Here is a 57,233-nt window from a genome sequence, read left to right on the forward strand (position 1 = left end):
GCTTTGATCTGAGGCAGCGCGACGTTCTCGAGCAGCGCTGCCGCGATCGCGGCAAGCGCGTTATAGACGTTGAATTTGCCTGCCATCTGCAATGTGATGTCGGACGAACCTTGGAACGTCTCCACACGGAAGGACGTGCCATGGGCTGTAATGCGGATGTCGGTCGCCCGCACGTCGGCCGGCGAATCCACGCCGTATGTAATGACTTCGGCCGCCGTCATCTTGGCGAACGTCTCGGATGCGGCGTCGTCGGCATTCAGCACCGCGTAGGCGCGATCACTCTCTTCCGTGCCGTATTCATTGCCTAACCGACTGAAGAGCAGTCCTTTCGCCTGCGCGTAGCGCTCCATCGACCCATGATAATCGAGATGATCCTGCGTCAGGTTCGTGAACACCGCGGTGCGGAACCTGCAGCCCTTCACGCGCCCCTGCTCCAGCGCGTGCGACGATACTTCCATCGCGCAATAATCCGTGCCGGCATCCCGCATCTGAGCCAAATATCGCTGCAGCTCCAGCGCTTCCGGCGTCGTGCGCGCCATCGGATGGGATTGGCCGGCGAAGCGGCGCTCCACCGTGCCGATGACGCCCGGCGCGTGACCCGCGTCTTGCAAAATGCGTTCGATCAAATAGGTCGTCGTCGTCTTCCCGTTCGTGCCGGTAATGCCGATCAGCTTGACCGATTGGCTTGGTCTGGCGAAGAACGCGTCGGCCAGCACCGCCATCGCGAGTCTGGCGCTCTTCACGATCAGCTGCGGCACCGGAAGATCGAGCTTACGTTCCACCACGAGCGCCGCGGCTCCCCTCTCTACCGCTTGCGGCGCGTAGAGATGGCCATCTTGTGTATGGCCCGGCAAACAGATAAAGAGGTCGCCTATCTTCACCGCGCGGGAATCGGTCTGCATATCCGTTATCTCGGTGTCGGCGCCGCCCGTCAGGCGAGCCGTCCGAAGCAAGCTGGCCAATCGTTCTAATTTCATGCTGCATTTCCTCCTAAGCTTGGATGAGCCTAGCGCCTGGCAGCCTTCATGCGGAAGGCGGCCAGGCGCCGCGGCCATTCCTGTCTTTCACACGCTTCTTACCATTATACGCTAATTTGGCCTCCGCCTTTTAGTCCCCATCTTGTGCCAAATATATCCGGATCGTCGAGCCCTGCTCTACGCGCGTCCCCGCGGCGGGCGCCTGCCGTATGACGGTATTGCCCGTGCCGGCCGAAGCCAGCGTGAAATTCATGTTCAAATCCTCGTAAATCTCGCTGACCGTCTTGCCGACCAAGTTCGGCACGGTGACGATCGGCTGCTGCAAGTCGCCATATTTATACGTCTTCGGAATTTGCTCCGCACGCGGCTTTACGCCCATGTACGGAAGCACGTCCTCCAAGATGTTGTGCACGATCGGAGCGGCAACGACACCGCCGAACTGTATGCCCTGCGGATTGTCGACCGCGACATACACGACGATCTCCGGATCATCCGCCGGCGCGAATCCGACGAACGAGACGATGTGTTCATTCGGAGAGTAGCGGCCGTTAACGACCTTCTGCGCGGTACCCGTCTTGCCGCCGACGCGATAACCGTCGAGGAACGCATTGCGTCCGGAGCCGAGAGCTACGACGCTCTCTAGCGCTTCGCGCACTTGCGCGCTCGTCTGCTCAGAGATCACCTTGCGCACCGCTTCCGGTTTGACGGTCTCCACCGTCTCGCCCGTCTCAGGGTTGATCCAAGCTTTCGCCACATGCGGCTTGTACAGCGTACCGCCATTGATGGCGGCCGACACGGCTGTGATCTGCTGGATCGGGGTAACCGACACGCCCTGCCCGAACGCCGTCGTCGCCAGTTCCACCGGGCCGACCTGGTTCAATTTGAACATGATGCCGTTCTCTTCGCCGCCCAAGTCGATGCCGGTTTTCTTGCCGAAGCCGAAATCCCGGATATATTGGAACAGCGTCTCTTTGCCAAGCCGGTTGCCGAGCTCGACAAACCCCGGGTTGCAGGAATTCTGCACGACTTCCAAGAACGTCTGACTTCCGTGGCCGCCGCGCTTCCAGCACCGAAGCCGAGCGCCGCCGACCATGACCGCGCCCTTGTCGTAGAAGGTCTCCTTCTTCAGATCGACCTTGCCCTCTTCGAGCGCCGCCGCGAGCGTAATGATCTTGAAGGTCGAGCCAGGCTCGTACGTCTTCCAAATCGGCAATATCCGGTTATACACCGAGGCATCCACGTCCCGGAACTTATCGGGCTCGAACGCCGGCCGACTCGCCATGCCGAGAATCTCGCCGTTGTCCGGATCCATCGCGATGGCGATAATGTTATCCGCCTGCGTCTTGACCATGGCCTGGTCGAGTTCGCGCTCCATGATCGTCTGAATATGCTTATCGATAGTCAGCTCCATGTTGAGCCCGTCCCTCGGTTTCTCGTAGGTGTCCGAGGACCCTGGCATCGTCCGTCCCGCCGCGTCCGACAGAAACGCCACGTTCCCGTTCATGCCGGCCAAATACTTGTTGTACTTCGCTTCGACGCCGGTTAGCCCGCCGTCATAGCCCACAATGCCCAAAATATGCGAGGCGAGGTCTTCGTACGGGTAATACCGTTTGTTGTCCTCCGCCACGACGATGCCGTCCAAATTCATGTTCTTGATCAACTGCGCCTTCTCCGTCGTGATCTGGCGTCCGCCTGGTTGAATATTGACGATCATCGCTTTCTTCTTGAGCAAGGCGTACACCTTCTCCTGCGTCATGCCGAGTACATTGGCCAGCTTGGCCGCCGTTCCCTTCGCATCCTTGATCTGCACGGGCAGCGCCATAATCGTAGGCGAGCTTATATTGTACGCAAGCTTGACGCCGTTTCGGTCCCAAATCTCGCCGCGCTTGGCGGTGAACGGGATTTCGCGCCGCCACGACTCCTCCGCCTTGGCCGCTAGCTCCTCGCCTTTCATCAACTGCACGTAGCTAAGCCTTGCTATCAGCGCCGAGAAGGCCAATATGGAAATGATCAGCGCGACAAACAAACGCCTGCGGACCGTGACATTCGAAACTTTCAACCTTACTTCCCCTCCGATCGGCGTACAAAATCAGGCAGCAGTGACTGCTTATCCTAATCCAAGCCTATTCGAAGCGGGTAACGGTTAGAACACGGTGAAACCAGTGCCGCCGGCTCTTGTGGCGAGACGAGTTTGATTCCGGCGAATTCTAAGCTCATTTATATACGCGAAGCTTACACACTCTTAGAATTCACGGTCAAACGGCTTCGTCTTCATAGGCGGCGCGGCGTTTCATTCAAGCCTAATCGCCGCTAGGCGCGTTTGCGTCAGGGGCATCTTCCGTAGCGTCTTCGCTTCCTTCCTCCGTTTGCGCATCATTCGCGGATTCATCGGGATTCGGAGGCGCCAGCGTCAATTTGACGACCCGCTCTCCGTTCAGTTTCGCAAGCGTCTGGTCCGTGACGAACCCTTCGCCTACGGCGACGGCCTGAATGCCGAGCAGCGAACAGATCTCGAGCGCTTCGCGCAAGGAGCTGCCTCTCATATTAGGGACCGCTAACTCGGAACGCTCTTCCGTCAGCAGATAGACGGTCTGATTGAGCGCGATCTTCGTGCCCGAGGCCGGGATTTGCTGCTTGATGGTCGTCCCTTTGCCGACGATCTCGGCTTTCAGCGCTTTCGCTTGCAGCTTCGTCTTCGCCTGTTCCGGCGAACTGCCGTTCAAGTCGGGCACGCTGATCATCGGATCCTTCTGCTTCGCGTCTCCGCCTTCGTCCGTCTCGGGCAGCTGCGGGGCGATGCCCATGTGGCGCAGACTGTTCTGCACGATATTCTTGAACACAGGTGCCGCGACCGCGCCGCCGCCCAGGTCCTTGTCATTCGGGCTGTCGACGACGACGTAGACGATGATCTTCGGATTGTCCGCCGGCGCGTAGCCGATGAAGGAGACGACGAATTCGTCTTTGGAATATACGCCGTTCACGACCTTCTGCGCCGTACCGGTCTTACCCGCCACCCGATATCCCGGGATATAGGCGTTCTTGCCGGTACCGTCGGAGACGACCTGCTCCAAATATTCGCTGACCTTCTTCGATGCTTCTTTGGAGATGACCTGACGAATCATCTTCGGCTGCTTGACGACCGTCTTGTTCGTCGTCGGATCTTCGATTTCCTTGACGATATGAGGCTCGAGCAGGCGCCCACCGTTGGCGGCGGCCGCGATCGCGGCTACCTGCTGTATGGGGCTGACGGCCACGTTCTGTCCGAACGTCACGGTCGCCACGTCACGCGGAATATTGCGGTCGATGTCGACGTCCCCTTTGATCTCGCCCGGCAGCTCGATGCCGGTCTTCACGCCGAAGCCGAAATCCTGGATATACTGCAGCAGCTTGTCGGTCTTGAGCATTTCATAACCGAGCTTGACGAAAGCAACGTTAGAAGACTTCTTCAAACCTTCCAAATAGGTGATTTCGCCCCAGCCTCCGCGCTTTATATCATTAATAATTTTGCCGCCGACTTTAATCGAGCCGGACATATAGGAATCGTTCGGGTTGAAATATCCTTCCTGCACCGCGCCTGACAATGTCACGATCTTGAACGTCGAGCCCGGCTCGTATTGCGACTGGACGATATGGTTGAAGAAGCCGGCCTGCGACGATTTCCAATATTCGTTCGGATTGTACGTCGGCAAATTCGCCATCCCCAGGATTTCCATCGTCTGCGGATCGGCCGCGATCGCCGAGATGCTGTGCGGCTGGTACTTGTCGTACACCTCCTGGATCGCTTCCTCCACGTAATGCTGAATGTCGGCGTCGATCGTCAACTTGACATTGCTGCCGTCCTTCGAGGGAACGAATTCGACGGTTCCATCCTCGAGGATAATGCCGTTGCCGTCGCGCTCGTATTTGATTTTGCCTTCCGTGCCGCCTAATTCCTTGTTCAAATACGACTCGATGCCGCCGACTGCTTTGCCGTCCTTATTGATATAACCAAGCACGTGAGCAGCCATCGAATCCTTCGGATAATACCGCTTCGTCTCAGGCAGCAAATATATACCGACATCATTAGCCTTCGGCTTCATCTTCTTCAGCTCTTCGGTCAACCCCACGACCCGGTCTTTGGTCGCCTTGTCAATCTTGAACCCTTCCGGCCGCACTTCGCGCTGCGTATAATAATTGCCGTCTTCCTTCTTAGCGGTGATGATGTCGCGAAGCTCCGATTCCTTCTTGCCGAGAATCAGATGCAGCTTGCTGACCACGAAATCCTCGGTGCCCAGCTTATGTATGATCTCCGGATTGACCGCGACGATATAAGCCGCCGAATCCATGGCCAGCACGTTGCCGTCGCGGTCGGTGATTGTACCGCGTACCGGCTTGAGCGTCTGTGAGCTGGACCATACTTTGCGCGCCTTGTCGGACCAGAAGTCGGCCTCGACCACTTGCACCCAATAGATCTTCGAGAACAGGACAGCAAAAAGGAGGGTGATTACCCCTCCGACCAATAACGTCCGTAATTTGATTCGCTTTGTCATAAGCTCACCTATTCTTTCGTTCCGGCTGCCGAGTTTTCCACGATGATGTCATTGCCGGGCGATGGGATCATGCCGAGTTCCTTCGCCTTCTGCGCAATTTTGTCGGGGCTGCTCTCGGTCTCGACGACTTTGCGCAGTTCTCCGATCTCCACTTCAAGTTGACTAAGCGCCTTCGAAGCTTCCTTGGCTTGGTAGTTCACTGCATAGATTTGATTATACCGGTAATTGATGAAAGCCAGCGTAGAGAAGACAAGCACGATCGTCATGAGAATGATCAGCTTGTCCCGCGTTGGCAACGACTTGCGCTTCGTGACTTTCGTCTTCTTCTCCCGGTAAGACGGCAGCTGCTCCGGTTTGCGTTTGGGCTGAAGCGCCAGGTTGCCATTCGTGTAAGCCAATTCGTGTCCCCTCCTAATTAAGTTTTGATGGTTGGTTCCATGTATGTTTAAAGTAGATTCGTTATAGTTTCTCGGCGACGCGCAGCTTCGCTGAACGGGAGCGCGGATTCAGCTCCAGCTCCTCCTCGCTCGGCAGAATCGGCTTGCGGTTGACCAGCTTCAGCAGACCGGTTCCGCCGCAGACGCACATCGGAAAATCGGGCGGGCACGTGCAGCGCTCGACATACTTGGCGAACAGCTGCTTGCAGATCCGGTCCTCCAGCGAGTGGAACGTAATGACCGATGCGCGCCCGCCCGGGTTGAGTACGCGCACTGTCTGCTCCAGCCCCGTCTCCTCCGCGCCTAACTCGTCATTCACCGCGATGCGCAATGCCTGGAATGTGCGTTTGGCTGGATGCGGTCCCGTTCTGCGCGCCGCAGCCGGAATACCGGCCTTAATGAGTTCAACCAGCTCGCCGGTCGTCTCAATCGGCTTCTCCGCCCGGGCGTTCACGATTTTGCGCGCGATCTGGCGGGCGAACTTCTCTTCGCCGTAATCGGCGATAATCCGCGAGATCTCCCGCTCCTCCCATTCATTCACGATCATCTCTGCTGTTAACATGCCGTGCTGATCCATCCGCATGTCGAGCGGCGCATCGTGATTGTAGCTGAACCCCCGGTCCGCTTCATCCAGCTGCGGGCTGGATACGCCGAGGTCGAACAGCACGCCATCAACGCCGGCAATGCCGAGCTTCGCTAATTCTTCTTCCAAGTAACGAAAATTCCGCCGGACCAGCGTAACGCGGTCCATATATGGCGCAAGTCTGACGCGGGCGTTATCATGCGCCCAATCATCTTGGTCGAACGCGATTAATCGTCCTTGCGGACCGAGTCGTGACGCGATCAATTCGCTGTGCCCCGCTCCACCGAGCGTGCAATCTACGTAAATGCCATCCTGCTTAATGGCGAGGCCATCGACCGCCTCTTCCTTGAGCACCGTTATATGTTGAAACAAGCTGCAGCCCTCCTGGCTCTAAGGATAGGTCGGCCGATCCGGTCTCCCGGGGGCCGCCTCCTAAAAATTAAAATCGAAATCAACCAGCTTCTCGGCGATTTCGTTGAACGTCTCTTCCGATTGCTTGAAGTAGCCCTCCCAAATCGGCTTGCTCCACACTTCCACCCGATTCGAAACGCCCAGCACGACGCATTCCTTGTCCAGCTTGGCGTATTCGCATAATATGTTCGGTAAATTTACCCTTCCCTGTTTGTCCAGCTCACATTCCGTCGCCCCCGAAAAGAAGAAGCGCGAGAACGCGCGGGCGTCGGACTTCATGAGCGGCAGCGACTTCAGCTTCTGCTCCAGCAGCCCCCACTCGCTCATCGGATAAACGAACAGGCAGTTGTCCAAGCCCCGAGTGACGACGAATCGTTCCCCGAGACCTTCGCGGAATTTGGCGGGAATGATGAGACGGCCCTTATCGTCGATGCTGTGCTGATACTCCCCCATAAACATGCGGCCGCTCCACCCCTTCCCCCAAACCCTCCACTTGCCACCACTTTTCACCACTTGGTTTGTTCTATTCGCCACCCCTTTTGCAATTCCTGCTTGTAAGAAACGTTTTTAAAAATATTTTATGTGCTTAAACGTGTAAAAACTTTGTTACGGTTTTGAAACCTTTTGGACGTTTCTTTCGTGTAAGCTAGAACCTGACGCAAGAGAAGGAGAAGAGTGACGGTGCATGAATAAAATGATGAGCGGTGCTTCGAGCGATCAGTTCCTACTGCCCAGCGAAGAGGCCGCCAGTTTAAGAATCGAGCTCCTCCGCCCTGTCGAGCAGCTGTGCTATGAGATTGCCCATTATTTGCTCGGCAACGCGAAGGACGCGGCGGCCGCCAGCGAAGAAGCGCTGCTTGCGCTTTATCAACAGCCCCGATTCGTACGGACGTCGGACGAAGAGAGAAGACGCATGGCGCGCGCGGAAGCGATTCGCTGTTCGCTGGCACTATCCTGCTGCCTCAAACATAAAGAGCCGGTATCGCCTACCCTCATCTGAAGGCGCGATCCGGCTCTTGTTATTTGTTTACGCGCATCGTGGCTACGGTTAACTTATTCGTCCACTCTATCCCGCTCCTGGTCCGCGACGGATTGGGGCGACTCCATCTGTTCGGCCGGCAGCCCGACCGACGCGGGTATCCCCTCCTCGCGCGGCTCGCGAATGGCATGCTTCCTCTTCCTTCGGTAGACCGCATAGGCCGGCACAGCAATAATCCCCAGTACGACGGCAACCGGCAGAATCGCGGTCAAGACGATGACGATCACCTGCGCGGCTTCGGCCAGAAACGACAAGCTTCCACTCCATGCGCCGGCGATTCGGGCTCCGAATTTCTTCTCTTCCGACAGCGTCCGGATCGGCTCGGCCGACTTCTGGTAGATACGCAGCTCGATCGTGGAATACGCGACATTTTGATCCAAATACCGCATCCGTCCTTTAATCCGTTCGATCTCCGTCTGCACCTCGCCGAGCTCTTTCGAGAATTGGAGCAGCGCCGTGGCAGACTCCGCCTTCTCCATGAACGCCAGCAATCTTGCCTCGACGACGCCCCGCGCCTTCAGCCGCGATTCCAGGTCGACGTATTCCTCCGTCACGTCGGTTCCCTCCATACTCTTCTCGAACGCGAGATGCGGCAGCTTCTCAATTCCCGCCAAGAACGACATAAATCCATTCGCTGGCACTTTGATCGTATAGGTGCCGCCGAGCTCGGATGACGTCTGCTGATCGGTAAATTGCAAAATGTAGCCGCCCGAGTTCGCAATCGCACCGGTAACCGATTGTTGAGCCGCTTTGTAGTCTTCCACTTCCATCGAAACGTTGCCCCTGTAGACGATCTTGCGATTGAATCCGTCCGAATCGGCGATCGCGCCGAGCGATGAGCCCGCCTGCCCTCCCGCACTAGCCTCGCCTCCGCCCGATCCCGCGTCAGTCGAAGCGCTTTGCGTCGCGGCTGTCTGGTCCGCCGCGCCCTCCATCGCGGCTGGACTTTCCGCTTCGCTGCCGGCCGCGGCGTTCATTGGCGCATTCGCCACGGCTTTGGCCGAATTGCCGCTATCCGAGTTATTCGCGCTGCTGCAGCCGCTCGCGAACGCCATAAGCAGCATTAGCAATCCCGTATACCCCATTGCCGTGAGCCATTTTCTTTTTCGCATGCCATAAGCACCCCTTTTTCTATTGGCTTCCACCTTCATAGACGCCAACTTCCAGGAAATGTTTCAAATGGTGCGAAAATGATAAAAACCAAAAAGCTGCCCGCGTAAGCAGCATGCTCCCTAAGAGAGCATGCCGCCCGCAGGCAGCCTATCGTCGATCTAGCCGTTGTTACGTCCAGCTCTCCTGATATTTCTTCTGTTCGTCCGTCAGCGAATCGATCGAGATGCCGAGCGATTCGAGTTTGTAGCGAGCAACCTGATCGTCCAGCTCGTACGGCACGTTGATGACTTTCGCGCCGATCGATTGGTAGTTGTCGTTCACATATTTCAGCGACAACGCCTGCAGCGCGAACGTCGTATCCATAATTTCTGCCGGATGTCCGTCGCCTGCGGCCAGATTGACCAGTCGGCCTTCTGCCAGCAGGTAGATGCTGCGGCCATCCTCCAGACGATATTCCTCGATATTCTTGCGTACCGTGCGCTTCTCCACCGCGCGCGCAGCGAGCTCCGGCTTGTTGCACTCGACGTCGAAGTGGCCGGCGTTGCACAGAATCGCGCCGCTGCGCATGACATCGTAATGCTCGCCGCGGATGACGTCCTTCACGCCGGTGACCGTGATGAACAGCTCGCCGACTTTGGCCGCTTCCAGCATCGGCAGTACCGTGAAGCCGTCCATATGCGCTTCAACCGCTTTGATCGCGTCCACTTCGGTCACGATGACGTTCGCTCCGAGTCCTCTAGCGCGCATGGCCACGCCTTTGCCGCACCAGCCGTAGCCGACGACGACGACGTTTTTGCCAGAGATGATCAGGTTGGTCGTGCGCATAATGCCGTCGAATGCCGATTGGCCCGTTCCGTAACGATTGTCGAACAAATATTTGCAGTATGCATCGTTGACCGCTACCATCGGCAGCTTGAGCGTACCTTCCTTCTCCAGCGCCTTCAACCGCGTAATGCCGGTCGTCGTCTCCTCCGCGCCGCCGCGAATTTGCGGCAGCAAATCTGGGCGCTCGCCGTGGAGAATCGTCGCGAAATCGCCGCCATCGTCGATGATGAGATCCGGCTTCGATTCAAGCGCACGCACGATCAGCGACTTGAACTCCTCCGGATCCGGATTGTATTTGGCGAATACCGTAATGCCGTCTTCCACCAAAGCCGCGCAGACGTCATCCTGCGTCGACAGCGGGTTGCTGCCCGTAATCGTCACTTCTGCGCCGCCGGCTTGCACCACTTTGGCCAAATAAGCCGTCTTTGCTTCCAGATGCAGGCAGATCGACACTTTCAGCCCCTTAAACGGCTGCTCCTGCTCGAACTGTGCGCGAATCCGGTTCAGCACCGGCATGTGGGCCGACGCCCAGTCGATTTTCAGATGCCCTTCGGGCGCTAGCGCCATATCGGCGACAATGCTGTTCTCTCTTGCGCTCACGATATTCATTCCTCCTTAATATGTACGCCAATGGGACAATGCCGATTAAAGATAAACAAGTCGATGACCGCCATCCGTAGCAAATGGCACATCAAGCAGCTGCTTGACCCAATCGGTCCCGTATTGATTGTAAAATTGCATCGCGTTCAGGACGCGTTCCTGCGGCTTGCCGCTAGGCCAAAGCGATTGTGCCACGCGGTCCATCTGGCGAAGGGCGGCATCGAACCGTCTGGCATGCGCATCCTTAGCCCGCCGCTCAAGATACGCGATCTCCCGTAATATGCGCTCCCGGTTGACGTCGCCTAGACGGCTAAGACCCGATTCTAAGGTCGAGAGGAGCTCGACGAGCGGCGTGTACAGCTGCTCGAACTGCGCTCTTGTCTGATCGAATTTCTCCCCGATCGCCCATTCTTCGCGCTCATCCAGCCATGCCTGTCGTTTAGCGGGGTAGCGCTCGATCACATCGCCAAAGCTAAGGCCGTATTTCTCCATTTGTTTGGGAAGCTGCGGCTCGACGAGCGTGAAGGACATCCGCGGCACGATAATCGGCATCTCCATCCCGAGCAGCCGGAACGCTTCGGACGTCTGCGCCCAGTACGCAATCTCGCCTTGGCCGAGCACGGCCGCCAGCACGGGCAGCACATGATCCTGCATGAGCGGCCGTGTGAGAACGTTATTGCTCAGCCGCTCCGGCGATTGGACGGCGACCTCGAGCAGTTCCTCCGCGGCGATGCGAACGGTGCCTCTCCGATTGACGAACTCGTCTCCCTGCCGGAAGAGCAGTGTCCGTTCTTGTCCGCCGCCAGCCGTTTCCCCGTGGTATAGAAACAGGTTCGCGCAGCCTTCCGCCGCTTCCGCTTGCTCCCTGTAGCCGAGCGTCCGAATCGCCTCGCCTGCATGGCGATAAGCACGTTCGAGTTCATCGCCCCGCTTGATCAGCGTCCGGAACATATCTGCTTCCAGCATGCGCAGCGCCGGGTCGTCGGCATCCAGCAGGACGAGCCCGTACTCGCCGAACAGATGCGCCAGCACGTGCGAGAACCAGTCCGTCAACGTCTCCGACTTATCGGCTGCCGCTTGCAGCATCGCGAGCAGCTGCTGCTTATTCGGCGAGTCGGACAAAACGGCCGCCAGTTCCTGGATGGCCGCCTTCAGATCCGCTTCCGCAAGCAGCGTCCGGCTGACGGATGTCTTCGAGCCGCCTGGATGCGCTACCGCGATTTTGCGCGGCTCCTCTCCTGCCCCTTGCAGGTAAGCATGATTGGCTTCATCCCAATCGTGATCTTCGCCGGCGATCCAGAACACCGGCACGACCGGTCGTCCAATACGAGATTCCGCGTGTTTCGCCGCTTGAATGATGGTGACGGCCTTGTGAATGACAAGCAGCGGGCCTGTCCATAAGCCAGCCTGCTGACCTCCGACGATGACGGGCGCGCCTTGCGCGATCGCCTCGATGTTCCGCGAGACGACTTCATCGGCTCCGAACCTTCGGTTGTAGTCGAGCAGCACGCGAGCTAGCTGCTCCGCGGGGACGCGCTGACCAGACTTCTCTTGCAAGTAAGCATATCGCGCCTGCCAGGCTCCTTCTTCGGAAGGATGCCTGCCGAACAAGGCTGAGACGCGGGAGTCCGATTGCGCGCAGTAAGCCTCCGCCAGCGGCTGACTCGAAGGCAAAGGGAATGATACGATATCCATATGTAGCGTCAACCTTCTTTCAGATCGCCTGTAAGTCATTTTTCTCATTTTACACGCCAACGCCTTGAGCGTCAAAATGACAAGCAATCGGTCCCCCGTCTCGAGAAACCGATTGCCGCTCTTCGATATATGACGTGCCGGATCGCTAGATCGCGAATACGCTCTTGCCAATGCCTATGCACATGAGCAGCACGTAGAAAACACCCATGACGAAAAAACCGATCCGCCAAATCGCACGCGCGATTCGCTTTACATCCACCGCGCCACGTTTGCGATATTGCACATTGCCTAATAACCCGCCGCCAAGCAGCAGCACAAGTAATATGCCAAACAGCCCGAAGTTGCTGCCGAAGATCACGTTGAACAGCACGGCCACGCAGCCGACCAAGAGGATCGTCGTGACATCCATCGCCGTTCGAAAGGCCCGATTACGATCACCGGTGAACGCGCCGAGCCCAAAATAAACGAGCAAAAACGGGACGACCGGAACGAGCGCCAACACCGCATAGACATGTTTAATGATCTCCCAAATCCACTGCACGACAGACTGCCCCTCTCGCGGATGGTCATTTAGTGAAGCGCCCTCACCATGACGGCGACGGCATCGTTTAGCGGCGAAGGCAGCTCCGCCTCGCGCGCAAGGGCAGCGATCCCGCCGTTGATCCAATCGATCTCCGTTGCGCGTCCTGCCTGCACGTCCCGCAGCATAGACGATTCGTTCGCCGCCGTTGCCTCGCACACGGCCAGCACCTTCTCCCACGAACCGGCATCCTCGTTCAGACCGACACGCGCAAGAATCGCCCTGCTTTCTATGAACAACGCCGACATCAGCCGCAAGCGGACTGGATGGAGCGGAAGTTCGCCGTTCTTGACGCCATATATCGCGGTTAACGGATTTATGACGGCATTTATGAGAAGCTTCTCATAGATGCGATTCTCCATTTGATTCGACAACTCCGCGGAAATTCCTGCCACCGACAGAACATCTACTAACATTTTTTGCGTTATTTCCTCTTCTTCCGCGCCTGGCATGTCCGGCCGCAGCGCGCCGAACGTCAGCGAACCGCGACCGGTATATCGGACTTTGCCCGGAGATTCCCGCAGCGCGCCCTCCGTCGAGATTGCGGGTACAATGCGTGTACCAGCCGGCAGCCCGCGGGCAATCCGGGTAAGATGGCCAATGCCGTTCTGCAGACACAGCACGGCGGCGCCACGCGCGCATAATGACGAGACGGCCGCCAGCAGCTCCTCGGTTAGCTGCGCCTGCTTGACGGTTAGCCAGATCCAATCGCCTTCCGATGGAAGCTCCTCCTCCCCTAACGCCGCGCAGCTCGCCATGGACACGGCGTTCACACTGACATGGCAGTCTTCGCCGTTCTCAACCAGAATCCCGCCCTTCTCCGCCAGCAGACTCGCCTGCTCGCCGCTCCTCGTCACGAACGTGACGCCGGTGCCGCCTCTTGCCAGACGCAGCCCGTACATCATGCCGAGCGAGCCGGCGCCTACGATGATAATCCGCACTTCGATCACTTCCTCCTCCGCTCTAATCGCAACTACTTCATATCGTATCAAATTCCAAACGGTCCGGAAAAATAAAAATGTCCCGTTCCCCTTATCTAAAGAGGCGGCGGGACATGACTTTCGTGGGGCATCGCCCCGGTTATTCGATACGTTCCAGATTGCCGTTGGCATCCATTTTGAAACGAGGCTTGGCTTCGTCATCTTCATTCAGCACGGTCAGCCGTCTAGCACGGTCCATAATTTGAATGAGCGTCTTGTAATCGTCGTTTACGGCCCGGTAATCAGTCTGGACATTGCTCACTTCATGTGATAGCTTCTCGTTCTGCTCTCGCAGCAGGTAGAGCTCTTCCTCGCGGTCCCTCAAATCGCGTTCCAGTGACTTGATTTGCCGGTTAAGCTCCTGGTATGTCGTTTTCCACTGGCGAAGGAAGCGGATAACGGAATCGACGGATAACGATTCTTCTGTAACCGGATCATGCTTATAAGACCTTTCTTCCGTCTCGGCCGTGCCGATGGACGAAACATGCGAAGTCGCGACGAACGACTGCTTTTTCAAATAGTTGCGTTTCTGGCGCTGCTGCTTCGCGATCTGGATCGCATCTTCATACCGCTTGCGGACGCAGCTGTTCCACCGGAAGCCGCATGCCGCGGACGTCCGGCCAATTTTCTCGCCGACCTCCTCGAACGCGGCCAGCTGGGTACTCCCCTCGCGGATATGCCGCAATGTCACCTCTGCAAGAATGAGGTCATCATCCGGGCTCCACGCATCTTGTCTGACTGCTGTCATGCAATGAAAACCTCCTAACGTTAGGCGCTAACTTATCGCTTACTTATCACTATGCCCTTGGTAGAGTTCATAGAATCTATCGGATACTAATTTGTATATCCATTTTTTTGAGGGCTCATACATATTTTCGTCCGACCTTGCGCAAACTTGATCTAGGACAAAGGAAGCATCCAAAACAAGCCAAAAAATTTGCCATTTCTTCGTGGATGAATGTTTACACTGGTTTGACGAAACGTTATAATGGGCAATAGAAATCTGGTCGAGATTGACGAGAGGGGGATTTGTATCACATGGCACGCATGTTTCGGGTGCTCGGCTTCTGGACGCTGGTCATCGGTCTGATGGCGTTCGCTGGCGACATGATGGAGATGGCGCTTTTGTTCTTTATCCAAACAGCCGTTTTCGTCCTTTTAGGCTACTTGAACTTTTCCGAACGAACATACGTATTGATGTTCTGGGGATATATGGTGGTTACGTTCGTAGGCTTCTCCTATTGGACCATCTTCGTGATGGGTAATCCGTTCTAAGATCGGCATACATAAAAAGGCTGTTCCGGGCAGACAAGCCTCCCGGGACAGCCTTTTTTTATTCTTCCTCTTCCTTTTGCAGGACCATCACTTTAAAGATTTCGCTCATTTCGTCACTGAGCAGCAGCTGCCGGATGGCGCGATTCCGCTTGGCGGCCGCTCCGAACGGGTCGGTGCCATCATGGTTCATCAAGTCATCCAAGACCCCGTAATCAAGCAGAAACTGCTTCTGGGTCGCATAATATTGCTCCCGGAAACCAGCTGCCTCGGCTGCACGACGGCAAGCGGTGAAATTAACGTGGGCGGTGATATCCTGCATGCCCGGCCGCGCATAAGGATCGTCGTGGGCCAGATGGTTCGCGTAACAGAGGAGCGTTCCGTTCATCCGGTGCGCGGCGGTCAACTCCTCCGCTTCGTGTCCGTAATCGATCAGAATTAAGACGCCAGTCTGCATCATCGCCCCGACTCTCGCGATCCATCGCTCGGCGTTCAAGTTGACTTCGGCCTGCTGCCCTTCGCGCAGCGCGATGCCATCTCTCTCCAGCGACTGGACGATCCGCGGATCGCTCGGCGGCAAGTGCGTCTCTACATACGGCGCGTCAGGATCATCCGTCAGCGTGACGCCAATCTCTCGCAACCCCCCGTCCTTCATTACGATGCGATGAACCGGCATGGCGTCCAGCAGCTCGTTGGCAACGACGATGAGCGGCCCGCCTCGGCGCCAAGCACCATCCCATGCTTGATCTTCCGTGAGGAAATGCAATGGAAGCATGCCCTCAGCCGGTTCGAGCAGTCTTCTTGCCGCTGCCAAATGCGCGGGCGAGTTATCGACGATCGCATAACTCGCCTCTTCCCGACGCATCGGAGATTGCGCCGCCCATGCCTGGAGGATTTGCTTGGAAAGCTCGCCCGTACCCGCTCCCCATTCGGCGGTGTCCGAGCGCCTGCCTAAACGGCGATGCCATTGCGCCATGCAGGCAGCCAGCTTCTCGCCCATGATCGTGCCAATCGCCGAGCTTGTATAGAAATCACCATCCCGTCCTACCCGGACTGAGCCTTGCTGATAATAGCCGTAATCGGGATCGTACAAGCAGAGTGCCATATAATCGTGAAAGGTCATGCATCCCCGCTGCAGGCCGTCTATCTTCTTCATGGCCGCCTCGATTCGTTCCGCGATTCCCATCCTAGCCCGCCTCCCCATTCTCAACCGGACAAAAATCCCAAATCAAGATATAATAGAAAGATTGCAAGCATATAGTAGTCCAACATGACCTGGTTCATTGCCGCCATAATGTTCGGCTATAAATAAACGCTTCTATTTATAGAAAGGAGATCCTTCTTCAGTGCCTAGTGGAACTATCCGGCGTGGACTGTGCGCAGTCGCGGTCGGCACCGCTCTATGGTTATCCGTCTTTCCGATCTTCGCGGCGCCTCAAGAGGAAGAGGATGTCCGTCAATTGCTGGAGAAAAGCTTGTCGGTCGTCGAACTCGACAAGGAAATCGCCCGAATCGCCGAACAAAAGACGGCCGTCGACGGGAAGCTAAGCGCTTCGCGTCAAGCGCTCGCCAAACAGGAAGCGTCGATCGCCTCCCGCCGGGACGAAGCCGGACGCGTCCTGCGCGCCTATTATATGGGCGACCGCGATTTCCTGCTGACCGCGCTCGTCTCCACCAATACATTGGACAACTTACTTGCGATGCTCGATTATTTCGATGTGATCTTCACTAGCGACCGCAAGTCGCTGCGAACGTATGCCGAACAATACGACCAAATCAAAATGACGGTCGGCGCGCTCGAACACGAGACGAGCCAGCTTGCCGCCATCGAGTCTCAGCTTCGCGCCCAACGTGCGCGTCTGACGGCGCTTCAGCAGGACGTGGACGCCAGCTTAAGCGGCCGATCTGACGAAGAGAGGCTGCGCCTTCTCATCGACGAAATGACGAACTTCTGGAAGAGCGTCGGTTTCTATGAGGTGAAGCGTTATTTCAAAGCGTTGTCGCAGGCGATGAAGAACATCCCGTCCTGGGTGCAGGATAACAAAGAGATGCTGTCCATCGACGGCTTCAACTACACGATGACGATTCCGGAGGAGAAGCTGAACGAATTTCTGCGCGAGCAGAACGACATCTTTCAATCGCTCGACTTTCGTTTCGGGGACGACGTCGTCACCGTGGCTGGTCGGCGCGACGGGCTCGAAGTGGAGCTCAGCGGCCATTACACGGTCGAGAACGAGCCGAAGAACGGCATCTATTTCCACGTCGACGAATTGCTGTTCAATGGACTCGCGCTGCCCGACACGACGCGTCAGTCGCTTCAGAAGGAATTCGATTTGGGCTTCTATCCGCAGAAAATCGTCTCGTTCCTGAGAGCCGACTCCGTGCAAGTGAAAGACGGCAATCTCATTATTAAACTCTCGATTCATCTCTAACGCTTATTCGACGTTCTGATTCCAGAATTGAATCAACCGCTCCGCCTCGTTCGCCGTGAACGGGGCTGTTTGCGCGTGCGACCAATGCCGTAGCCAGCGTTCCAGACGCGCCCACCATGACGGGTCCGGCGATTCTGCCACCTCGCGGTTCAGCCATAACAACGCTTCTTGCGGCGGTCGAATCGCGGCATCGCCGGTATCGTACGGAGACCGGTACAGCGTCTTCTCGGCCGGCAGCCTGCCGCCCGCCGTATAGCTGCTCAACTGACCGCTCGGCTCGGTCATCGCTTTAATCCAGGCGAGAGCCGCCTCCGGTTGCGCCGTCAGCGAAGAGACGACGAAGCTTCTGCCTCCCGTCCATGCCGGACTTCTCCCTTGGCCTGGCTCGAGCTTCTTCCGAACATCCGGCGCCAGCTTTACGTATTCCGACCAGGTCATCGCGGCGGCAAGCAGCTCGTTCGACCGGAAGCGCTTCTCCAGCTCGCTTATGCTGTAAGGGAGAACATCGGCCGGAGAGATCGCGGCCAGATAACGCACGAGATTGGCTTCCTCTGCGTTCAACGGCTGCAGCAGCTCCACACCGTGCCGACCCATCTCGAACGCGCTCAGCCATGCCAGCATCAGCCTGCCGTCTTGAATCGGCACACGAACCGGCACTAGCCCCGGATCCGCGTCGGCCAGCTTCTCAGCCAATTCCGCGAACGCCGACCACTGCTTCGGCGGTTCATGCATGCCTCCGCGCTGCAGCAGCTCCTTGTTCCATATGAGCAGAGCTGGATCGCCATCGAGCGGGACGCCCCACAACGAGCTATTCCATAGCAACGGCCCTGTGAACGCTTTCATAATTTCACCCGCACGTTCTCCCGTATAATAATCGTCCATCGGACGCAAATAGCCTTGTACGGCGAACGCCTCCACCATGCCGTTATCCATCACATAAATATCGCTCGCAGTCCCAAGCTGGGCTTGCTTCTGCCATGTTGGCAGCGACTCGTGCGCCTGATTAACGAGTTCTGCTTCGATCTCCCGCTGCGAGGCGTTGAACCTGTCGTTGCGCGCCGCCCATGCCTGGAATTCCGCTTCGGACATCGAAACTTCGATGCGTATGCGTACGACGGGTGTCCACGTCTTGTCCAATTGCGCTTGCTGCTTGGCATTCGGTTCGTCCTGATTGGGTTCATCTCGAAGTCCCTGCTCGGCGAACATCGGAAATAAGAGTGCTACAGAGGCAGTAAATACGCCGAGAAGCATGATCACTACTTTTCTGCGTGACACTTTTTCCTTCCTTTCCCACTTTTGGCATACCCGTATTGTAACAACATTTGCCTACGTTGTCGCCTGCGAATTGTGTCCGCGCCCCTTACCGCTTGCCTTGCATCGGCAGTTGAATGAAAAGGCCGCCGGCCAAGCCGGCAGCCCTCTTATAAAACCCGATACCTGACAAGCCGCGGCAAACGATGTCGATAAGACAAGAATTACCCCGATTCAATCGGCTTGAAGCAGGGTAATGATCGACGGTCGGCACATGTGCGGCTCTAAAGCAAATCTGCTGCCAGCTGCGCCAGCTTCGAACGTTCGCCTTTCTCGAGCGTCATATGGCCGCTGCTGCTCTCTTGTTTGAAGCGCTCCACGATATGGGTCAACCCGTTGCTGACCGCATCCAAATATGGGTGGTCGATCTGTTCGGGATCGCCCATCAGGACGATTTTGCTGCCTTCGCCGACGCGCGAGACGATCGTCTTCACTTCGTGGCGGCTTAAGTTCTGCGCTTCGTCGATGATGATGAACTGGCCCGGAATCGAGCGGCCGCGGATATAAGTGAGCGCCTCCACCTGGATGCTGCCCAGTCCCATCAAGATTTTATCGATGTCGCCGGATTTCTTCGTATCGAACAAATACTCCAGGTTATCATATATCGGCTGCATCCACGGGCGCAGCTTCTCTTCCTTCTCGCCGGGCAAATACCCGATATCTTTGCCCATCGGGACGACGGGCCGCGCGATCAGCAGTTTTTTATACTTATGCTCATCCTCGACTTTGGAGAGTCCGGCCGCCAGCGCAAGCAGCGTCTTGCCCGTACCGGCTTTCCCCGTCAGCGTGACGAGCGGAATGTCGTCGTTAAGGAGCAGCTCCAGCGCCATACGCTGCTGGGCGTTGCGGGCGGTGATCCCCCACACGGGATCGTTGCTCAGATAGAGCGGTTCGAGTCTTGAGCCGTCCTGACTCACTTTGAGCAGCGCCGACTTGCTCGTGCCCATCTCATCCCGCAGAATGATGAATTCGTTCGGATGCAGCTTCGTCGTCAGCTGCAGCGTCTTGATCGTCAAGAACCGGTAGGTATAAAACTCGTCGATCACCGACGGGTGGACGAACAGCGTTGCATAGCCGCCGTACACTTCGGAATGCTGGACCAACCGATCGGACAAATAATCTTGCGCATCCAGGCCGAGCACGTCGGCTTTGATCCGAACGAGCACGTCCTTGCTGACGAGCACGACGTCCCGCGGCTCCGTCTTCTCTTGCTCCTCCAGCGAATAATTCAGCGCCACCGCCAAAATCCGGTTATCGTTCGACATCTCGCCGAACATCTCCTGCACCCGGACGAAGCTGCGATGATTCAGCTCCACGCGCAGGACGCCTCCTCCCCGCAGCGCGATGCCTTCGTGCAAATGTCCGTCCTCCCGCATGCCGTCCAGCAGCCTGGAGACGGAACGCGCATTGCGGCCGATTTCGTCGGCTAGCCTTTTCTTTGAATCGATTTCTTCCAACACCACCGCGGGGATAACAACCTCATTATCGTCAAACGCATAAATGGCTTGCGGATCGTGCAGCAGCACGTTGGTATCGAGCACGAATATTTTTTTCATCGTAAGCCCTCCCGGCGTTGGAATTTGCATTCAAAGGCGTACATAGCAGAACCTGCCGTGTGGCAAACTATACGGGAACTAGCTCTTACGCAAAAGGAAAGGTCAGGTGGCGATTATGGGCAAATGGCTGGTAGCGGCTATGCTCCTTTGCTTGCTGGCGACAGGATGCGGTACGGTCGCCCGCAATGAGACATCACCCTCTCCGCAAAATGATAACCGCGTCCGTGCGCAGCAGACCGCGCCGCGAAAAAAAGAAATCCGCAGTCCGAAGCAGGTGGCCGCGCACTTGGAGCTGCTCGCGAAGCAGATTCCCGGTGTGAAAGGCGCTCATTGCATCGTCATGGGCAATACCGCCGTCGTCGGCATCGACGTGGACGGCAAGCTGGAACGCTCCCGCGTCGGAACGCTCAAATATGCGGTAGCCGAGGCGTTCCGCAAAGATCCTTACGGCGTTGACGCGATCGTCACCGCGGATATGGATCTCGCCCACCGGCTGAGGGAGGTACGCGCGGATTGGAACCGCGGCCGCCCTATAGCCGGTTTTGCCGAGGAGATGGCCGATATTATCGGCCGGATCGTGCCGCAGCTGCCTCGTAATACGATGCCCGAGAAAACGCGGGGCCAGGACGAAGCGACCCCGAAGATCAACAAGCCTCTGTAGGCTCACTCAGACAAGCGCTGTAAGTTTTATCCTATCGTCCGATGCGGAAAAGTATGATCGATTGCGTCGAAAATTTCCGCATGATAGACACAAAAAGCCTAGTGAACGCTCACTAGGCTTTTTCATCATGGCTGCCGGACGCTTGTCTGCAGCCGTCTTCTCTTCAGTTGTCGCTCCATCGCCGCCCGCGGACAAGCCGAGGCTTGCGCTGCCGCAATCGACGTGTGCCGCTCCGGCGGACGCACCATTAACACCGGACAAGACAAGCTTGGCACCATCGCAATCAGAGCACAGCAGGATGTCGCTGGCCGAAGCAGCCCATGCAACTGCCTCCGGAGTGCCGTACACGGAGCCGGCAGCCGCCATCGATAGAGAACGATCCATATCGCTATGCAGAGCGTCGATCAATGCCGTGATGGCTACTGTCATCCGCGTGGCCCCCTTGCGCGAATTAGCATGGATACTACGGTGAGCTTATTATAGCATATGCGACTAACGGGCGAATACAGTCATTCCGCCATCTTCGCTTGAAGAATTTGTTTTGCTTTGCGCAAGCTTTCATCGTCGACATATACATACGGGCTTCGCCACGTTCCTTCCAGGGCGGTAAACTGAATGTCGCTTTTGCCCATCTTGAAGTACGTCTCGATCATGTTCTGCACTTCGCTGGACGGCATGTCCATGCGCATGTTATTGCCCACTGCTTCGATGACGTTACCGAGCTTCGCCACGCCGGAGAACGACTTCATTCGATCGGCGATCGCGCCGATGACCTCGCTCTGCCGCTTATTGCGGTCGAAATCGCTCGACATGTTGGTGCCGTCGTTTGATTTGCGGTAACGGACGAAATCGAGCGCCTGATCGCCATCCACTTTCTGATGGCCTTTCTTCAGATCGATCTTTGTGCCATCCGCATTATCGATATAATGCATATCCATGTCGACGTCCACTTCCACCCCGCCGAGCGCATCGACGACGTCGACGAAGCCTTGGAAATTGATTGTCGCCGTATACGCGATGTTAATGCCGAAATATTTGCCCAGCATCTCGCGCACTTGACGCTTCGCCTTCTTCTCCGCTTCCTTGACGCTCAATCCGTCGTCAATCGCGAGTGCGCGAAATTTCGCGTAGTACGAATTCGCCTTGCGGCTCTTATAGCCATCCAGCTCGATGCGGGAATCGCGCGGAATGGTGACGACTGACGCCGATTTCGTGTTCGGGTTCAAGACGGCCACCATCATGACGTCCGTATTGAGACTTCCGGTCTCCTTCCGCGTATCCATGCCCATCAGCATGATACCCACCGGCTTGACCTTTACTGACTCCTCTTCCGGTACGACTATGCCCGGTTCGGCATCCGCTGTGGCCATCGTCAAGGCATCTTTGGATTTGTCGAACAAATAGTACAAGTACCCCGCGATGCCGACCAGCACCAGCAGTACGAGTATCATGAATCGTTTGAACCATGACGCACCGCGCCGTTTTCGGGATTTTGCCGGTTTGCGGGAGCCCCGCGAATCCATCGTTTTTTGACCGCTCATGTACGTTTCACCTTGTTAGTTGTATTTCGGGTTCGAGTTGATGTCGGCCAACAGCTGCTCCCCGGCCGACCGATCGATCATCTGCAGCTTCGAACGTCCGCCTTGTTCAATTCGGATATGTATCATCGAATCATCGACGCGCTCGACCCGTATTTCCGAGACTTCATGATCTTCCTTCAGCAGCTGGCGAAAGAAGTCCAGCGTATCGGCGGCGGCTCGATCGTCCGGGCGCGCCTGCGCTACCATTTGAATTTGAAGCCAGTTAAACACCGCATCTTCGAACCTCATGGGATGTTAAGCCCCCTGACATGAAGAATTCCCTTGCTCTTGATCGCCTAAACGCTCGTACTAGCCAAGTTTATTCTCCGCCGTGGCGCTCGCTTGCGCTTCCGGCTTCGCTTCCGTCTTGCCATTGCCTTTCCACTTGTCGTAAAGCTGACGCCCCCGCAGCATGAGCATCATGCCGACTGCCACCGCCATGCACTGAATGATCGGCAGCAAGTCGTACTGCAGGATCCACAGGACGAACGAACCGAATGCCATGATGACATGAACGAGAATTTCCTTCAGAATCGGCAGCCGCTTCTGAGCGCGGAATACGCTATTGAAGATATACACGACGAAGCAGAAAATCAAAATATAAGAGATGACGGGATGGTCATGCAGCCACTGTTGCATAATGGACGCTCCTCTCGGGTCTTCAACCACGGCGGATCAAGCCGCAGCGAAAATTTGATCGGCCCCGGGCTGCCATCTGTTAGACGACGGCCCGAGGCCAAAAGTTTCAATGCTTATGCGTTGGATTGTGCCATCTTGCGCTGTTTCTCGGCACGCTCGCGCTCGGACTTATTCAACAGCTTCTTGCGAAGACGGATGGATTTCGGCGTCACTTCGCAATACTCGTCGTCGTTCAAGTACTCCAGCGCTTGTTCGAGGGAGAACAGCACTGGCGTCTTCAGACGAACGGTGTCGTCTTTCGTCGCGGAACGGATGTTCGTCAGCTGTTTCTCTTTGCAAATGTTGACGATGATGTCGGAATCGCGGTTGTGCTCGCCGACGATCATGCCTTCGTACACTTCCGTTCCCGGCTCCATGAAGAGGATGCCGCGGTCTTCCACGGACATCATGCCGTAGAATGTCGATGTGCCATTCTCACTGGAGACGAGTACGCCTTGGTGACGTCCGCCGACCGATGCGCCTGCAAGCGGACCGTAGCTGTCGAACGCGTGGTTCATGATGCCGTAGCCGCGCGTCAGCGTCAAGAAGTGCGTGCGGTAGCCGATCAGGCCGCGCGCTGGAATGATGAACTCCAAGCGGACTTGGCCCGTGCCGTTGTTGATCATGTTGACCATCTCGGCTTTGCGGGTTCCGAGGCTCTCCATAACGGAGCCCGTGCTCTCTTCTGGCACGTCGATGATCAGACGCTCGTAAGGCTCCATTTTGGAACCGTCGATTTCTTTGATGATAACTTCAGGCTTCGATACTTGCAGCTCGTAGCCTTCGCGGCGCATGTTCTCGATGAGAATACCCAGGTGAAGCTCGCCGCGGCCAGAGACGATGAAAGCGTCCGGGCTCTCGGTTTCTTCAACGCGGAGCGCAACGTCTGTCTCCAGCTCCTTGAAGAGACGCTCGCGCAGCTTGCGGGATGTAACCCACTTGCCTTCGCGTCCCGCGAACGGGCTGTTGTTGACGAGGAACGTCATCTGGAGGGTCGGCTCGTCGATCTTCAGAACCGGCAGCGCCTCCGGGTTAGCCGGATCGGCAATGGTCTCGCCGATGTTGATTTCCTTGATGCCCGCGACAGCGACGATGTCGCCCGCGCCCGCTTCTTCGATCTCGATCCGCTTCAAGCCTTGGAAGCCGAACAGCTTCTCGATCCGCGCTTGCTTGGTCGCGCCTTCGCGGGTCATGACCGCAACCGACTGGCCTTGACGGATCTTGCCGCGGTTGACGCGGCCGATGGCGATACGGCCGAGATATTCATTATAGTCAAGCAGCGTGACGAGGTATTGCAGCGGCTCGTCCACGCTCTCTGTCGGCGATGGGATGTGGCTGACGATCGTCTCGTACAGCGCCTGCATGTTCTCGTCTTGTTTCTCCGGATCCAGGCTCGACGTACCCATCAGCGCGGATGCGTAGACGACCGGGAATTCGAGCTGCTCGTCGTTCGCGCCGAGCTCGATGAACAGGTCCAGCACTTCGTCGACCACTTCAGTCGGACGCGCGTTCGGGCGGTCGATTTTGTTCAGGACGACGATCGGCGTCAGCTGGTGCTCAAGCGCCTTGCGAAGGACGAATTTCGTTTGCGGCATACAGCCTTCGAACGCATCGACCACGAGCAGAACGCCGTCGACCATTTTCATGATCCGTTCAACTTCGCCGCCGAAGTCGGCATGTCCTGGCGTATCAACGATGTTGATCAGGTAATCCTTATACGTGATCGCCGTGTTCTTCGCGAGAATCGTAATGCCGCGTTCGCGTTCGAGGTCATTCGAATCCATCGCTCTCTCTTGCACCGCTTCGTTGTCCCGGTACGTACCGGACTGTTGAAGCAGCTTGTCGACGAGGGTCGTTTTGCCATGGTCGACGTGGGCGATGATGGCGATGTTCCGAATGTTTTCTCTTGCTTGCATGTTCTTATCCACTCCAAATGTTTAAGTTTTGCTTACTTCATAAATCCGACTACCAGCGCGTTCTCCGACCTGCGACAAGCCATGCGCCGACCAGAATCAGCGCGGCCGCAATCAGGTAAAGCCCCCAGCCCCAGAACAGCATGATGACGAAGAACGAGATCGATACGAGCGCCAAAATGATGGCCGCTGTAAGCGGCACCTTGGGATGGGACATTTCAAATAGGTGATACTCGTACAAGCCGATGGCGACCCCGAACACCAGCAGCGGCCACAGGACCTGCATGTGGTGCCATCCCAATGCGATGCAGAAGAAAAAGATCAAGGCGCTGACCGTAAGAATAGCCCCGGGTATGAGCGCGACTGTCGGCAGCATGCGGCCGAAGAACAGCACGTGCAGCAGTATCCCGGGGATCAAAACGAACAGCGGCCAGAAATTCGTTCCGATAAACGCGAACAACCCCAGCTTCCCGAGCAAAATAACCGCTCCGGCGATCAAAAAGACGATGCCGATCGCGTAATTATTTCTCGACATGCAAGCTTCCCTTCTCTCGACGCGATATTAACAATATAAGAACGTATAAGGCGGCTGCTTATACACGGCTTATATTCCCCAAAGGCAGAAACATCCAAACCTATGCAAGTACCGGTCGTAAGCCGTTTCTTCTTGTCATTCCTATAGTTTAATGGAATGGAAGGCAAAAAACCAGTACGGTTCGATCTTTTTCGCCATAAAAAAAGACGCACAGCCTCATCTGCGAAGACGAAGCAATGCGACAACGATGACAAGCGGCACGCACAGAACCGGGATCGCATGCTCTAGCGTGTGCAGCGAGGCGAGATGAGGAACAAGTAGCGGGTCATGAACGAGCATCTCCCCCGCGGCGAATCCAAGCAGCCCACCGCCTAGATATACGAGGAGCGGGAATTTGACGAGCAGCTTGCTGAGCAGCTGGCTTCCCCAGATGATCATCGGTATGCTGAGCGCGATGCCGAGCAGAATTAGAATCGGCTCGCCGTCCGCAACGGCCGCGACGGCCAGTACGTTATCCAAACTCATAATGAAATCCGCCGCAATGATCGTGCGTACAGCCTGTCCGAGCGAGCCTGCCCTCCGAACCTGTTTGGCGTCATCTTCATGTTGTCCGCCTGCCGCGTCCGTCACCAGCTTGACAGCAATGATGAACAGCATAAGCGCGCCGGCAATCTGGATGAACGGCAGTTCCAAGAGCGTTATGGCGACCAAGGTCAGCAAGCAGCGCAGCGCGACTGCGGCTCCCGCTCCCCACCACACCGCTTTCTTGCGTTGTTCCTTCGGCAGCTGCTGGGCGGCAAGCGCGATGACGACCGCGTTATCGCCGCTCAACAGGACGTTGATAAACACAATCTCAATAAACGTTACAAGGCTGTCCAAGGGATCCTCCCGCATAAATGGATTATATGTAACTTGTATGTTCATCCGGGGAGGGATATGTCCCAAATTTTTTTGAATCCATCTTGGACTTCCGCCGTAATTAATGTAGTCTATGGAGATGTAGAAGAAAGGGGCAATAGAAGTTGGAACTATTCTCACTCGAGTTTTTCTCAGCCTTGCTCACCATCGTGTTCATCGACCTGATCCTTGCGGGCGATAACGCGATCGTCATCGGCCTGGCTGCGCGGAACTTGCCGAAGCACCAGCAGAAGAAAGCGGTCATCTGGGGCACGGTAGGCGCGGTCGCCATACGCGCCGTGGCGACGATGCTGGTCGTATATCTGCTCGATATCCCTTGGCTGTTGCTCGCGGGCGGCATACTGCTTCTCTGGATCGCCTACAAATTGTTGGTGGACGATAACAACCACGGCGACAACATCAAAGCCGGCAATACGCTGTGGCAATCGGTGCGCACGATCATCATCGCCGACGCGGCGATGGGTCTTGACAACGTCATTGCCGTCGCGGGCGCCGCGCATGGCGATTACCTGCTCGTTATCTTGGGCCTCATTATCAGCATTCCGATCGTCGTGTGGGGCAGCACGCTTTTCATCAAGCTGATCGGCCGCTTCCCTTGGATCGTGTACGTCGGCTCGGCCGTCCTCGCTTACACGGCGGCGAAGATGATTACGCACGAACAGAAGATTGCGTCGTTCTTCGACGAGAACGAGCTTTTCCGCTGGTCGTTCATGATTCTGATCGTCATCGTTATCGTCGCGGCAGGTCTGTGGAAGAATAACGCGAAAGCCAAACACGTAACCGAAAAAAGCAGAGAGACCCACTAGGTCCTCTGCTTTTTTGCTAGTTCATCCTTATTTCCTCTAGATTAGAACCATTCATCCTCGCCCGCCTTGTGCACCTGCGACAGCTCATCCGGCTTGATTACGATGGTCTCCGTCGTTCGTACAGCCTCTTCGATCATCCCCGCCAAATTCGGCACGAACGATTCGACTTTCCGCACCACGTTCAAGTTCGGATTCGTGCTTGGCGATCTCGGCACGAATAACGTGCAGCAGTCCTCGTAAGGCAGAATGGACGTCTCGTACGTACCGATTTCCTCAGCGAGATTAATGATCTCCTGCTTGTCCGTCATAATGAGCGGCCGAAGCAGCGGCAGGTCGATATCGCGACCGATGACGTTCATGCTGCCGAGCGTCTGGCTTGCGACCTGTCCCAAGCTATCCCCCGTCACGATGCCGAGCGCTTCGGACCTCTCCGCGAGCAGCTGACCGATCCGCAGCATCGATCGCCTCATCAGCGTAATGATCAGATGGTCTTGGTTGCACTGCGTGAAGGAGGTCTGGATGTCCGTAAACGACACCAGGTGCAGCTTCAGCTTCGCGCCGCTAATCTCCGATAACCTGCGGGCAAGCGTAATGACCTTGTCTTTGGCCTGCTCGCTTGTGAACGGATAGCTGTGAAAATGGATCGCTTCGATTTCCAGCCCTTTGCGCATAGCCAAGTACCCGGCTACCGGACTGTCGATGCCGCCGGACAACATGAGCATCGCCTTGCCGTTCGTCCCGTAAGGGAAGCCGCCCGCCGCGGGAATCACGTCGCTGAACACGAACGCCCCTTCCGGCTGAAGCTCGACGCGCAAATGAACTTCCGGCTTGCGTACGTCGACCTTGAGCTCCGCCATGGCACGAAGCACATGGCCGCCGACGAGACGATTCATCTCCTGAGAATCGTGCGGGAACGTCTTCACGACACGGCGGACGGACACCTTGAATGTGCGGGGCTCGGACGGCTGCTCGCGCATGACTTCCAGCGCTGCGGCGCGAATGGCTTCCAAATCCAGCTCCGTGTGCCGCACCGGCGAGAAGGAGACGATCCCGAACACGTGCTTCAGTTTGGCCGCTGCCGCCTCGTAAGACTCTCCGTTCAGCTGAATGTACAGCCGACCGAACGTCTGGATCAGTTTGGCCGCCGGGAAAGGCGTCATGACGCGCTTTACCTGCTCCACCATTTTCCTCTCAAAATGTTTACGGTTGCGTCCTTTGATGGTAAATTCGCCAAATCGAATCAATATCATGTCTGGTGCTATCATGTGGTCTCGTTCCTTCCTTCCTTGCGTTCCAGGTGCGAGAGCGCCGCCACGGTATCCCGCAGCGCCTGACCCAAGCTGGCGACCGCATGCACGTCATGCTCGTCGCCGAAGCTGACCCGAATGCCGCTTGAGGCGATGGCGTGGGGCAGCCCCATCGCTTCGAGTACACGGCTTGGCTTGCTGCTCTTGGAGGAGCAAGCTGATTGGGTCGATACGAGGAACCCCCGCTCCTCCAGCATATGAATGACGACTTCAGGCTTCATCCCCGGGTAGGAGAAGTGTACGATATGCGGCGCCATGACGATTCTGCCCTGCTCGTCCTGGACCGCCTTGCCGCCATTTGGCCGAAGCTGGGGCATCTCCGCTATGACGCCGACCAACTGCTCGCGCAGCGCGCTCATGCTGCGGATCCGCTCCGGCTGCTCTTCCAGCGCCAGACGGAATGCTTTGGCCGTCGCGACGATCGCTGGCACATTTTCCGTTCCCGGCCGTCGTCCAGCCTCCTGGCCCCCGCCCGTGAGCAGCGGAGCGAGCGACGTGCCTTCTTTGGCGTACAACAATCCGCATCCGCGGGGACCCCCGATTTTATGAGCCGAGGCGCTGAAGAGATCGATGCCCCAATCCCGGAGACGGATCGGGAGTTTGCCTGCGCTTTGTACGCCATCCACATGGAATAACGTCTGACGGCGGCCGCGCAGCATCTTCCCGATCGCCTCGATCGGCTGAACCGCCCCCGTCTCGTTGTTGACGTGCATGACGCTGACCAGAATGGTATCGTCCGTTAAAGCTGCCTCGACCTGTTCCGGCTCTATGCGTCCTTCCCCGTTCGCCGGCAAATACGTCACCTGGAAACCTTCCGCTTCCAGCGCTCTGAAAGCTTCGTAAACCGAAGCATGTTCCATGCGGGTTGTAATGAGATGCCGGCCCCTCCCCTTATAGTGCCGCGCCGCGCCAAGGATGGCCATGCTGTTGCTCTCCGTCCCGCCGGACGTGAACGTCCATTCGTCCGCTTCCGTCGCGAACGCCTCTGCGATTACGGCACGCGCGCGAGCCAGCAGCTTGGCTGCTTCGAGCCCCGCCCGGTGCAGCGAGGAAGGATTCGCGTAATGCCGCTCCATGACTTCCGCCATCGCGCGGATGACTTCCTTCTTCGGCGGCGTGGAGGCACAATGATCGAAGTAATGCATGGATTCCCCTCCTTTATGCAAACAAAAAGAAAGATCACGATCCGGCGCACGACGCGAACTCGGCGCGCTGTGCGGCTGACGTGATCCCCCTTAAAACCGTAACGTCTTACGCTGTATATTCGCCCATAGCGCCAAGCACTTTGCCGACGTACTTCTGCGTCTCCTTCGGCAAATTGCCCATCAGCGCCGTAAAGTCTTCGTTCGTCTTGATTCCGGCGCGGTCGACTCGGCCCGGACCTGCATTGTACGCCGCCAAAGCCGCCTTCTCGTTGCCGCCGTACTTGTCCAGCAAATAAGCCAGAAACTTCGTGCCGCCTTCGATATTCTGCTGCGGATCGAAAGAGTCTGTCACGCCGAGTCCTCTCGCCGTTCCGTCCATGAGCTGCATTAGCCCTTTCGCCCCGGCACCCGACTCGGCATTGGCGTTAAACGAAGATTCGGTGTCGATGACGGCTTTGATCAGCGACGGCGACACGCCGTATTTCGAACCCGCCTGATTGATCAGTTCGTCATACGACGAATTCGAACCACCGGATACCGGGGCCGAGCTTAGCTCCGTGCCGCTAGCTTGCGAGATTCCCTGCTGCGCGGCCGAACTACCGTAAGACGCGGCTACTAGCGGCTGAAGAAACATCGCCGAGGTCGAATCGTTGTTTAGCGCTCCCGCATTCGACAAAGCGGACAGCGCGGCGCCATTGCTGTCGGGATCCGACATCAGCTGCTGGAGCACCGCATTAAACATGGATGCATTATCGGTGCCGCCGCTCGCGTTGGAGTCAGCTGAACCAAGATTCGAAGACATTTGAAGCTGAAGCAGTGTCTTGAGTACGCGCGGATCGATGTTCATAAGTTCGCCCCCTCTGATCGGTATGTCAGCGATATGGATGATGACAAAGTATGTACTTATTCTACATTTTTTCGCGCTTGTCCGCTAGTCGTGCCGGTCGTTTTTTATATGGAAAAGCCGGCGGGAATGCCCACCGGCTCTGATCTAGGTTAGCGCATAGTAAAGAGGAATGAGAACGAGATAAGATGCTGCTGCGATCAACCCGAGCGTCATGGACCAAACGCCAAGCCCGCGGCTGCCTTGACGAAATGCGACGAATCCGATGAATGCGGCCGACAATCCAAGCAGTACCGGCCATACGAACCACGACATGATGGCGATGATCAAGCCCGTCCAGCCCGCCGCTCTGCCGGCTGAACGCGTGGCGCGTACGCTTTCTTCCCGGCTTCGGGAGCGCCTGTTCAGACCGGTAACGGGTACGGCGAATTCCGCGGCCATCTCTTCCTTGAACGCATCGTCGTCCTTGCGATTACACCGTCCCACTTCCGGACACGTCTCCGTGTCGTCATAGGGACTGTATTCCCGTGTCTGTTCGCGATCCATCGGCTATTCCCCCTTTGGCTTAAAGGTGTGACAGCAAGTGGTTGCGGAATCCTTTGCTTTGTCTTGATGCAGGAAGCCTTCCTCCGCCATCTCCGCGCCAAAATCGGAATGCGCATGCCGATCGATCTCTACGTGGATCTCCTTCGCGTTGCACTGGTTGCCCTGGCCCCAGAACGAACAGTTGGATACGCTGCAGCTTACGCCATTCGGCATAAATCAATCACCCCCGTCATCAAGTTGCCCTGATGCGGGGGTGCATTATGACTGTTTATTTTTGCCCTTGCATTCTGCGCGCGGTCATGTAGTCGTTCTCGTAATAAGCGAGATCGTCACGCAGCTCTTCGAAAATTTTGGAAACGGAAAGCACGATATCGCGCGCAGCCCGCACTGGTTTACTGCGGAAGCGAATCGCGTCTTGGCCCGTATATGCGTAGCGTCCGTCTTCGGAGTAGCATTCGTTCTTCGGATAGAAAAAGGCATTGACGGATTGATGATACACTTCGTACAGCGCGCGTTCGGCAAACTCGATATCAAACGTTGGACGTCTCAGCGCAACGCCGAGCTTCTCGACGGCCACTTCCGAAAAGACGAGCAGATGACGAAGATCGGACAGCAACCCTTTATAAAAAAGCTCTGCTTCATTGCTTTCATCTTCTGCAGCAAGCTGTGGAAGCGCGTATGCATTCAAAAACGTTTCCAGTTGGCCAATCGCTTGCTTCAGTTTCTCCCTGGTTGATTCGCTGAGCGGTTTCACGTTTGTCGATGGCATAGGTAGATCCCCTTTCATTCTCCAAAACAAAACTTCAAGGCAACAACATAGTACCACAAAATGCTGGGGGATGGTACTCCCGATTACACCTGAAAACCGTATAATTTCATGTCCAGGGCTGAATCTTAAGCGTGAGCGAAACCGAGCAGGACGGCTTCGATTTCATTTTCCATCACATTATAGGGATAAAGGAGCCTGATTACGCATGCGACGCAAATGGATAGGCTGGTTCGCCGCGGCTGCAGCCGTTGCTTTTCTCATTCCGATCACGCCTTGGTTTGGCGCGCCTACGGACAACGACCACAACTTGAAGAGACTGCAGGCCGATCAAGCCAAGACACTGAATGCGCACCATGAGCATACGATGAAAATTCGGGCGGTCCAGGAGGACATGAAAGCGACGGCCATGCTGTGCTCGAGCGAATGCAGCATCAATTTCCGCAAGCTGATGACCTCTTCGACCAAAGGAAAAGCGAGATCTGAGCATCTGCGCCAAATGATGGATAAGCATAAACAGATGGTTTATGTCCAATGGCTGCAAAACGGCGAGACAACGACGCAAGGCGTCGTGCCGTATCCGCAATTCCCAGATATGAGCGAAGCGCTTGCCGTCGCCCTCGCGAATCTCAAGCAAGGCAAAGAATTTCACTCCAATACAATCGAGCCAGGCGGACATCGTTACGTCGTCATGACCGTCCCAAGTCTCCGCATGAAAGGCGACGGCGTTGTCGGCATCATCCGACAGGACTTGGTCAATAACATCGGCATGCACCAGCGCCGGAACCTAAGGCTGGTTCCGTATCCGGCTGAAGGCAAGTATAAAATCGAATCGGTCAAACCGAACACGATGCAGGACACGACAGTCAACAGCGGTGAAGATAACGGCAACGCGAGCCATTACCACATTAACGAGGTTGTCGTGAAATTCCGTCAGACGCCAACCGACGCCGACCTGGCGAAGATCAAGCGCGATCTGGCCGCTCAATTCGTCCGTAAGCTCGGCTATACGTATGTCATCCGTTCCCAGCACCATCTGACCGAAGACATGATGGCGTATTTGAAGAAGAACTGGGATGTGCTGTACGTGGAGCCTCATTATTTGTATTTAACCAATGATACGGCCGTTAACGCGAACCGTTCCATTGTGCCGAACGACGTGCTGTACTCGGATTATCAATGGAATTTGCCTTCCATTGAAACCGAGAAAGGCTGGAGCGTATCCAAAGGATCCGGTGTGCTGATCGGCGTGCTCGATACCGGCGTACAGCTGGATCATCCCGATTTGGTAGGCAAGCTGGCTAAAGGCAACAATATGGTGTCGCCGGACTCGCCGTCCGATGATGACGTCGGCCACGGCACCCATGTAGCCGGGATCATCGCCGCCAATGTGAATAATAACGAAGGAGTCGCCGGCATCTCTTGGTACAACAAAGTTTTACCGGTCAAGGTGCTGGATGCGAGCGGCGCGGGCTCGACTTATTCGGTTGCCGAGGGCTTGATCTGGGCCACCGATAACGGGGCCAAAGTCATTAATATGAGCCTAGGCAACTATGCGCAGGCGGAATTTCTTCACGATGCGGTCAAATACGCCTACGACCACGATGTTGTCTTGATCGCGGCCAGTGGCAACGACAATACGGAAAGGCCGGGCTTTCCCGCCGCTTATCCGGAAGTGCTCGCCGTCGCATCGACTGACCCGGACGGGGCGAAGTCGTCCTTCTCCAACTACGGCGACTATATCGACGTCGCGGCCCCGGGCGCCAGCATCGCCAGCACTTATCCAGGCAGCCAGTACGCGGCGCTGTCCGGCACATCGATGGCCAGCCCGCATGTAGCAGCCCTTGCCGGCTTGATCCGCTCGCTCAATCCGAAACTCTCGAACAAAGAGGTTATGGATATTATGCGCCATACGGCGAGGGACTTGGGTAAGCCTGGGAAAGACCCGTACTTCGGCTACGGACAGATCGATATTGTCCGTGCGCTTGAAGCGGCGAAATCAGCGAAGATCTCTCCGTAACATCTCAGCATTCGCAAATGTCAGGGCATCGGCTGTCTCGATATGGCATTGGGCAGTGCTGCGGCTAAATTTGCGTGAAGCAAAAAGGCCTTCCGCGATTCCGAAGGAGTTCCTTCGGAAAGCGGAGGGCCTTTGTTTGTTAACAAGAGAAAAGTTCGGAAAGTTTGCCGTAAGCCGGGTTCTGTACTTCCGGTGGTCCGAACGGGAACAACCCTCCCACCATTGAAGCGACAATCATCTATCTAGGCCTGCCATTGCTAACAGGCTCAAGCGACACACCCGAACGCTCCCCGGGCAAGGGCGCGCTTAAAGCGCTGCGTTCTCTCGGTCTTGCTCCAGATGGGGTTTACCAGCCCCGTTGTCGCCAACGGCGCTCGTGGTCTCTTACACCACGGTTCCACCCTTGCCTGTGCCTGCCTTGCGGCCGGCCATCGGCGGTCCATTTCTGTGGCACTATCCTTCGGCTCGCGCCGACTGGACGTTATCCAGCATCCTGCCCTATGGAGCCCGGACTTTCCTCTCGCGGCCGAAGCCGCCAGCGATTGTCTGTCAAACTTTCCGGTGCTTAGCTAGTATACACGGAATGAGGCGCAAGCTCAAGCGGGTAACGTTTGGCGGCTTCGCCAAAACGCTGCCAGCTACACGAACCGAAACACTTCGGTCGAAATGTCCGATGCCACCGCAACGGTCGCGTATTTGCGCTCCGCCAATTGTTGGCCCAGCCATTCGGCCACGCGAGGTTTCATGATTTTCTCGATATTATGGCCGGCATCGACGATTGCAAGTCCTGCCGCAAGCGCGTCATGCGCGGTGTGGTAATCAATATCGCCGGTGACCAATACGTCTGCGCCGGCGAACAGCGCATGACGGACGTAACGCGCGCCGGAGCCGCCCAATACGGCCACTTTGCGAACCGCTTGCCCCTGCTCGCCTACGATTCTGACCGCCGGCACGTCGAATACCTGCTTGACGCGCTCTGCGAACTCACCGAGCGTGGTCGCCTCCGCCAGCTTGCCGACTCGTCCAAGACCGAATGTACGGCCCTTCAGATCCATCGGATATAAATCATAGGCAACTTCTTCGTAAGGATGCGCCTTCAGCATCGCCTGCACGACGCGTTTCTGGACGCTTTGCGGCACGATCGTCTCGATGCGCATCTCCGGGACGCGCGCAAGCTTGCCCTGCTCGCCGATGAACGGATCGGTTCCGTCGCCGGGGACGAATGTGCCCGTCCCTTCGATGTTGAAGCTGCAGCAGCTGTAGTTTCCAATCTCGCCCGCGCCCGCCTTCCACAGCGCCTGCAGCACCTGTTCGTGATGATCCTGCGGCACGAACACGACGAGCTTATTCAGCTTGTCGGTATGTACGTCTTCCAGCGCGGCCCGCTTCTCGCCATCAATCCCGAGCATATCCGCCATCCAATCGTTGATGCCGCCTTCGGCTACATCGAGATTCGTATGCGAGATATACACGGCGATATCGTGTTTGATGAGCTTCTCGTACAATTTGCCCGCCGGCGTAGATGTGTCGAGCTTCGCCAGCGGCCGGTAAATAATCGCGTGATGCGCGATGATCAATTCCGCACCGAGCCGGATCGCTTCCTCCACGACGTCGTCGGTCACGTCGAGCGCGATCAGCACCTTCGTGATGTCCTTCTGCAGGGTGCCCAGCTGAAGGCCAATCCGGTCATTCTCCACCGCGTAATGTTTCGGAGCCAGCTGCTCCATTAGTTGGATGACGGTTTGTCCGTTGGCGTACATGCGAGCACCTCCTGGATTTGTGCGATTTCCATTCTGAATTCGGCTTCCTTCGCGCGGGCATCCGGCGTATCAGAGCCGGCCATCTGCGCGAGGATCCGCTCCAACTTCCCGATTTCATGCTCCCATTTCTTATGAAGCGTTAAGGTAGGTTGACGGAGCAAATGCGGCCCCATGCGATAAAGCCAGTTCGTCCACAACTCCGTTTGGGAAGCCGGCTTGTTCAGGAACGACGGATCATACAAGCCCGCATTATCGGACTCCTCGGATGGCATCAGCACGGCATGCAGCACTTCGTAGAACCGGCCGTCTTCTTCCAACACCGTCTCGTCCGTTAGCGTCCAGCCATGACGCACCAGCCAGCGGCGGACGAATTCCTCGCCCACGTTCGGCTGAAGCACGAGCTCCCGAACCCCCTCCAGTTTGCCGGAAAGCCTGCCAGCCTCCAGAATATCGGCCATGAGACTGCCGCCCATCCCCGCAATCGTCACGGTATCCGCTTCACCTGGATGAAGCACGCACAAGCCGTCGCCTTGACGCACCGCAATAACCGCCGTCAGTCCGGCGCTGGCCGCCGCTTTGCATGCCGCCTGATAAGGTCCAGTATTGAGCTCGCCCGCAATCGCGGACGGTACACGGCCGCTTTGAACGAGGTAGACCGGCAGCAATGCATGATCGGAGCCGATATCCGCCGTACGCGAACCAGGGGTAACCCGATCCGCGATTGTTTGCAATCGTTTCGATAACTTCATCATACTTAAGCAACCCACGCAATCCATTTTTTTCGCAAGGCGAAGAGCAATCCGCCTTCCACCACGATTTTAACGATTAATTGAACTTGAAACCACCCTTGCTCGTCCATGAACACCGCGGTATACAGCTCCGGCATCAGCCACACGATAGCGGACGTGGCGAACAGGACGGCAGCAATGCTTTTGGACCAGCGATGGAAGAACCAGCTGCACCAGCCGAACACGATCGACAGCGGCAGCCAAAAAATTTGCACCTCGTACCACTGTGGTTCGTTCGCGTTGCGGGAGATGAGCAGCCCGTAGACGAGGAAGGACGCGATCCAACCGCCGAGATGGAGCAGCGGAATTCGCGCGAGTATGCCAATCGCCACCCAGAACAGGGAACAGAAGCCGAGCCAGCTTACCTGCCAGCCCCACTGCTCCAGGCCGTGAAGCTGCAGCATATAGATGCCCGCGCCTAACATCAGCAGCATGCCGATGCCGATCAACCCGATGCCGACGGTCTCGTTTTTATCCCGAAAACGTTGTCCAAGCAGCAGCAAAAGGACGACGCCAGAAGCCGTTACCCCTATTTGCAATAGCGGGTGAAAAGCGTTAAAATGAAGTACAACGAAGCAGATCAAGGAAAAAATGCCAAATGCAAGGAGCCAACTGAGGCCGGAAGCCGTCTTGATGGCTTTCACCGCTTTGCCTGACAAATAGACGGGTTCCCTGACTTCGCCCGTCTCTAGATACAAGTTGAGCAGAAAATCGCAGTAATGTTCCGGGAGCAGCTTGCTCCGCTGCCAATGCTCGATTTCCCGAATGATCGTTTTACGACGTTCCTGATCCATGTAAGACTTCCCCTCATGTTAGCGCTGCCCTTGAAGGAAAAGGGACCTCGCTGCTTGCATGGCAGAGGGTCCCCTTTCGATTATTCCAAGAAATCTTTCAATCGTTTGCTCCGGCTAGGATGACGCAGCTTACGCAGCGCTTTCGCTTCAATCTGACGAATCCGCTCGCGCGTAACGCCGAACACTTTGCCGACTTCCTCCAACGTGCGCGTTCTGCCGTCGTCCAGACCGAAACGCAGACGAAGCACATTCTCCTCGCGTTCAGTGAGCGTATCCAGCACATCTTCCAATTGTTCCTTCAACAGCTCATAAGCAGCCGCATCAGCTGGCGCGAGCGCCTCCTGATCCTCAATGAAGTCTCCCAGATGCGAATCGTCTTCTTCACCAATCGGCGTCTCGAGCGATACTGGCTCCTGCGCGATTTTCATAATCTCGCGAACCTTCTCGGTGGACAGGTCCATCTCCTGCGCGATCTCTTCCGGGCTTGGCTCGCGGCCGAGCTCTTGCAGCAGTTGTCTGGACACACGCACGAGTTTATTGATCGTCTCGACCATGTGAACGGGAATCCGGATCGTACGCGCTTGGTCTGCAATTGCGCGCGTGATCGCTTGGCGAATCCACCATGTCGCATACGTACTGAATTTATAGCCTTTCGTATGGTCGAACTTCTCGACCGCCTTGATCAGGCCCATATTGCCTTCCTGAATCAGGTCAAGGAACAGCATGCCACGGCCAACATAGCGCTTGGCGATACTGACCACCAGACGAAGGTTCGCCTCGGCCAGACGGCGTTTCGCCTCTTCGTCGCCATGCTCGATCCGCTTCGCAAGCTCAACCTCGTCATCGGCGGAGAGCAGCGGCACGCGGCCGATTTCTTTCAAATACATTCGTACCGGGTCATTGATTTTGATGCCTGGCGGGAGTGCCAAATCGTCGTCGAAATTGAAGTCGTCGTGCTCGCGCTCCTGGTCGTCCCCCCCAATGCTCGGGCGGTGATCTTCGTCGCTTTCATTGACCACTTCAATGCCGTGATCGTCGAGCTGCTCGAAGAACTCGTCGATTTGTTCCGGGTCTTGATCGAACGGGGAAAGCTTCTCCATGATATCTTTGTACGTTAATGTGGATCGTTTCTTCCCCTGTTCAATCAGCTGTTCCTTGACAAGATCCAGCTTCTGTTCAGCATCCAATTCAGTATGTTGATCGTTCGCCATAATACGACTCCCTCCCCCCTAGAAATATAAGCCTACCGTTGCTTTATATTGCGTTCTAGGGTATTGATCTCAATTCCAATTCTTGCAGCCAATAACATGTCGCCGGAGCGCTCTGCACGCACCATTTCTTCTCTTTTCCGTTCGATCTCCCGCTGCAGCGGCACTTTGCGGATTTCTCGGATAAAGTCCTCCAGCAGTCCCTCGTCGAAAGGGAAGTTATCCTCCGTCATCAGGATCGAAGCGGCTGTCCGTTCCAGACGGTCGTCTTGGAGCAAAGCGATAAACCGGCTGACATCGGGATCATGGCCTTGCGCATAATAAGCGTATAAATAAGCAGCAAGCGCTGCGTGATCCTCTACGTTAAATGCGTCTCCGAGCTTGTCGTGCACGGCCTGCGCGACCTCGGCATCCTGCAGCATCCGGGCCAGCAGCCTGCGTTCGGCGGACTGGTAAGCCGGCAAAACCGGCGGAGCTTGCGGGATAGCGGGCGTATTGGGCACACGACGGTTTTCATTCCTACCAGTATTCCACCAATTGTCGTTCTTATCCCTTTGCGGTTTCATTTTGTAGGACTTTTCCCGGTGATGGAAGACGTCCTGTTTGAGCACCTCAATAGGTATATCGAATTCCCGGGACAAATCTTTGAGATAGATTTCCCTTTCAATTGGAGAGTCCAGCGCGGCGATAATGCCGGCTGCTTCAAGCAGGTAATCCTTGCGCCCTTCTTCTTCTAGGAGTATATGGTTTTTCTTGGCATATATTAGCTTAAATTTCGTGGCCGACACCGGGTGCTCGATCATCTCGCGCATAAACGCGTTCGCGCCATGCTTCTCGATGTATTCGTCCGGATCCATCCCTTGCGGGAGCACCGCCACTTGCACTTTAAGCCCCGTCTTCTCAAGCAGCGGGATCGTCTTGAGCGCGGCGGCCATCCCCGCATTGTCGCCATCGTAACAGATGATTGCCTCGTCTACGTTCCGTTGAAGGAGCGCGGCGTGTTCCTCCGTCAGCGAGGTGCCCATCGAGGCGACGCCGTTGTTCACGCCGGCGCTCCATGCTTTGATAACGTCCATATACCCTTCGAATAAAACAACGCGCCGATGCTTGCGCATGTCCACGCGAGCATGATGAAAATTGTACAGGTTCCTGCTTTTGTTGAACAAACGCGTCTCCGGCGAGTTCAAATACTTGGGCTGGCCTTCGCCCATGAGCCGCCCGGCGAGCGCGATCGTCTTTCCTTCCCGGCTCCAGAGCGGGAACATGATGCGCTCCCTGAACCGGTCGACATAGCCGCTTCCGTCATTCTTGGCAATGATCAATCCGCCCTTCTCCATAAGGGCCAGATCGAATTTGCGCTGGTCGAGGAAACGCACGAGCGTATCCCATTCCCGCGGCGCATAACCGATGTTGAAGTGATCGATTTGCTTGTCGGTGACGCCCCGATTCCGCAAATAGGCCATCGCCTGCTGGCCATGCGTCGTGTTCTTCAACAGGTAGTTATACAATTTGGCGGTCAGTTCGTGCGCTTCGATCAGCTTCTCTCGCTCGAGATCCGCCGGCGAGGGCGCCGCATCCGCAGCCGTCCAATCGAACGGGATGCCAGCTTCCTGCGCCATGACCTTCACGGCTTCAGGGAACGAGTATTCCTCGATTTCCTGAATAAACTTGATAGCGTTGCCGCCCGTTCCGCATCCATAACAGTGAAATATTTGTTTTTCCGGCGTGACCGTGAACGATGGCGTACGCTCGGAATGAAACGGGCAAAGCCCTTTCATGTATTTCCCCTGCTTGGAAAGCTGAACGTATTTGCCCACCGTATCTACGATATCATGATGCCGAAGTACCGCTTCAATGACGGAATCCGGTATTTTCTCGTAAGCCAATGAACTTCACCTTCATCCAAAATGACACGTAATACTATTCGCTATGGTTCACCAATCTCCTGCCGATGGAGCAAAACTTTTGTCAGCTTTTGCTGAAACCGGTAACGGTCCTCGTCCGTCATCGCCTTGGGTCCTCTCGTCTTGCCGCCGCTGCGGCGTCGCTTGGCAAGTTCATGGCGGCGTTCCATCAAGAAATCGATGTTCCGCTCGTCATACTCTTGCCCGCGCGGTGAAAGCGCAATCGCGCCTTTCGCCAGCACGACGACCGCAAGACCGAAGTCCTGCGTAATCACGATGTCTCCCCTTCCGACATGGTTGGCTATGTAAAGGTCGACAGACTGATCGCTTCTGTCGACCTGAACGACGCGCACCCCGGGCTCGGCTTCCAGCCGATGATCGAACGAAGCGATCATCAGCACCTCCACTGCGAGACTGCGCGCGACCTGCACGATTTCCCGTTTGACCGGACAAGCATCCGCATCCACGACAATATAGGGTTCAGACCTTGTCGCCACTCTAGGTTCACCGCATTTTCTGGTAAAGTACCGTACTATTATATACGGCAAAGAACAAAAAAATCCTGCTTGTCAAGGGTACTTTGCAAAGTTTCTTTGCGAAAAGGTTAGGATGTTTTCACAATGCTTTCCATGATCAAACTGGCCGTTTCTTCTACTGCCCGGTGCGACACGTCGATGACGACGCAGCCAAGCTTTGTCATGATTTCGTTCGCATGCGCGAGCTCCCGTTCAATCCGGGTCGGCGTCGCGTAAGCCGCGCTATCCGGAAGACCGAGCGCTTTCAGGCGTTCCTTGCGGATGACGTTCAAATAATGAACGCCGATCGTTAGACCCACGATCTTCTCCTTCGGAATGCGGAACAGCTCATCCGGCGGCGTAAGCTCCGGCATCAGCGGCACGTTCGCGACCTTGAATTTCTTGTGCGCCAAGTACATCGACAGCGGCGTCTTCGACGTACGCGATACGCCGACCAGCACGATATCGGCTTTGGTTATGCCCGTCGTGTCCCGCATATCGTCATACTTGACGGCGAATTCGACTGCTTCGACCTTCCGGAAATAATCCTCGTCGAGCACGTGGTTAAGGCCAGGCTCTTGACGAGACTTGCGTCCGGTCTTCTGCTCGAGGCTGCCCACAAGCGTGCCGAGCAAATCGATAGCAGGCACGCCTTGCTCCAGCGCCAAGTTGTTCAGGCACTCCCGCAATTGCGGGAGGACGAGCGTATAAAGTATGATGGCGCCTGCTTCCTTCGCCAGCTCGACAATGCGCGCGGCGGCCGCTTCGTCCTGAACGAAGGGTGCCCGGCGAATATCGGCCGAGATCGGATGGAACTGGGCGACGGCCGCCCGTACGACGAGCTCCCCGGTATCGCCGGCGGAATCCGAAACCACGTAGATGATTACTTCAGCTTGCGTACTGGCAGCCATAGCTTATCCTCCTACCAAACCAATTTGGACAAATCGGCGATGCGCGCGGATTGCTCCGCGATCAACGCCAGTGTGGCTAGCCGGTTCGCGCGAACATGCTCCTCTTCAGCCATTACCATTACACGTTCGAAGTAACCGTTAATCGCATCCTTCAAAACCGACAGCTCCCGAATGGCCAAAGCCGAGTCTCCCGCTTCCAGGGCGGCATCGACTTCCGGCTTGACGGTATTGAACGCTTGGTACAGTGCATGCTCGGCCTCATCAGCGAACAGCTCTGGCTTCACTTCTCGCGTCGTCGCCTTCGCGGCCAAATTGCTGGCGCGCGTCAGAGCGTCGACCACGAGCTTGAACTCGGCTTGACGTTCGCCAGCCGCCGCGGCTGTGAGCGCGGATGCGCGATCGATCGTATGGCGCAGATCGCCATACCCTGCAGCCATAACTGCTTCGACGACGTCATACCGGATACCCTGCTCCGAAAGCACATTCTTTACGCGCAGGCCGAAAAATTCATGCAGATCTTTACGAATGTCGCCAGCTTCGCGTTTCATTCCTCGTCCTTGATGTACGTCCAGCGAAAGACTGAACAGCGTATCGAACGGCAGTTTCAAGCCGTGCGCGAGTATAATCTGGACGATGCCCGCCGCTTGGCGGCGCAGCGCGTACGGATCTTGCGAGCCCGTCGGAATAATCCCGATTGAGAAGCAGCCGACAATCGTGTCGATTTTGTCCGCGATGCTCACGATGGCGCCGACGAGCGAGGCCGGGGCGCGATCACCCGCAAAACGCGGCTGGTAGTGTTCGTTGATGGCCTGCGCGACTTCGTCGCGCTCGCCTGCCTTGCGGGCGTAGTCTTCGCCCATGACCCCTTGCAGCTCCGGGAACTCATAAACCATCTGCGTCACGAGATCGAATTTGCAAATCGCCGCCGCGCGGTTCACGTCGTCCAGCACGCGCGACTGCACTCCGAGCGCGTCCGACAGCTTGCTCGCCGTCAATTGAATACGCCGCACCTTGTCCGCTACCGTGCCAAGCTCTTCGTGATAGACGATCGTTGCAAGTTTCGCGAGGGCATCCTTAATGGCGAGCTTCTGGTCTTCTTCGTAGAAGAATTTCGCATCCGACAGACGGGCGCGCAGCACCTTCTCGTTTCCTTTGGCCACTTGCTCGATGGACGTGCGGTCGCCATTGCGAACCGTTACGAAGAACGGCAGCAGCTTGCCCTCGCCATCCAGCACCGGGAAGTAACGCTGATGCTCGCGCATCGATGTGATTAGCACGTCCTGCGGGATGTTCAGGAAAGCCGGATCGAAGGTGCCGAACAGTACATTCGGATATTCGACCAGGAACAGAACTTCCTCCAGCAGGTCTTCCTTCACCGCGATGTTCCAGCCTTTGTCGGCCGCAAGCGTCTCGATCTGGTTGAGAATGAGCCGCTCGCGCTCTTCGACGTCCACGATCACTTGCTGCTCTTTCAGTTTCGCCTCGTATTCCCGCGGCTCGCCCACGACCGTCTCGCCGCCCAGGAAGCGATGTCCGCGCGTCGTCTTGCCAGTGTGTACACCCGTGATTTCGAACGGCACCACTTCTTCGCCGAACAAGGCGATCATCCACTTGATTGGACGGACGAATTTCAGATCATACGCGCCCCAGCGCATGTTCTTCGGGAACGACATCGACGTCACGATCGCGGACAAGCCTTCCGGCAGCACTTCGCTCGTAATCGTGCCGACGCTGCTCTTGTTCGCGTATACATACTCGACACCGCCCAGCTCTTTGAAGTAGAAGTCGGCCGGGTCAACGCCTTGGCTGCGAGCAAAGCCGAGCGCCGCTTTACTCCAGGCACCGCTCTCGTCCTGCGCGATTTTGCGCGAAGGACCTTTCACTTCTTCGCTCACGTCGGCCTGTTTCTCTTCGACGCCTTGAATCAGCACCGCCAGACGCCGCGGCGTCGCGAAGGCTTTCACTTCACCATGCGGAATGCGCGCGTTCTCCAGCCATTTGACCGTCTTCTCTTTCAGTTGGTTCATCGCGCCGCGCACGAAACGCGCCGGCACTTCCTCAAGTCCAATCTCCAGCAGCAAATCTTTAGCCATTTGCGCTCACTCCTTTCTTAAGCAGCGGGAAGCCGAGACGCTCGCGCTCCTCCAAGTATGTCGCCGCGCAAGCGCGTGCCAGATTGCGCACTCGCATGATGTAGCCCGTGCGCTCTGTGACGCTGATCGCGCCGCGCGCATCCAGCAGGTTGAACGTATGGGAGCACTTAAGCACGTAGTCGTAAGCCGGGAAGACCAGTTTCTGATCCATGGTCTTCTTCGCTTCTTCCTCGTACATGTTGAACAACTGGAAGAGCATAGCCGCGTCCGACGTCTCGAACGTATACTTGGAATGCTCGTATTCCGGCTGTTTGAACACGTCGCCGTACGTTACGCCGTCGACCCATTCCAGATCGAACACATTTTCTTTGTCCTGGATGTAGGAAGCCAGACGCTCCATGCCGTATGTAATTTCGACGGCGACTGGGTTCGCGTCAATGCCGCCGACCTGCTGGAAGTAGGTGAACTGCGTAATCTCCATGCCGTCCAGCCATACTTCCCAGCCAAGTCCCCAAGCGCCGAGCGTCGGCGATTCCCAGTTGTCCTCGACGAAACGGATATCATGATGGAGCGGATCGATGCCCAGACGCTTCAGGCTCTCGAGGTACAGCTCTTGAATGTTATCCGGGGACGGCTTCAGGATGACCTGGAACTGATGATGCTGGTACAAGCGGTTCGGGTTCTCCCCGTAGCGGCCGTCGGCCGGGCGGCGCGAAGGCTCGACGTACGCCACGTTCCACGGCTCAGGTCCGATCGTGCGAAGGAATGTCATCGGGTTCATCGTACCGGCACCTTTCTCGGTGTCGTACGGCTGAACGAGAATACAGTTCTGTTCCGCCCAGAACTGCTGGAGCGTCAAAATCATGTTTTGAAAATTCATCTCTCGCGTTACTTCCCTTCTTCTTGGTATTGGTATTTCTTGTCACCAAGCGCTAGCCCCAGGCATGCAAAAAAGCTCCCGTCTCTATGCCCGATGATCAGACATAGGGACGAGAGCATATCTCCCGCGGTTCCACCCTACTTGGTTCTTCTGCGAGCCGCAACTTCGCAGCTTGCCCAGAACCCGCTTTCGTTCCTGCTTGCCGGACTCCGGAGCGCCCTTCGCCGATTGATCTAGACCGGGCTTGCACTATCCCCGGCTCGCTGGCCATGCGACCAAATCGATTACTTTCTCCCTCATTGCCCATATTCATAATGCCTTATCATAGCCATAATCGGCCAAAAAGTCAACTTGGCGTACATTCGCTACTCCAGCGTGTATTTGTCGAGCTGATCGAGGAACGACCGGGATTTTAAGTTTAAGCCGACATGCGTGTCCATTAACTGCCGCATAGCCTGCTTAAGTAATTTCTTCGTCTCAGGCTTCACCTGCACCTGCCCCATGCGTCTCATATCCATTCGACGGTACAGCCGAAGCAGCTTCAGAGCGCCGTCCGTCAGCTGCAGCGCTTGCGGGTCCCGGTATGCGCAGCGGCTGCACAGCACTCCGCCTGCCCGGGCGCTGAGCGCCATTGGGCCAACGACGTTGCCGCAGGATGCGCACGTCTCGAAGTCCGGAGCATAGCCGGTTAACTCCAAGATTTTGGTCTCGTACAACTGGATGATGATTTCCGGGTCCTTGCCTTCCTCTAGCGCCGTAAAGCAACTCTTCAGCTGTTCGAATATGTAGGCGCCCGCTTCCTCTTCCTGCAACGCGCGATCCGTTAACTCCGCCGCGTAAGACGCGTAAGCGGCAAGTTCCAGCCCTTCACGCAAAACATGGTGAGATTCAATAATCTCACCATGCGTCAGCGTGCCCAGGCCGGTATTACGGAAAAAGATAAATTCGCCGTGCGTGAAAAGCTGAGCCAGCGAGCCGTGCCTGCTTTTCGCCTTCTTGGCTCCGCGGATGATGACGCCCGCTTTGCCGTGCGTATTCGTCAGCAGCGTGACGATTTTATTGCCTTCCCCGTAATCGATGCTTCGAATAACCAAGCCTTCGACCCGATACTGCATGAGCCTCTCCCCTTAACCGGCCGCGAGCCGAATGGGCTGAAGAGGGCTTAGCCGTCTTACGGCGCAAGTTCCTCCGCCGCTTCAGCCGCGGCATCCAGCTCCGCTTGGCTTTCCGCCGCGCCGGCAGCCGATAATTGATCCATTTCCTTATAGAGCAAAAAAGCGTCTACGTCTCCGGTCAGTGTAAAATACTTCCACGAAAAATCTCGCACCCGTATTCCCCTCCGTCAATGGAAATGATCGATGATCTAGGGTCTTAGATTGCGATAATTGTTCGCGGACTATGCCAAGCATAAATTGGTTACGCGCACCGGACCGTCGACGCCGCCCCGCATTAGTCGTTGCGGAAACCGAGGTCCTTCAACATCCGATCTTGATTGCGCCAATCTTTCTTCACCTTAACCCACAATTCCAGGAATGTGCGAGAGCCGAGCAGCAGCTCGATATCCTTGCGCGCCTGCTTGCCGACTTCCTTCAGCACTGCGCCCTGCTTACCGATCACGATGCCCTTCTGCGAATCCCGCTCGACGAAGATAACGGCTCCGATATAGACGACGCCATTCTCCTGGACTTTCATGTCCTCGATTGCCACCGCGATTGAATGGGGCACTTCCTCGCGCGTCATGTGCAGGATTTTCTCGCGAATCAGCTCGGCGACGACGAATTGCTCCGGATGGTCCGTCACTTGATCCGCCGGATAATACTGCGGTCCTTCCGGCAAATACTTCGTCAACGTCTGCAGCAGCGTCGAAATATTGTTGCCCTGCAGCGCAGAAATCGGCACGATCTCGGCGAAATCATGGAGATCCTTGTATTCCGTTATCAGCGGAAGCAGCGCCTCCGGCTGGATCTTGTCGATCTTATTCATGACGAGGAAGACCGGCGTCTTCACCTTCTTCAGTTGCTCGATGATGAATCGGTCTCCACCACCCAAGCCTTCGGCCGCATCGATCAGGAATAGCGCCGCGTCGACCTCGCCCAAGGTGCCAACGGCCGACTTGTTCATGAAGTCCCCGAGCTTATGCTGCGGCTTATGAATACCTGGCGTATCCAAGAATACGATCTGATAATTGTCTGCCGTATAGACGCCGTGGATCTTGTTGCGCGTCGTCTGCGGCTTGTCCGACATAATCGCGATTTTCTGCCCGATCATCTCGTTGATGAGCGTGGATTTGCCTACGTTCGGCCGGCCGATAATCGCAACAAAGCCGGAGCGGAACGGTTCTTTTTTGGAGGGTTGATTCATGATTGTGCTTGATTCCTTTCGTTTTCCAACGAGAAAGCCCCTGGCAGCAGTTCCGTGATATTGGTGATCCGCCAGTCGCCTTTCGTATTGGTCATAATAATCGGCATGTCGGGCGCGCATAGCTCCGCGATCACCTGGCGGCATACGCCACACGGCGTAATCGGCTGCTGCGTCTCGCCCGTCACCGCGATCGCGCGGAACGAGCGCGGCCGATGGCCGTCGGCAATGGCGCGGTGGAGCGCCGTGCGCTCCGCGCAATTCGTTGGGCTATAGGCGCCGTTCTCGACGTTGCAGCCGAGATGAATGGCGCCTTGGTCGTCCAGCAGCGCCGCGCCCACTTGAAAATTCGAATACGGCACATAGGCCCGTTTGCGCGCTTCCAGCGCGGCCTCCGCGAGTGCCCGCCACTCGGCCGGGAGGTTATCCTTATGTCCGGCTTGAGGTTGATTCATGTCCATCTCTCCATCCGAGTATGTTTACCATCCGAATTTTTCCGCCAGATGCGGCAAAAATAGGATTGCGCCAATAACAACGGCGGCCGCCGCGATCACGAGGACAGCGGCGGCTGCGGTATCTTTGGCGGCTTTGGCCAGCGGGTGCCGCTGCGGGCTCGCCAAATCCACGACGCATTCGATAGCCGTGTTCAGCAGCTCCGCCGCCAGCACGGCGGCGACCAGCAATGCGAGCACCGCCCACTCTACGCCGGTGAGGCCCAGCCAGAAGGCCGCGGCTACCGCAAGCGCCGAGGCGCACCAATGGATGCGCATATGGCGCTGCGTCCGCGTCGCATAACGTAACCCCTCGACGGCGTAACCGACGTTTTGCCAGAAACGGCGCATTAGCGCGTCAGACCGACCTGGGAAAGCACCGCTTCCTGCTTCCGGGTCATGACCGCTTCGCTCTCGTCGTCCTGATGATCATAGCCGATCAGATGCAGGAAGCCGTGAACGAACAGGAAGCCGAGTTCCCGCTCCAGCGAGTGGCCATACTCTTCAGCCTGCGCAGCGGCGCGTTCGACGGAGATGATGATGTCGCCCAACATACCTTCGAGCGGCACCTCTTCCTCCTCGCTCTCCACCTCGTAGACGATATCCAGCTCCTCGTCCGTTACCTCCTGAATGGCGAACGAGAGGACGTCGGTCGGACGGTCAATGTTCCGGTACTCGCGGTTAAGCGAATGGATCTCCTCATCCGTGACGAATGTCAGCGACACTTCGCCGTCTTCGATTCCTTCCGCTTCAGCCGCGAGCCGCAGGAGCTCCTCCAGCTTGCCGACCAATGCCTCCGGCAGTACGACCTTCTCCTGTTCGTTGCTCCAATCCAGCTGTATGCTCATGCTAGTCGCTCCTTTGATTTGACCTCTTCCGGATATTCGATCCGGGAATGGAATATGCCGATGACCGTTTCTTTAAGCGTCTGCGCGATTTTGTCCAGCTCCTTCAACGTCAAGTCGCAATCGCTCAACTGCCCGTCGTCCAGCCGTCCTTTAATGATTTTGGCGATCATCGTCTCCACCTGATCCACGGAAGGGCTGCGCAAGCTGCGAACCGCCGCTTCGACCGAGTCGGCAATGCCGACGATCGCCGCTTCCTTCGACTGCGCCTTCGGCCCCGAATAGCGGAAATCATCCTCGGTGAAATCGGGCTCGACGCCTTCTTCCTCCGCTTGCTTGACCGCCTTGTGGTAAAAGAACGCAAGAAACGTCGTGCCGTGATGCTGCTCCGCGATATCCCGGATCGGCTTCGGTATATTATGCGCCTTGAGCATCTCGACCCCGTCGCGCGCGTGGGCGATAATGATCGATTTGCTCAGCTTCGGCTCGATGTGGTCATGCGGGTTTTCCATATTGGACTGGTTCTCGATAAAATAACTCGGCCGCTTCGTCTTGCCGATATCGTGGTAGAACGATCCGACGCGGCACAGCAGGCCATTGGCACCGATCGCCTCGGCCGCCGCTTCCGACAGATTGCCGACCATGACACTGTGGTGGTACGTGCCCGGCGTCTCCGTCAGCAGCTTGCGCAGCAGCGGATGATTCGGATTGGATAGTTCGACCAGCTTCAGCGCCGAGAGAATGCCGAACGACACTTCGAAGAATGGCATGAGTCCGATGACGAGAATCGAAGTGAGCAGTCCGCTCGCGAACGCGAAGGCTACCGTCAGCACCAGCTCGCTCTTCTGCGGCAGCTCGCCGAGCATGACGATCGCAAGTACCGAAGCCGAGCCGAACAAGCTTGCCATGATGCCTGCCTTCAGAATCGTCGATCGCTGACCCGCGCGGTGAATGCCGAAGATCGCCGCGAACGAGACGACGGCAATAACGAGACCGAAATTGAAGTCGAATATCGTATCCGTCCGAATGTTGAATATGACGCTGCCGGCAATCGCGAACAAAAACGTGCTGACGACCGCAAGGGGCACGTCCAGCAAGATCGCAATCAGCATCGCTCCCATCGCGGTCGGCGCCAAGTATCCGACATACGGCATCGTATCCGTTTGCGTCAGCTGCACGATCTCCATCGCCAGCAGATTCAGCAGATAAATCAGCCATAGCATGACGAATTGGGTATTGCTGTATTTGCCCCCGCCGGGCGAGACGCCCTTCTCCATGTAACTGTAGATGACGATCACGAACAGCAGGGATAGCAGCAGAAGGCCAAGCTGCGGCCAATAGGACTTCTTGTCCTGCAGCCAGTTGAAGTCCGAGAACATCTCGTAATTCTCCAGCGTGACGATGTCGCCCTTCTTGATGACGATATCCCCTTGCTTAATCATGACCGGCGGTGTCTCTTCCTTCGCCGCAACCTTCGCTTCGTTCGTCGCTTCCTTGTTCAGGAACCGGTTCGGCATGATCGCGAAGCGCGCCAATTCCTGCACGATCTCCCGCGATTTGCGGTCCGTCAGCGTGCTGGCGTTCACGAGCTCGGCCACTTTCGAACGGGCGGTCTCCGCATCGCGAAAACCTTCGCCCATCAGTTTCTTCACGATGACGACCGCGACGTCCCGCATCTCCGTCAGCTGCTCGACGCTTAAGGACGGAAGCTTATAATACGTCTCCTCCGGCAATCGATACGCCTGATCCTTGACACCCTGCGCCATATCCTCCAGCAGCGTGTCGTTGTAGGCATCGTTGCCGCGGTTGAGCTGTACGAAACGATCGACGTAATCCAGGTAAAATTGCGGAATCTCGCTGCGGTATATGTTCACCTTGTTCTGCTCGGTGACCTGGTCGTCCTGGTTCAGCTGCTCGACCCGCTTGAAGATCTGCTCCAGCAGGGCGTCGCCCTTCAGGCTGACGACCGTATAGATCGGCTCGACCTGTTCGGCGGCAAGCTCTTGTGCGGCGAGGGTCCGCTTCTTGTCTTCCTTCGCGCTCGGGGCGATCACGTCCCGGTCGCTGCGCTTGCCCGGTTCGATGTCGTACGTCGTCGGCAGAACGTGCGGTGCAAGGCTAAAGTAGAATAATACGACAAACAGAAGCAGCAGCACCCAACGGACCGCCGGGCTGTGCTTCCAGCTGCTTAACATGGTGATCTCCTCCTGCGATGAACATCCCCCAGTTAGGGAAATGAAGCCGATCTGGCCGGCCCCCGTCCCTTTATATGTTCGGTAATGCATCTCTGCTTGAGGGGATCGAATGTGACACGGCACGCCCAGCGCTGCCGAATGAAGGTTATCCCGCGCCTGCTGGCGCGGGATAATCTCGCCTATTTCTCTTCCGCGTCCGATTGGTACGCCATAATAATCTTCTGGACGAGCGAATGCCGGACGACATCCTGATCGGTGAAATAAATAAATCCGATTTCTTCTATGTTCTTCAGTATGCGTGACGCCTCGATCAATCCCGAGTTTTTGCCGCGCGGCAAGTCGATCTGCGTCACGTCGCCCGTGACGACCATCTTCGAGCCGAAGCCGAGTCGGGTCAGAAACATCTTCATCTGCTCCGGCGTCGTATTCTGCGCTTCATCGAGAATGATGAAGGAATCGTCGAGCGTTCTGCCGCGCATGTACGCGAGCGGCGCCACTTCGATCAACCCGCGTTCGAACGCTTTGGCCGTCTGGTCTGGCCCGAGCACGTCGTGAAGCGCGTCATAGAGCGGTCTTAGGTAAGGATCCACCTTCTCCTGCAGATCGCCTGGCAAGAAGCCGAGGTTCTCGCCTGCTTCGACGGCGGGGCGCGTCAGCATGATCTTCTTGACCGAACCTTCCTTCAGCGCCGCGACCGCGAGCACGACCGCCAAATACGTCTTACCTGTACCCGCAGGACCAACGCCGAAGACGACGTCCTTGCGTTTAATGGTTTTGACATAATGGCGCTGGCCAATCGTCTTCACGCGGATCGGCTTACCCCGGAACGTCGTCGTGATTTCTGCTTTGAACAAATCCAGCAATTGATCCGCCTGCAGCGTCCGCGCCAGCTCGTACGCATACGCGATGTCGCGCTCCGACGGCGTGTAGCCGCCCCGGAATAGCTGCTGCAGAACCGTGTAAAGCTGCTCGAGCGACTCCACCTCGGGTGCGGAACCGGAGAGGATGATCTCCGCATCGCGCGACATGATGTCCGCGCTCGTCTGGTCCTGAATAGACCGTAAATACTTGTCCTGCGGGCCAAAAAGCGCAAGCCCTTCCGCTGCGTTCGCGAGCGGGATCTTCACTACCTTCGTCTCATTCAGCAAAAAGGCTCATTCTCCTTGCATCTGTACTAACGGTTGTTCCGCCGCTATTGACTGTTCGACTTCAAAAAGCACTTTCATATAAACTTTACCATTCTCCGTCTTTTCATGCAAAATGTTTTCCGCGCGCACGACCGCGTCCGCGCCCGCTTTCGACAGGATATCGGCGCGTGCCTGACTCAAGCCGATCGACTTCGCCTCGGCCGCGGTAACCGGAATTTTGTCGAGCCGAACCTCGCGGATCGTCTCCTTGATCCGGCCGAGAGGCAGATTCCAGGTGCGCCAGGACGCTTGCTCCTCGTGGCGGATCGTCTCAAAGTATTGATACGGGATTTTGCCATAGCCGCTAACCTTGAGCGCGCGTCCGAACGCGACCCCGTACCAGCGTGTCAGCGTCTCCCCCGTGTAAACCTGCACTTTGCGCGTCAGCGGCGAAGCGATGTCGTATTCGTGCCATACGAGTCCCTTCACTTTGCCATGAGCCGGGACGAGTATGTGATGGTTCTCGTCGCCGAGAATGCCTGAGATGAGGATATCGCCCCGCTTCACCTTCTGGTTCCGGTTGACGACCGGCCTTCCCGTCTCGGCTTGGATGTCGGTGATGACGGCGTCGGCAGCCGCGATGATATGCCGCGGATCGACGGGCGGCGATGGCGCCGGCTTCGTCGTCTCCACGATCTGGATCGTAATCTTGGTGCCGCGCTTCTCGACCCCGACCCACGCCGCTCCTGGCAAATTACGCGTCAAATCCCGCTGCAATTCGCTCGTGTCCGGCAGCCGGAACGACCATTGGAACGGGTACAAGCCCTGCTGCTTGGCCACTTTTAGAATATGCTCTTCCGATATTTTCTCGTTGCCCTTCACGTCGATCGTCCAAATGAGTGACGAGAGCAAATACATGCCCACAAAGAACAGGACGAGCCCTGCGCCAAAAAAAAGCCTCTTCTCCACGCGTCGCAGCCAGAACGGCATCCCTTTGCGCCCGGCAACGTGAATGCGACATCCCGTTTCCTTCAGCAGCGGACGCAGCTTGAAGAAATCCCCGACCGTCACCTGGCAGACGAGCTCCCCCCCGCTTGTCCGACTAATGGACCACATTTGCAGTCCGCTTGCCAAAGCGCGGTTAACCAGCTGCTCCAGCCCTTCGCCGCGGACGCGAATCGTCACGCTTCCGCGCACCCACTGCAACCATGAGGCATTCATCTTTACTCCTCCTCGTTAATCGCTCGTATTCGATATGGCCCAGCCAATTATTCTCGGACAGATATATGTTTGATTTGGCCTTCGACGAACACCTCTTCCGTCCAAATGGTCCGGATGACGAGGCCGTCGCCGATTACCTCCAGTTCGCCTTTGCTCAACGCAAGCCGTAATTTATCGCTGGAGAAGTGAAGGACGCCGCGGTGGTTCTCGATATAGAGCTGGCGATCGCCGATCATGGTTACGCGTGGCAAATCAAATACGACATCCTGCGGCAGATCGAGCAGATCGGCTGCCATTTTGCGGAGTTTGCGGTTGATGCGGCCCATAGTTGGCTCTACGCCCCCTTCCCGTACTGTACCAACCTATGCGCACGAGTATCGTTTCATGACGTTTTTCCCCCGCCTGGTCGGCCATTTAAGTCCACGGACTTCATCAATGAAAACAAAAAAAGACCAGCCTTCAAACGCCAGGCTGGCCATTGCTTATGAGAAGCCCTCTAGGACGCCCTACACGGCCCAGGAGCCGTTCTCGGGTTAATCGAGGGGCAAAGCACTACACATAATCGCAATGCACTACGGCCGCCGCAGCGGCCGCTTGGAGCGCGGCGGTCCAAGCACCTCTGCCAGAACCACCGCTCGCTTCAGTTCATCCGAACTCGGTATCGGAAACGAGCCGTCCTGACGCCTTGTAAATTGCGCCTTGGTACCCGAGGGAAGATTGCCCCCGACCGCAGGTTTCGGCATCGTTGTCTTGCGCGGGATTCGAGGCGTCGGCACCGGTTTTCGGACTTCCGGGATGGACGCTTCCGGTGCGTCGCTAGGCGCGCCGTACGTTCGGGCGGCGCTGTCCTCTTCCCAATCGGACATGCGCGGCGGCTCTTCCTCGCGGCTTCTGCCGCTTCCGGCCTGCTCCGGCCGCATAGAAGAAGGGTCGCCGCCGAAGCTAGGCATACGCCCGCCTCTCCCTTGTTTCCGGGCTTTGGAGAGCAGTGATAACAGAAACCCGACGACGACGATTACGATATAAATATTCTCCAGCAGCAGTTCGATCAACGTTCTCATGGACGGCCATCACCTCCGTTCGCCGCCGGGCTGCTAACGCTCATCTTCGTCCGTTGGGGCGACGTCGGTTTTGCCGATCGAATTGCGCATTTGGGTGTCGGCTTCCAAGTTCTTGAGGTTCATATAATCGAGCACGCCGATCTTCCCGGTGCGAAGCGCGTCCGCCATGGCGAGCGGCACCGCCGATTCCGACTCGACGACCCGCGCGCGCATCTCGACGACGCGGGCTTTCATTTCTTGCTCTTGGGCGACCGCCATGGCGCGGCGCTCCTCGGCCTTCGCCTGGGCGATCCGTTTGTCCGCCTCGGCCTGTTCGGTTTGCAGATGCGCCCCGATGTTCTTGCCAACGTCCACGTCCGCGATATCGATCGACAGAATTTCGAACGCCGTACCGGCGTCAAGGCCTTTGCCCAGCACCGTGCGGGAAATCAGATCCGGGTTCTCCAACACGTCCTTATGCGAATTGGACGAACCGACCGTCGTGACGATCCCTTCGCCGACGCGGGCGATAATCGTCTCTTCGCCGGCGCCGCCGACGAGACGTTCGATATTCGCGCGGACCGTAACGCGCGCTTTGACCTTCACTTCGATGCCGTCTTTCGCGACCGCAGCGACGATCGGCGTCTCGATCACCCGCGGGTTAACGCTCATCTGTACGGCCTGCAGCACATCTCGTCCGGCTAGATCGATCGCCGCCGCACGCTCGAACACGAGCTCGATGTTGGCGCGCTGTGCCGCGATCAGCGCATTGACGACGCGGTCGACGTTGCCGCCCGCGAGGAAGTGGCTTTCCAGCTGATTGATGGTAAGCCCCAGCCCTGCCTTGGTCGCCTTGATCAGCGGATTGACGATCCGGGACGGAATGACCCGGCGAAGACGCATCGCCACGAGCGTAATAATCGAGATGCGTACGCCGGATGCCAGCGCCGAGATCCAAAGCATAATCGGGAAGAAACTAAGAAACACAGAGATCACGATGATCGCCAGTACGGCGATAATGATAATGGACACTGTTGGATCCAAATTCAACACAAACTCCTCCTTATGTTTACACTTGCCTGCAGGGCGCTGCAGCTACACGGCCGTACTTTGCTGCTGCACGACGATGCGCGTACCTTCGACTTTCACGACGACGATTCCCGTCCCCGCATCGATGAAGTCCCCTGACGTCACAACGTCGTAACGCTTGCCGTCGATAACGGCTGTACCCGACGGCCTCAGCGTTGTATAGGCTTCGCCAGTACGGCCGACCAGGTCGGTCCGGTTCGCGTTCGACACATAGCCCTCTTCCGTCGTCAATCTGTCGCGCAAAATCAGTTTGTTCCAGATTCCGCGATGCTTGAAGCGTCTGGCGATGAAGTAAACGATCACCACCGAGACCAGCAGCGCGACGGCCAGCGAAATGATCGCCGTCTCGATATCTGGCGAAGCCATGACGATACCCGCCACGATCGCGCCCGAGCCGAGCAGGCCGAGAATGCCGAAGCTAGGCACGAATACCTCGATTACGAGCAGTACGATTCCGATGATGAATAACATCACATCCTCCATTCCGGCAAAACCCGCGACGTAATGCCCGAAGAAATACAGCCCGAACGCCGCCGTTCCGAGCAAGCCCGGAAATCCGAAGCCGGGAATGAAAAATTCGATGGCGATGCCTGCAATGCCGATAATGAACAATAGCGTCATGACGATCGGCTGTATCAGGAATCGAGCCAGCTTCTCCGCGAACGTCGGCGAGACGTTCACGACCTCACGTCCTTCCAATCCGCTCTGTCGCAGAACGTCGTCCAGCGTGTCCGCCGTATATTCCGCATATCCAACTTTCACGGCTTCAGACGCCGTAAGCGTCAACACGTCGCCTTGCCGCTTGACTTTGCCGATCGCGTCAAGCGCAAGTTCAGCGTTCGGATCAACCATTGCCGCCGCAATCTCCGGCATTCGGCCGTTCAGCGCCGCGGCTTCGCGCATCTCCTCTCTCCACATGGAGACGACTTTAGGATTGTCGATCAATTTGCCTGACCCGTCGACCACGGCCGCCGCGCCGATCGTGCTTCCTGGCTGCATGACCAGCTCTTTGGCGTTCAGCGCGATATAGGTGCCGGCCGAGACGGCCTTTCCCTGCACGTATGCGATTGTCGGCACTTTGCTCGAACGCACGAGATGGCCGATCGCCTCCGCGCTGTCCACACGACCTCCGAACGTATTTAGCACCAGAATTACCCGCGCCGCTTGGGCGTCCTCCGCTTCTGCATAGGCTCGCTCCAAATACGACTGCAGCCCACTCTCTACCGACTGCTCGGCATGCACGACGAATACGGCGGAGCCTTCAGCATCTTGGCCATTGGCCGATGCCGTCATTATTAGGGCTGCAAGCAGCATCGCCGAAGCGATTAAGAAGACGCACGCCTGCCGGCAAGCACGCAGCGCCCGGTTTGCTGTCATAGCTCCCTCCCCCTCGCGATTGATGTGACCACTAATACGATAAGATGCCCGTAAGCGTTTCATTCCGAACAAGCCTCATACGAAAAAACACCCTCCCGCGAGGGAGAGTGTTTGGCGGTCAGCCTATGTTATTGCAGAAATTGCTGCACGAGCGAGTTTACTAGTTTACCGTCTGCAAGCCCTTTGACTTTCGGCATCAGGGCGGTCATGACTTTTCCCATTTCCGCTTTCGAAGAAGCACCGGTTTCCTGGATGGTCTGTTGAACGATCACTTTGATCTCTTCTTCGGTAAGCTGCTTGGGCAGGTATACACTAATAATTTCAATTTCTGCTGCGATGTCTTTCGCAAGATCGTCGCGGCCCGCTTTCTCAAATTCTTGGAGGGAATCTTTACGTTGTTTGACTTCACGACTTAGAATGTCAAGCACTTCGCTGTCTTCAAGAGGACGCTTCAGTTCGATTTCCTGATTCTTGATCGATGCGCGAAGCATCCGGATCGTCGTCAGTTTGAACTTCTCTTGAGCTCGCATGGCTTGTTTCATATCGTCGTTCAATCGTTCGCTAAGGTTCATTGTGGA

The 57,233-nt window shown here is 56.7% G+C and carries 57 protein-coding genes and 1 other RNA gene (1 of these 58 cut by a window edge); 6 read left to right on the forward strand and 52 right to left on the reverse strand.

Annotated elements, in window-relative coordinates; genetic code table 11:
• From ACFFSY_RS05765 to mraZ, 6 genes are all read right to left on the reverse strand, one after another.
• Positions 1–977: the 5' portion of a UDP-N-acetylmuramoyl-L-alanyl-D-glutamate--2,6-diaminopimelate ligase gene (locus ACFFSY_RS05765; RefSeq protein WP_377491219.1), read on the reverse strand. 508 nt of this gene lie to the left of the window's left edge; the window shows 977 of its 1,485 coding nt (coding positions 1–977); the start codon lies at positions 975–977; the stop codon falls past the left edge of the window.
• Between the two features lie 130 nt (positions 978–1,107).
• Positions 1,108–3,036 carry a stage V sporulation protein D gene (locus tag ACFFSY_RS05770; RefSeq protein WP_377491222.1) on the reverse strand — a complete coding sequence of 643 codons (1,929 nt, stop codon included), beginning with the start codon at positions 3,034–3,036 and terminating at the stop codon, positions 1,108–1,110.
• A 241-nt stretch (positions 3,037–3,277) separates the two neighbouring features.
• Positions 3,278–5,506, reverse strand: coding sequence for a penicillin-binding transpeptidase domain-containing protein (locus ACFFSY_RS05775; RefSeq protein WP_377491225.1), 2,229 nt, complete (start codon positions 5,504–5,506; stop codon positions 3,278–3,280).
• An 8-nt stretch (positions 5,507–5,514) separates the two neighbouring features.
• Positions 5,515–5,904 carry a cell division initiation protein gene (locus tag ACFFSY_RS05780; RefSeq protein ID WP_377491228.1) on the reverse strand — a complete coding sequence of 130 codons (390 nt, stop codon included), beginning with the start codon at positions 5,902–5,904 and terminating at the stop codon, positions 5,515–5,517.
• Positions 5,905–5,965: 61 nt separating this feature from the next.
• Positions 5,966–6,898: a 16S rRNA (cytosine(1402)-N(4))-methyltransferase RsmH gene (rsmH, locus tag ACFFSY_RS05785; protein ID WP_377491231.1), complete on the reverse strand. Its 933-nt coding sequence runs from the start codon at positions 6,896–6,898 to the stop codon at positions 5,966–5,968.
• A gap of 60 nt (positions 6,899–6,958) precedes the next feature.
• Positions 6,959–7,396 (reverse strand): division/cell wall cluster transcriptional repressor MraZ, encoded by a 438-nt coding sequence (gene mraZ, locus ACFFSY_RS05790; RefSeq protein WP_377491234.1) that lies wholly within the window; start codon positions 7,394–7,396, stop codon positions 6,959–6,961.
• A 226-nt stretch (positions 7,397–7,622) separates the two neighbouring features.
• Here mraZ and ACFFSY_RS05795 point away from each other — a divergent pair, with 226 nt between their 5' ends.
• Entirely contained in the window at positions 7,623–7,937 is a 315-nt protein-coding gene (locus ACFFSY_RS05795; protein ID WP_377491237.1) for a hypothetical protein, read from the forward strand.
• Between the two features lie 53 nt (positions 7,938–7,990).
• Here ACFFSY_RS05795 and ACFFSY_RS05800 read toward each other — a convergent pair whose 3' ends face one another.
• The 6 genes from ACFFSY_RS05800 to ACFFSY_RS05825 all read right to left on the reverse strand — a co-directional run bounded on the left by ACFFSY_RS05800 (position 7,991) and on the right by ACFFSY_RS05825 (position 14,517).
• A complete protein-coding gene (locus ACFFSY_RS05800; RefSeq protein ID WP_377491240.1) occupies positions 7,991–9,088 on the reverse strand; it encodes a DUF4349 domain-containing protein in 1,098 nt (365 codons plus the stop codon).
• A gap of 169 nt (positions 9,089–9,257) precedes the next feature.
• A complete protein-coding gene (locus tag ACFFSY_RS05805) occupies positions 9,258–10,523 on the reverse strand; it encodes an adenosylhomocysteinase (RefSeq protein ID WP_377491242.1) in 1,266 nt (421 codons plus the stop codon).
• Between the two features lie 36 nt (positions 10,524–10,559).
• On the reverse strand, positions 10,560–12,209 hold the full coding sequence (bshC, locus tag ACFFSY_RS05810; protein ID WP_377491245.1) for a bacillithiol biosynthesis cysteine-adding enzyme BshC: 1,650 nt from the start codon (positions 12,207–12,209) through the stop codon (positions 10,560–10,562).
• 145 nt (positions 12,210–12,354) lie between these two features.
• On the reverse strand, positions 12,355–12,750 hold the full coding sequence (locus ACFFSY_RS05815) for a DUF3397 domain-containing protein (RefSeq protein WP_377491248.1): 396 nt from the start codon (positions 12,748–12,750) through the stop codon (positions 12,355–12,357).
• Positions 12,751–12,779: 29 nt separating this feature from the next.
• Positions 12,780–13,730 (reverse strand): ketopantoate reductase family protein, encoded by a 951-nt coding sequence (locus ACFFSY_RS05820; protein ID WP_377491251.1) that lies wholly within the window; start codon positions 13,728–13,730, stop codon positions 12,780–12,782.
• A 139-nt stretch (positions 13,731–13,869) separates the two neighbouring features.
• The gene (locus ACFFSY_RS05825; RefSeq protein ID WP_377491254.1) at positions 13,870–14,517 is read right to left on the reverse strand and encodes an RsfA family transcriptional regulator; all 648 of its coding nucleotides are present in this window, start codon (positions 14,515–14,517) and stop codon (positions 13,870–13,872) included.
• A gap of 290 nt (positions 14,518–14,807) precedes the next feature.
• Here ACFFSY_RS05825 and ACFFSY_RS05830 point away from each other — a divergent pair, with 290 nt between their 5' ends.
• A complete protein-coding gene (locus tag ACFFSY_RS05830; RefSeq protein WP_377491257.1) occupies positions 14,808–15,044 on the forward strand; it encodes a DUF2626 domain-containing protein in 237 nt (78 codons plus the stop codon).
• Between the two features lie 58 nt (positions 15,045–15,102).
• Here ACFFSY_RS05830 and ACFFSY_RS05835 read toward each other — a convergent pair whose 3' ends face one another.
• On the reverse strand, positions 15,103–16,227 hold the full coding sequence (locus tag ACFFSY_RS05835) for a class I SAM-dependent methyltransferase (RefSeq protein ID WP_377491260.1): 1,125 nt from the start codon (positions 16,225–16,227) through the stop codon (positions 15,103–15,105).
• A gap of 160 nt (positions 16,228–16,387) precedes the next feature.
• Between ACFFSY_RS05835 and ACFFSY_RS05840 the strand changes: the two genes are divergently transcribed.
• Positions 16,388–17,473 (forward strand): hypothetical protein, encoded by a 1,086-nt coding sequence (locus ACFFSY_RS05840; RefSeq protein ID WP_377491263.1) that lies wholly within the window; start codon positions 16,388–16,390, stop codon positions 17,471–17,473.
• 3 nt (positions 17,474–17,476) lie between these two features.
• Here the strand turns inward: ACFFSY_RS05840 and ACFFSY_RS05845 are convergent, their stop codons facing one another.
• Together ACFFSY_RS05845 and ACFFSY_RS05850 are read right to left on the reverse strand one after the other, a co-directional pair.
• Positions 17,477–18,748 carry an ABC transporter substrate-binding protein gene (locus ACFFSY_RS05845; RefSeq protein ID WP_377491266.1) on the reverse strand — a complete coding sequence of 424 codons (1,272 nt, stop codon included), beginning with the start codon at positions 18,746–18,748 and terminating at the stop codon, positions 17,477–17,479.
• A 260-nt stretch (positions 18,749–19,008) separates the two neighbouring features.
• Positions 19,009–20,340 carry a PhoH family protein gene (locus ACFFSY_RS05850; RefSeq protein ID WP_377491269.1) on the reverse strand — a complete coding sequence of 444 codons (1,332 nt, stop codon included), beginning with the start codon at positions 20,338–20,340 and terminating at the stop codon, positions 19,009–19,011.
• A gap of 115 nt (positions 20,341–20,455) precedes the next feature.
• On the opposite strand from ACFFSY_RS05850, the gene ACFFSY_RS05855 reads away from it, so the two are divergent.
• Positions 20,456–21,001, forward strand: a complete 546-nt coding sequence (locus ACFFSY_RS05855) for a YhcN/YlaJ family sporulation lipoprotein (RefSeq protein WP_377491272.1) — start codon at positions 20,456–20,458, stop codon at positions 20,999–21,001.
• A 6-nt stretch (positions 21,002–21,007) separates the two neighbouring features.
• Here the strand turns inward: ACFFSY_RS05855 and ACFFSY_RS05860 are convergent, their stop codons facing one another.
• From ACFFSY_RS05860 to ACFFSY_RS05890, 7 genes are all read right to left on the reverse strand, one after another.
• Positions 21,008–21,430 (reverse strand): hypothetical protein, encoded by a 423-nt coding sequence (locus ACFFSY_RS05860; protein ID WP_377491275.1) that lies wholly within the window; start codon positions 21,428–21,430, stop codon positions 21,008–21,010.
• Between the two features lie 80 nt (positions 21,431–21,510).
• A complete protein-coding gene (locus ACFFSY_RS05865; RefSeq protein ID WP_377491278.1) occupies positions 21,511–22,542 on the reverse strand; it encodes an LCP family protein in 1,032 nt (343 codons plus the stop codon).
• Between the two features lie 15 nt (positions 22,543–22,557).
• Positions 22,558–22,830 (reverse strand): hypothetical protein, encoded by a 273-nt coding sequence (locus ACFFSY_RS05870; protein WP_377491281.1) that lies wholly within the window; start codon positions 22,828–22,830, stop codon positions 22,558–22,560.
• A gap of 60 nt (positions 22,831–22,890) precedes the next feature.
• Positions 22,891–23,220 (reverse strand): YlaH-like family protein, encoded by a 330-nt coding sequence (locus ACFFSY_RS05875; RefSeq protein ID WP_377491284.1) that lies wholly within the window; start codon positions 23,218–23,220, stop codon positions 22,891–22,893.
• Between the two features lie 113 nt (positions 23,221–23,333).
• On the reverse strand, positions 23,334–25,175 hold the full coding sequence (gene typA, locus ACFFSY_RS05880; RefSeq protein ID WP_377491287.1) for a translational GTPase TypA: 1,842 nt from the start codon (positions 25,173–25,175) through the stop codon (positions 23,334–23,336).
• 49 nt (positions 25,176–25,224) lie between these two features.
• Positions 25,225–25,707: a hypothetical protein gene (locus ACFFSY_RS05885; RefSeq protein ID WP_377491290.1), complete on the reverse strand. Its 483-nt coding sequence runs from the start codon at positions 25,705–25,707 to the stop codon at positions 25,225–25,227.
• Between the two features lie 216 nt (positions 25,708–25,923).
• Positions 25,924–26,586, reverse strand: a complete 663-nt coding sequence (locus tag ACFFSY_RS05890) for a TerC family protein (RefSeq protein ID WP_377491293.1) — start codon at positions 26,584–26,586, stop codon at positions 25,924–25,926.
• Positions 26,587–26,729: 143 nt separating this feature from the next.
• Between ACFFSY_RS05890 and ACFFSY_RS05895 the strand changes: the two genes are divergently transcribed.
• Positions 26,730–27,431, forward strand: coding sequence for a TerC family protein (locus tag ACFFSY_RS05895; protein WP_377491296.1), 702 nt, complete (start codon positions 26,730–26,732; stop codon positions 27,429–27,431).
• Between the two features lie 41 nt (positions 27,432–27,472).
• Here ACFFSY_RS05895 and thiI read toward each other — a convergent pair whose 3' ends face one another.
• From thiI to ACFFSY_RS05925, 6 genes are all read right to left on the reverse strand, one after another.
• Entirely contained in the window at positions 27,473–28,696 is a 1,224-nt protein-coding gene (gene thiI / locus ACFFSY_RS05900; RefSeq protein WP_377491299.1) for a tRNA uracil 4-sulfurtransferase ThiI, read from the reverse strand.
• The gene (locus tag ACFFSY_RS05905) at positions 28,693–29,883 is read right to left on the reverse strand and encodes a cysteine desulfurase family protein (protein WP_377491302.1); all 1,191 of its coding nucleotides are present in this window, start codon (positions 29,881–29,883) and stop codon (positions 28,693–28,695) included. The genes thiI and ACFFSY_RS05905 overlap by 4 nt, the downstream gene beginning before the upstream one ends.
• A gap of 106 nt (positions 29,884–29,989) precedes the next feature.
• Positions 29,990–30,730 (reverse strand): lytic transglycosylase domain-containing protein, encoded by a 741-nt coding sequence (locus ACFFSY_RS05910; protein WP_377491305.1) that lies wholly within the window; start codon positions 30,728–30,730, stop codon positions 29,990–29,992.
• 144 nt (positions 30,731–30,874) lie between these two features.
• On the reverse strand, positions 30,875–31,273 hold the full coding sequence (locus ACFFSY_RS05915) for a hypothetical protein (RefSeq protein WP_377491308.1): 399 nt from the start codon (positions 31,271–31,273) through the stop codon (positions 30,875–30,877).
• 3 nt (positions 31,274–31,276) lie between these two features.
• Entirely contained in the window at positions 31,277–31,486 is a 210-nt protein-coding gene (locus ACFFSY_RS05920; RefSeq protein WP_377491311.1) for a DUF1540 domain-containing protein, read from the reverse strand.
• Between the two features lie 55 nt (positions 31,487–31,541).
• Positions 31,542–32,042, reverse strand: coding sequence for a YpuI family protein (locus ACFFSY_RS05925; RefSeq protein ID WP_377491314.1), 501 nt, complete (start codon positions 32,040–32,042; stop codon positions 31,542–31,544).
• Positions 32,043–32,247: 205 nt separating this feature from the next.
• Here ACFFSY_RS05925 and ACFFSY_RS05930 point away from each other — a divergent pair, with 205 nt between their 5' ends.
• Entirely contained in the window at positions 32,248–34,059 is a 1,812-nt protein-coding gene (locus ACFFSY_RS05930) for a S8 family peptidase (RefSeq protein ID WP_377491317.1), read from the forward strand.
• 155 nt (positions 34,060–34,214) lie between these two features.
• Here the strand turns inward: ACFFSY_RS05930 and rnpB are convergent.
• The 24 genes from rnpB to ACFFSY_RS06050 all read right to left on the reverse strand — a co-directional run bounded on the left by rnpB (position 34,215) and on the right by ACFFSY_RS06050 (position 57,227).
• Positions 34,215–34,617, reverse strand: an RNA gene (gene rnpB / locus ACFFSY_RS05935) — RNase P RNA component class A.
• An 80-nt stretch (positions 34,618–34,697) separates the two neighbouring features.
• Positions 34,698–35,819 (reverse strand): Nif3-like dinuclear metal center hexameric protein, encoded by a 1,122-nt coding sequence (locus ACFFSY_RS05940; protein ID WP_377491320.1) that lies wholly within the window; start codon positions 35,817–35,819, stop codon positions 34,698–34,700.
• Positions 35,786–36,571 carry a tRNA (adenine(22)-N(1))-methyltransferase gene (locus ACFFSY_RS05945; protein ID WP_377491323.1) on the reverse strand — a complete coding sequence of 262 codons (786 nt, stop codon included), beginning with the start codon at positions 36,569–36,571 and terminating at the stop codon, positions 35,786–35,788. The genes ACFFSY_RS05940 and ACFFSY_RS05945 overlap by 34 nt, the downstream gene beginning before the upstream one ends.
• Before the next feature lie 2 nt (positions 36,572–36,573).
• On the reverse strand, positions 36,574–37,401 hold the full coding sequence (locus ACFFSY_RS05950) for a hypothetical protein (protein WP_377491326.1): 828 nt from the start codon (positions 37,399–37,401) through the stop codon (positions 36,574–36,576).
• 80 nt (positions 37,402–37,481) lie between these two features.
• Entirely contained in the window at positions 37,482–38,612 is a 1,131-nt protein-coding gene (rpoD, locus tag ACFFSY_RS05955; protein ID WP_148928466.1) for an RNA polymerase sigma factor RpoD, read from the reverse strand.
• 32 nt (positions 38,613–38,644) lie between these two features.
• Positions 38,645–40,495 (reverse strand): DNA primase, encoded by a 1,851-nt coding sequence (dnaG, locus tag ACFFSY_RS05960; protein WP_377491329.1) that lies wholly within the window; start codon positions 40,493–40,495, stop codon positions 38,645–38,647.
• Between the two features lie 41 nt (positions 40,496–40,536).
• Positions 40,537–41,010 carry a YaiI/YqxD family protein gene (locus ACFFSY_RS05965; RefSeq protein ID WP_377491332.1) on the reverse strand — a complete coding sequence of 158 codons (474 nt, stop codon included), beginning with the start codon at positions 41,008–41,010 and terminating at the stop codon, positions 40,537–40,539.
• Positions 41,011–41,117: 107 nt separating this feature from the next.
• Positions 41,118–41,939 carry a pyruvate, water dikinase regulatory protein gene (locus ACFFSY_RS05970; RefSeq protein ID WP_377491335.1) on the reverse strand — a complete coding sequence of 274 codons (822 nt, stop codon included), beginning with the start codon at positions 41,937–41,939 and terminating at the stop codon, positions 41,118–41,120.
• 11 nt (positions 41,940–41,950) lie between these two features.
• Positions 41,951–44,032: a glycine--tRNA ligase subunit beta gene (glyS, locus tag ACFFSY_RS05975; protein WP_377491338.1), complete on the reverse strand. Its 2,082-nt coding sequence runs from the start codon at positions 44,030–44,032 to the stop codon at positions 41,951–41,953.
• Entirely contained in the window at positions 44,025–44,912 is an 888-nt protein-coding gene (gene glyQ / locus ACFFSY_RS05980; protein ID WP_377491341.1) for a glycine--tRNA ligase subunit alpha, read from the reverse strand. The genes glyS and glyQ overlap by 8 nt, the downstream gene beginning before the upstream one ends.
• A 365-nt stretch (positions 44,913–45,277) precedes the next feature.
• On the reverse strand, positions 45,278–46,027 hold the full coding sequence (gene recO / locus ACFFSY_RS05985; RefSeq protein WP_377491344.1) for a DNA repair protein RecO: 750 nt from the start codon (positions 46,025–46,027) through the stop codon (positions 45,278–45,280).
• A gap of 56 nt (positions 46,028–46,083) precedes the next feature.
• Positions 46,084–46,239, reverse strand: a complete 156-nt coding sequence (locus ACFFSY_RS05990; protein WP_377491347.1) for a YqzL family protein — start codon at positions 46,237–46,239, stop codon at positions 46,084–46,086.
• Between the two features lie 122 nt (positions 46,240–46,361).
• Positions 46,362–47,273 carry a GTPase Era gene (gene era / locus ACFFSY_RS05995; RefSeq protein WP_377491350.1) on the reverse strand — a complete coding sequence of 304 codons (912 nt, stop codon included), beginning with the start codon at positions 47,271–47,273 and terminating at the stop codon, positions 46,362–46,364.
• On the reverse strand, positions 47,270–47,725 hold the full coding sequence (gene cdd / locus ACFFSY_RS06000; protein ID WP_377491353.1) for a cytidine deaminase: 456 nt from the start codon (positions 47,723–47,725) through the stop codon (positions 47,270–47,272). The genes era and cdd overlap by 4 nt, the downstream gene beginning before the upstream one ends.
• 24 nt (positions 47,726–47,749) lie before the next feature.
• On the reverse strand, positions 47,750–48,112 hold the full coding sequence (locus tag ACFFSY_RS06005) for a diacylglycerol kinase (RefSeq protein WP_377491356.1): 363 nt from the start codon (positions 48,110–48,112) through the stop codon (positions 47,750–47,752).
• The gene (gene ybeY / locus ACFFSY_RS06010) at positions 48,112–48,609 is read right to left on the reverse strand and encodes an rRNA maturation RNase YbeY (protein WP_377491359.1); all 498 of its coding nucleotides are present in this window, start codon (positions 48,607–48,609) and stop codon (positions 48,112–48,114) included. The genes ACFFSY_RS06005 and ybeY overlap by 1 nt, the downstream gene beginning before the upstream one ends.
• The gene (locus ACFFSY_RS06015) at positions 48,606–50,801 is read right to left on the reverse strand and encodes an HD family phosphohydrolase (RefSeq protein ID WP_377491362.1); all 2,196 of its coding nucleotides are present in this window, start codon (positions 50,799–50,801) and stop codon (positions 48,606–48,608) included. Before ACFFSY_RS06015 ends, ybeY begins: the two co-directional genes overlap by 4 nt.
• A gap of 179 nt (positions 50,802–50,980) precedes the next feature.
• Positions 50,981–51,949 (reverse strand): PhoH family protein, encoded by a 969-nt coding sequence (locus tag ACFFSY_RS06020; RefSeq protein WP_377491365.1) that lies wholly within the window; start codon positions 51,947–51,949, stop codon positions 50,981–50,983.
• Between the two features lie 6 nt (positions 51,950–51,955).
• Complete coding sequence (gene yqfD / locus ACFFSY_RS06025) at positions 51,956–53,149, reverse strand: sporulation protein YqfD (RefSeq protein ID WP_377491368.1); 1,194 nt, start codon at positions 53,147–53,149, stop codon at positions 51,956–51,958.
• 47 nt (positions 53,150–53,196) lie between these two features.
• Positions 53,197–53,475 (reverse strand): sporulation protein YqfC, encoded by a 279-nt coding sequence (gene yqfC / locus ACFFSY_RS06030; RefSeq protein WP_148928759.1) that lies wholly within the window; start codon positions 53,473–53,475, stop codon positions 53,197–53,199.
• A 246-nt stretch (positions 53,476–53,721) separates the two neighbouring features.
• Positions 53,722–54,210: a YqfB family membrane protein gene (locus ACFFSY_RS06035; protein WP_377491371.1), complete on the reverse strand. Its 489-nt coding sequence runs from the start codon at positions 54,208–54,210 to the stop codon at positions 53,722–53,724.
• A 33-nt stretch (positions 54,211–54,243) separates the two neighbouring features.
• Complete coding sequence (gene floA, locus ACFFSY_RS06040) at positions 54,244–55,233, reverse strand: flotillin-like protein FloA (protein WP_377491597.1); 990 nt, start codon at positions 55,231–55,233, stop codon at positions 54,244–54,246.
• A gap of 51 nt (positions 55,234–55,284) precedes the next feature.
• Positions 55,285–56,655, reverse strand: a complete 1,371-nt coding sequence (locus tag ACFFSY_RS06045) for an NfeD family protein (RefSeq protein ID WP_377491374.1) — start codon at positions 56,653–56,655, stop codon at positions 55,285–55,287.
• A 128-nt stretch (positions 56,656–56,783) separates the two neighbouring features.
• A complete protein-coding gene (locus tag ACFFSY_RS06050) occupies positions 56,784–57,227 on the reverse strand; it encodes a GatB/YqeY domain-containing protein (RefSeq protein ID WP_377491377.1) in 444 nt (147 codons plus the stop codon).
• Positions 57,228–57,233: the final 6 nt, after the last annotated feature.

Source organism: Paenibacillus aurantiacus, from assembly GCF_042431225.1.
Taxonomy (GTDB): Bacteria; Bacillota; Bacilli; order Paenibacillales; family Paenibacillaceae; genus Paenibacillus_Z; species Paenibacillus_Z aurantiacus.

What these genes read in the sequence shown, in the direction of transcription:
- ACFFSY_RS05950 (WP_377491326.1), bottom strand. Translation starts at nt 37,401, where the DNA reads ATGGATCAGGAACGTCGTAAAACGATCATTCGGGAAATCGAGCATTGG.
- ACFFSY_RS05830 (WP_377491257.1), top strand. Translation starts at nt 14,808, where the DNA reads ATGGCACGCATGTTTCGGGTGCTCGGCTTCTGGACGCTGGTCATCGGT.
- ACFFSY_RS05915 (WP_377491308.1), bottom strand. Translation starts at nt 31,273, where the DNA reads ATGGATCGCGAACAGACACGGGAATACAGTCCCTATGACGACACGGAG.
- ACFFSY_RS05795 (WP_377491237.1), top strand. Translation starts at nt 7,623, where the DNA reads ATGAATAAAATGATGAGCGGTGCTTCGAGCGATCAGTTCCTACTGCCC.
- mraZ (WP_377491234.1), bottom strand. Translation starts at nt 7,396, where the DNA reads ATGTTTATGGGGGAGTATCAGCACAGCATCGACGATAAGGGCCGTCTC.
- yqfD (WP_377491368.1), bottom strand. Translation starts at nt 53,149, where the DNA reads ATGAATGCCTCATGGTTGCAGTGGGTGCGCGGAAGCGTGACGATTCGC.
- ACFFSY_RS05910 (WP_377491305.1), bottom strand. Translation starts at nt 30,730, where the DNA reads ATGAACATCGATCCGCGCGTACTCAAGACACTGCTTCAGCTTCAAATG.
- ACFFSY_RS06050 (WP_377491377.1), bottom strand. Translation starts at nt 57,227, where the DNA reads ATGAACCTTAGCGAACGATTGAACGACGATATGAAACAAGCCATGCGA.
- ACFFSY_RS05865 (WP_377491278.1), bottom strand. Translation starts at nt 22,542, where the DNA reads ATGAGCGGTCAAAAAACGATGGATTCGCGGGGCTCCCGCAAACCGGCA.
- ACFFSY_RS05805 (WP_377491242.1), bottom strand. Translation starts at nt 10,523, where the DNA reads ATGAATATCGTGAGCGCAAGAGAGAACAGCATTGTCGCCGATATGGCG.
- ACFFSY_RS05925 (WP_377491314.1), bottom strand. Translation starts at nt 32,042, where the DNA reads ATGCCATCGACAAACGTGAAACCGCTCAGCGAATCAACCAGGGAGAAA.
- ACFFSY_RS05850 (WP_377491269.1), bottom strand. Translation starts at nt 20,340, where the DNA reads ATGAAAAAAATATTCGTGCTCGATACCAACGTGCTGCTGCACGATCCG.
- yqfC (WP_148928759.1), bottom strand. Translation starts at nt 53,475, where the DNA reads ATGGGCCGCATCAACCGCAAACTCCGCAAAATGGCAGCCGATCTGCTC.
- ACFFSY_RS05905 (WP_377491302.1), bottom strand. Translation starts at nt 29,883, where the DNA reads ATGCATTACTTCGATCATTGTGCCTCCACGCCGCCGAAGAAGGAAGTC.
- bshC (WP_377491245.1), bottom strand. Translation starts at nt 12,209, where the DNA reads ATGGATATCGTATCATTCCCTTTGCCTTCGAGTCAGCCGCTGGCGGAG.
- glyS (WP_377491338.1), bottom strand. Translation starts at nt 44,032, where the DNA reads ATGGCTAAAGATTTGCTGCTGGAGATTGGACTTGAGGAAGTGCCGGCG.
- recO (WP_377491344.1), bottom strand. Translation starts at nt 46,027, where the DNA reads ATGCAGTATCGGGTCGAAGGCTTGGTTATTCGAAGCATCGATTACGGG.
- thiI (WP_377491299.1), bottom strand. Translation starts at nt 28,696, where the DNA reads ATGATAGCACCAGACATGATATTGATTCGATTTGGCGAATTTACCATC.
- ACFFSY_RS05885 (WP_377491290.1), bottom strand. Translation starts at nt 25,707, where the DNA reads ATGTCGAGAAATAATTACGCGATCGGCATCGTCTTTTTGATCGCCGGA.
- ACFFSY_RS06015 (WP_377491362.1), bottom strand. Translation starts at nt 50,801, where the DNA reads ATGTTAAGCAGCTGGAAGCACAGCCCGGCGGTCCGTTGGGTGCTGCTG.
- ACFFSY_RS05930 (WP_377491317.1), top strand. Translation starts at nt 32,248, where the DNA reads ATGCGACGCAAATGGATAGGCTGGTTCGCCGCGGCTGCAGCCGTTGCT.
- typA (WP_377491287.1), bottom strand. Translation starts at nt 25,175, where the DNA reads ATGCAAGCAAGAGAAAACATTCGGAACATCGCCATCATCGCCCACGTC.
- ACFFSY_RS05825 (WP_377491254.1), bottom strand. Translation starts at nt 14,517, where the DNA reads ATGACAGCAGTCAGACAAGATGCGTGGAGCCCGGATGATGACCTCATT.
- ACFFSY_RS05775 (WP_377491225.1), bottom strand. Translation starts at nt 5,506, where the DNA reads ATGACAAAGCGAATCAAATTACGGACGTTATTGGTCGGAGGGGTAATC.
- ACFFSY_RS05870 (WP_377491281.1), bottom strand. Translation starts at nt 22,830, where the DNA reads ATGAGGTTCGAAGATGCGGTGTTTAACTGGCTTCAAATTCAAATGGTA.
- ACFFSY_RS05970 (WP_377491335.1), bottom strand. Translation starts at nt 41,939, where the DNA reads ATGGCTGCCAGTACGCAAGCTGAAGTAATCATCTACGTGGTTTCGGAT.
- cdd (WP_377491353.1), bottom strand. Translation starts at nt 47,725, where the DNA reads ATGAATCAACCTCAAGCCGGACATAAGGATAACCTCCCGGCCGAGTGG.
- ACFFSY_RS05835 (WP_377491260.1), bottom strand. Translation starts at nt 16,227, where the DNA reads ATGGGAATCGCGGAACGAATCGAGGCGGCCATGAAGAAGATAGACGGC.
- ACFFSY_RS06005 (WP_377491356.1), bottom strand. Translation starts at nt 48,112, where the DNA reads ATGCGCCGTTTCTGGCAAAACGTCGGTTACGCCGTCGAGGGGTTACGT.
- ACFFSY_RS05860 (WP_377491275.1), bottom strand. Translation starts at nt 21,430, where the DNA reads ATGACAGTAGCCATCACGGCATTGATCGACGCTCTGCATAGCGATATG.
- ACFFSY_RS05855 (WP_377491272.1), top strand. Translation starts at nt 20,456, where the DNA reads ATGGGCAAATGGCTGGTAGCGGCTATGCTCCTTTGCTTGCTGGCGACA.
- ACFFSY_RS05800 (WP_377491240.1), bottom strand. Translation starts at nt 9,088, where the DNA reads ATGCGAAAAAGAAAATGGCTCACGGCAATGGGGTATACGGGATTGCTA.
- ACFFSY_RS05940 (WP_377491320.1), bottom strand. Translation starts at nt 35,819, where the DNA reads ATGTACGCCAACGGACAAACCGTCATCCAACTAATGGAGCAGCTGGCT.
- era (WP_377491350.1), bottom strand. Translation starts at nt 47,273, where the DNA reads ATGAATCAACCCTCCAAAAAAGAACCGTTCCGCTCCGGCTTTGTTGCG.
- ybeY (WP_377491359.1), bottom strand. Translation starts at nt 48,609, where the DNA reads ATGAGCATACAGCTGGATTGGAGCAACGAACAGGAGAAGGTCGTACTG.
- glyQ (WP_377491341.1), bottom strand. Translation starts at nt 44,912, where the DNA reads ATGAATTTTCAAAACATGATTTTGACGCTCCAGCAGTTCTGGGCGGAA.
- ACFFSY_RS05945 (WP_377491323.1), bottom strand. Translation starts at nt 36,571, where the DNA reads ATGATGAAGTTATCGAAACGATTGCAAACAATCGCGGATCGGGTTACC.
- ACFFSY_RS05920 (WP_377491311.1), bottom strand. Translation starts at nt 31,486, where the DNA reads ATGCCGAATGGCGTAAGCTGCAGCGTATCCAACTGTTCGTTCTGGGGC.
- ACFFSY_RS06035 (WP_377491371.1), bottom strand. Translation starts at nt 54,210, where the DNA reads ATGAGAACGTTGATCGAACTGCTGCTGGAGAATATTTATATCGTAATC.
- rpoD (WP_148928466.1), bottom strand. Translation starts at nt 38,612, where the DNA reads ATGGCGAACGATCAACATACTGAATTGGATGCTGAACAGAAGCTGGAT.
- ACFFSY_RS06045 (WP_377491374.1), bottom strand. Translation starts at nt 56,655, where the DNA reads ATGACAGCAAACCGGGCGCTGCGTGCTTGCCGGCAGGCGTGCGTCTTC.
- ACFFSY_RS05875 (WP_377491284.1), bottom strand. Translation starts at nt 23,220, where the DNA reads ATGCAACAGTGGCTGCATGACCATCCCGTCATCTCTTATATTTTGATT.